Annotated in this window: 47 protein-coding genes (1 of these 47 cut by a window edge); 26 read left to right on the top strand and 21 right to left on the bottom strand. The window is 73.0% G+C overall.

The features are described from left to right. From NAEX_RS51705 to NAEX_RS43995, 5 genes are all read left to right on the top strand, one after another. The coding region (locus NAEX_RS51705) for a hypothetical protein (RefSeq protein WP_170136516.1) at positions 1 to 224 on the top strand (224 nt) is incomplete at its 5' end. 59 nt (positions 225 to 283) lie between these two features. Next, positions 284 to 493, top strand: a complete 210-nt coding sequence (locus NAEX_RS44005) for a hypothetical protein (RefSeq protein WP_096333460.1) — start codon at positions 284 to 286, stop codon at positions 491 to 493. Positions 494 to 797: 304 nt separating this feature from the next. Continuing rightward, positions 798 to 1,490, top strand: coding sequence for a radical SAM protein (locus NAEX_RS44000; protein ID WP_096333459.1), 693 nt, complete (start codon positions 798 to 800; stop codon positions 1,488 to 1,490). Positions 1,491 to 1,583: 93 nt separating this feature from the next. After that, on the top strand, positions 1,584 to 1,754 hold the full coding sequence (locus NAEX_RS51700) for a hypothetical protein (RefSeq protein WP_170136514.1): 171 nt from the start codon (positions 1,584 to 1,586) through the stop codon (positions 1,752 to 1,754). Further along, entirely contained in the window at positions 1,754 to 2,116 is a 363-nt protein-coding gene (locus NAEX_RS43995) for a hypothetical protein (protein ID WP_096333458.1), read from the top strand. The genes NAEX_RS51700 and NAEX_RS43995 overlap by 1 nt, the downstream gene beginning before the upstream one ends. A gap of 140 nt (positions 2,117 to 2,256) precedes the next feature. On the opposite strand, the gene NAEX_RS43990 is transcribed toward NAEX_RS43995, so the two are convergent. Further along, positions 2,257 to 2,493, bottom strand: coding sequence for a hypothetical protein (locus NAEX_RS43990; RefSeq protein WP_096333457.1), 237 nt, complete (start codon positions 2,491 to 2,493; stop codon positions 2,257 to 2,259). A 2-nt stretch (positions 2,494 to 2,495) separates the two neighbouring features. Here NAEX_RS43990 and NAEX_RS43985 point away from each other — a divergent pair, with 2 nt between their 5' ends. The 7 genes from NAEX_RS43985 (at position 2,496) to NAEX_RS49135 (ending at position 7,485) form a co-directional block, all read left to right on the top strand. Beyond that, positions 2,496 to 2,741 (top strand): hypothetical protein, encoded by a 246-nt coding sequence (locus NAEX_RS43985; protein WP_096333456.1) that lies wholly within the window; start codon positions 2,496 to 2,498, stop codon positions 2,739 to 2,741. A 173-nt stretch (positions 2,742 to 2,914) separates the two neighbouring features. Continuing rightward, on the top strand, positions 2,915 to 3,238 hold the full coding sequence (locus NAEX_RS43980; protein WP_143825746.1) for a hypothetical protein: 324 nt from the start codon (positions 2,915 to 2,917) through the stop codon (positions 3,236 to 3,238). Between the two features lie 129 nt (positions 3,239 to 3,367). After that, a complete protein-coding gene (locus tag NAEX_RS51695; protein WP_170136513.1) occupies positions 3,368 to 3,529 on the top strand; it encodes a hypothetical protein in 162 nt (53 codons plus the stop codon). 896 nt (positions 3,530 to 4,425) lie between these two features. Then, positions 4,426 to 4,668, top strand: a complete 243-nt coding sequence (locus tag NAEX_RS43975) for a hypothetical protein (protein ID WP_143825745.1) — start codon at positions 4,426 to 4,428, stop codon at positions 4,666 to 4,668. Between the two features lie 121 nt (positions 4,669 to 4,789). Next, a complete protein-coding gene (locus NAEX_RS43970) occupies positions 4,790 to 5,305 on the top strand; it encodes a hypothetical protein (protein WP_096333453.1) in 516 nt (171 codons plus the stop codon). A gap of 478 nt (positions 5,306 to 5,783) precedes the next feature. Further along, positions 5,784 to 6,359: a KGGVGR-motif variant AAA ATPase gene (locus tag NAEX_RS43965; protein WP_096333452.1), complete on the top strand. Its 576-nt coding sequence runs from the start codon at positions 5,784 to 5,786 to the stop codon at positions 6,357 to 6,359. 724 nt (positions 6,360 to 7,083) lie between these two features. Beyond that, positions 7,084 to 7,485: a tetratricopeptide repeat protein gene (locus NAEX_RS49135; protein ID WP_143825744.1), complete on the top strand. Its 402-nt coding sequence runs from the start codon at positions 7,084 to 7,086 to the stop codon at positions 7,483 to 7,485. Positions 7,486 to 7,618: 133 nt separating this feature from the next. On the opposite strand, the gene NAEX_RS43955 is transcribed toward NAEX_RS49135, so the two are convergent. The 6 genes from NAEX_RS43955 to NAEX_RS43930 all read right to left on the bottom strand — a co-directional run bounded on the left by NAEX_RS43955 (position 7,619) and on the right by NAEX_RS43930 (position 14,653). Next, positions 7,619 to 8,041 (bottom strand): GFA family protein, encoded by a 423-nt coding sequence (locus NAEX_RS43955; RefSeq protein WP_096325524.1) that lies wholly within the window; start codon positions 8,039 to 8,041, stop codon positions 7,619 to 7,621. A gap of 202 nt (positions 8,042 to 8,243) precedes the next feature. Further along, positions 8,244 to 9,656, bottom strand: a complete 1,413-nt coding sequence (locus tag NAEX_RS43950) for a DUF1552 domain-containing protein (protein WP_096333462.1) — start codon at positions 9,654 to 9,656, stop codon at positions 8,244 to 8,246. A 40-nt stretch (positions 9,657 to 9,696) separates the two neighbouring features. After that, on the bottom strand, positions 9,697 to 12,348 hold the full coding sequence (locus NAEX_RS43945) for a hypothetical protein (RefSeq protein WP_096333450.1): 2,652 nt from the start codon (positions 12,346 to 12,348) through the stop codon (positions 9,697 to 9,699). Further along, positions 12,345 to 12,926 (bottom strand): RDD family protein, encoded by a 582-nt coding sequence (locus NAEX_RS43940; protein ID WP_096333449.1) that lies wholly within the window; start codon positions 12,924 to 12,926, stop codon positions 12,345 to 12,347. The genes NAEX_RS43945 and NAEX_RS43940 overlap by 4 nt, the downstream gene beginning before the upstream one ends. 72 nt (positions 12,927 to 12,998) lie before the next feature. After that, positions 12,999 to 13,688: an RsmE family RNA methyltransferase gene (locus NAEX_RS43935; RefSeq protein WP_096333448.1), complete on the bottom strand. Its 690-nt coding sequence runs from the start codon at positions 13,686 to 13,688 to the stop codon at positions 12,999 to 13,001. Next, positions 13,685 to 14,653, bottom strand: a complete 969-nt coding sequence (locus NAEX_RS43930; protein ID WP_170136512.1) for a 50S ribosomal protein L11 methyltransferase — start codon at positions 14,651 to 14,653, stop codon at positions 13,685 to 13,687. The genes NAEX_RS43935 and NAEX_RS43930 overlap by 4 nt, the downstream gene beginning before the upstream one ends. A gap of 244 nt (positions 14,654 to 14,897) precedes the next feature. Between NAEX_RS43930 and NAEX_RS43925 the strand changes: the two genes are divergently transcribed. The 3 genes from NAEX_RS43925 (at position 14,898) to NAEX_RS43915 (ending at position 18,152) form a co-directional block, all read left to right on the top strand. Then, the gene (locus NAEX_RS43925) at positions 14,898 to 15,125 is read left to right on the top strand and encodes a hypothetical protein (protein WP_096333446.1); all 228 of its coding nucleotides are present in this window, start codon (positions 14,898 to 14,900) and stop codon (positions 15,123 to 15,125) included. A gap of 223 nt (positions 15,126 to 15,348) precedes the next feature. Then, the gene (meaB, locus tag NAEX_RS43920; protein ID WP_096333917.1) at positions 15,349 to 16,356 is read left to right on the top strand and encodes a methylmalonyl Co-A mutase-associated GTPase MeaB; all 1,008 of its coding nucleotides are present in this window, start codon (positions 15,349 to 15,351) and stop codon (positions 16,354 to 16,356) included. Between the two features lie 437 nt (positions 16,357 to 16,793). After that, positions 16,794 to 18,152, top strand: coding sequence for a DUF1963 domain-containing protein (locus NAEX_RS43915; protein WP_096333445.1), 1,359 nt, complete (start codon positions 16,794 to 16,796; stop codon positions 18,150 to 18,152). 69 nt (positions 18,153 to 18,221) lie between these two features. On the opposite strand, the gene NAEX_RS43910 is transcribed toward NAEX_RS43915, so the two are convergent. The 4 genes from NAEX_RS43910 to NAEX_RS43895 all read right to left on the bottom strand — a co-directional run bounded on the left by NAEX_RS43910 (position 18,222) and on the right by NAEX_RS43895 (position 24,580). Beyond that, the gene (locus tag NAEX_RS43910; RefSeq protein WP_096333444.1) at positions 18,222 to 19,637 is read right to left on the bottom strand and encodes an MATE family efflux transporter; all 1,416 of its coding nucleotides are present in this window, start codon (positions 19,635 to 19,637) and stop codon (positions 18,222 to 18,224) included. A gap of 43 nt (positions 19,638 to 19,680) precedes the next feature. Next, on the bottom strand, positions 19,681 to 21,270 hold the full coding sequence (locus NAEX_RS43905; RefSeq protein WP_096333443.1) for a glucose-6-phosphate isomerase: 1,590 nt from the start codon (positions 21,268 to 21,270) through the stop codon (positions 19,681 to 19,683). Positions 21,271 to 22,001: 731 nt separating this feature from the next. Beyond that, entirely contained in the window at positions 22,002 to 23,126 is a 1,125-nt protein-coding gene (locus tag NAEX_RS43900; RefSeq protein WP_096333442.1) for a UTP--glucose-1-phosphate uridylyltransferase, read from the bottom strand. 359 nt (positions 23,127 to 23,485) lie between these two features. Further along, positions 23,486 to 24,580: an NAD-dependent epimerase/dehydratase family protein gene (locus NAEX_RS43895; protein ID WP_170136511.1), complete on the bottom strand. Its 1,095-nt coding sequence runs from the start codon at positions 24,578 to 24,580 to the stop codon at positions 23,486 to 23,488. Between the two features lie 446 nt (positions 24,581 to 25,026). On the opposite strand from NAEX_RS43895, the gene NAEX_RS43890 reads away from it, so the two are divergent. The 11 genes from NAEX_RS43890 to NAEX_RS43840 all read left to right on the top strand — a co-directional run bounded on the left by NAEX_RS43890 (position 25,027) and on the right by NAEX_RS43840 (position 34,795). Continuing rightward, positions 25,027 to 26,283 carry an aminotransferase class I/II-fold pyridoxal phosphate-dependent enzyme gene (locus tag NAEX_RS43890; RefSeq protein WP_177326046.1) on the top strand — a complete coding sequence of 419 codons (1,257 nt, stop codon included), beginning with the start codon at positions 25,027 to 25,029 and terminating at the stop codon, positions 26,281 to 26,283. Positions 26,284 to 26,305: 22 nt separating this feature from the next. Continuing rightward, positions 26,306 to 27,316 (top strand): ACP S-malonyltransferase, encoded by a 1,011-nt coding sequence (locus NAEX_RS43885; protein WP_096333439.1) that lies wholly within the window; start codon positions 26,306 to 26,308, stop codon positions 27,314 to 27,316. Next, complete coding sequence (locus NAEX_RS43880; RefSeq protein WP_211302572.1) at positions 27,304 to 27,858, top strand: 3-hydroxyacyl-ACP dehydratase FabZ family protein; 555 nt, start codon at positions 27,304 to 27,306, stop codon at positions 27,856 to 27,858. The genes NAEX_RS43885 and NAEX_RS43880 overlap by 13 nt, the downstream gene beginning before the upstream one ends. A 20-nt stretch (positions 27,859 to 27,878) precedes the next feature. Beyond that, positions 27,879 to 29,189: a beta-ketoacyl-[acyl-carrier-protein] synthase family protein gene (locus NAEX_RS43875; protein ID WP_096333438.1), complete on the top strand. Its 1,311-nt coding sequence runs from the start codon at positions 27,879 to 27,881 to the stop codon at positions 29,187 to 29,189. A gap of 8 nt (positions 29,190 to 29,197) precedes the next feature. Beyond that, positions 29,198 to 29,941 carry an SDR family oxidoreductase gene (locus tag NAEX_RS43870; RefSeq protein ID WP_100793446.1) on the top strand — a complete coding sequence of 248 codons (744 nt, stop codon included), beginning with the start codon at positions 29,198 to 29,200 and terminating at the stop codon, positions 29,939 to 29,941. 14 nt (positions 29,942 to 29,955) lie between these two features. Continuing rightward, positions 29,956 to 31,197 (top strand): hydroxymethylglutaryl-CoA synthase family protein, encoded by a 1,242-nt coding sequence (locus NAEX_RS43865; protein WP_096333436.1) that lies wholly within the window; start codon positions 29,956 to 29,958, stop codon positions 31,195 to 31,197. 108 nt (positions 31,198 to 31,305) lie between these two features. Beyond that, positions 31,306 to 32,061: an enoyl-CoA hydratase/isomerase family protein gene (locus NAEX_RS43860; protein WP_096333435.1), complete on the top strand. Its 756-nt coding sequence runs from the start codon at positions 31,306 to 31,308 to the stop codon at positions 32,059 to 32,061. After that, positions 32,058 to 32,834: a polyketide synthase gene (locus tag NAEX_RS43855; RefSeq protein WP_096333434.1), complete on the top strand. Its 777-nt coding sequence runs from the start codon at positions 32,058 to 32,060 to the stop codon at positions 32,832 to 32,834. The genes NAEX_RS43860 and NAEX_RS43855 overlap by 4 nt, the downstream gene beginning before the upstream one ends. Positions 32,835 to 32,837: 3 nt before the next feature. Further along, positions 32,838 to 33,653, top strand: coding sequence for an SDR family NAD(P)-dependent oxidoreductase (locus tag NAEX_RS43850; protein ID WP_096333433.1), 816 nt, complete (start codon positions 32,838 to 32,840; stop codon positions 33,651 to 33,653). Then, positions 33,650 to 34,465, top strand: coding sequence for an SDR family oxidoreductase (locus tag NAEX_RS43845; RefSeq protein ID WP_170136510.1), 816 nt, complete (start codon positions 33,650 to 33,652; stop codon positions 34,463 to 34,465). Before NAEX_RS43850 ends, NAEX_RS43845 begins: the two co-directional genes overlap by 4 nt. Before the next feature lie 63 nt (positions 34,466 to 34,528). Then, complete coding sequence (locus NAEX_RS43840) at positions 34,529 to 34,795, top strand: phosphopantetheine-binding protein (protein ID WP_096333431.1); 267 nt, start codon at positions 34,529 to 34,531, stop codon at positions 34,793 to 34,795. A 443-nt stretch (positions 34,796 to 35,238) separates the two neighbouring features. Here the strand turns inward: NAEX_RS43840 and NAEX_RS43835 are convergent, their stop codons facing one another. From NAEX_RS43835 to nadB, 10 genes are all read right to left on the bottom strand, one after another. Beyond that, complete coding sequence (locus NAEX_RS43835) at positions 35,239 to 36,042, bottom strand: hypothetical protein (RefSeq protein ID WP_096333430.1); 804 nt, start codon at positions 36,040 to 36,042, stop codon at positions 35,239 to 35,241. A 62-nt stretch (positions 36,043 to 36,104) separates the two neighbouring features. Next, positions 36,105 to 36,332: a hypothetical protein gene (locus NAEX_RS43830; protein ID WP_096333429.1), complete on the bottom strand. Its 228-nt coding sequence runs from the start codon at positions 36,330 to 36,332 to the stop codon at positions 36,105 to 36,107. Beyond that, complete coding sequence (locus NAEX_RS43825) at positions 36,329 to 36,928, bottom strand: cob(I)yrinic acid a,c-diamide adenosyltransferase (RefSeq protein WP_096333428.1); 600 nt, start codon at positions 36,926 to 36,928, stop codon at positions 36,329 to 36,331. The genes NAEX_RS43830 and NAEX_RS43825 overlap by 4 nt, the downstream gene beginning before the upstream one ends. A 95-nt stretch (positions 36,929 to 37,023) precedes the next feature. Next, the gene (locus tag NAEX_RS43820; protein WP_096333427.1) at positions 37,024 to 37,938 is read right to left on the bottom strand and encodes a DUF4388 domain-containing protein; all 915 of its coding nucleotides are present in this window, start codon (positions 37,936 to 37,938) and stop codon (positions 37,024 to 37,026) included. 385 nt (positions 37,939 to 38,323) lie between these two features. Further along, entirely contained in the window at positions 38,324 to 39,688 is a 1,365-nt protein-coding gene (locus NAEX_RS43815; RefSeq protein WP_143141291.1) for a hypothetical protein, read from the bottom strand. Positions 39,689 to 40,089: 401 nt separating this feature from the next. Next, positions 40,090 to 40,437 (bottom strand): hypothetical protein, encoded by a 348-nt coding sequence (locus NAEX_RS43810; protein WP_096333425.1) that lies wholly within the window; start codon positions 40,435 to 40,437, stop codon positions 40,090 to 40,092. Next, on the bottom strand, positions 40,438 to 40,965 hold the full coding sequence (locus tag NAEX_RS43805; protein ID WP_096333424.1) for a macro domain-containing protein: 528 nt from the start codon (positions 40,963 to 40,965) through the stop codon (positions 40,438 to 40,440). 13 nt (positions 40,966 to 40,978) lie between these two features. Next, positions 40,979 to 41,470 (bottom strand): CarD family transcriptional regulator, encoded by a 492-nt coding sequence (locus NAEX_RS43800; RefSeq protein ID WP_096333423.1) that lies wholly within the window; start codon positions 41,468 to 41,470, stop codon positions 40,979 to 40,981. A gap of 463 nt (positions 41,471 to 41,933) precedes the next feature. Beyond that, a complete protein-coding gene (locus tag NAEX_RS43795) occupies positions 41,934 to 42,608 on the bottom strand; it encodes a hypothetical protein (protein ID WP_096333422.1) in 675 nt (224 codons plus the stop codon). A gap of 36 nt (positions 42,609 to 42,644) precedes the next feature. Then, positions 42,645 to 43,599, bottom strand: the 3' portion of a protein-coding gene (nadB, locus tag NAEX_RS43790; RefSeq protein ID WP_096333421.1) for an L-aspartate oxidase. Its footprint extends 659 nt past the window's final position; the window shows 955 of its 1,614 coding nt (coding positions 660–1,614); its start codon lies beyond the right edge, outside the window; it ends in the stop codon at positions 42,645 to 42,647.

Below are 43,599 nucleotides of genomic sequence, written 5' to 3'. Positions count from 1 at the left end.
CGGTCACGCAGCAGGTCGCGGAGGCCAAGTCGGCGACGCTGCAGCAGGCGATCGCGCTGCGCACCCGCGAGGGCGAGCAGCAGCAGCGCTACCAGCTGGCCGAGCTGGCGGCCAAGCTCGATGCACGAGCGCCAGCAGCAGGCTGCTGGCCGAGCAGGAGCGGCTCGGGGCGATCCACGGGGCCGAGCTCGGCCGGCGCCAGGCGTCCGCGACGCTCGATCTGACGATCCAGCAGCAGCAGCTCGACCAGCGGCTGCGCGAGCTGCAGGCCGAGGTCGCGGCGGTGGTCGAGAAGGCGCGGGCGGTCTCGCCCGACCTGATCGCCGCGCTGCAGGCGTTCGGCGATCGAGCGCTGGCCGAGAAGATGGCGGAGTCGATGGCCCCGCTGGATCCTCGGCGGCGAGAGCGTGGCCGAGGTGCTCGCACGGCTGCTGCGCGGCTCGCCGCTGGCGCGGCTGCTGCCGGCGCGGCGAACGAGCCGGCGAAGTCGTGAGCGTGGGGCCGGGTCGCCGCGCCCGTGTGTGGGGTGCGGCGACCGGGGCAGCGATGTCGCGGTGAGCCGGCGACCGGGTCAGCGACGTCGTGAGGCTTCGACCTCGCACGGAGCCGTCGGCTCGGGCCCGCGCGAGCCTCGGTGCGGCCCGCGTGTTAGGCTTGTGCCATGAGCTTAAGTGATCGTTTGCCCGTGGTCGCCTCGTTGCCCGCGCCGGCCCCGCTGGCTGACCCACGAGGATCGCCGCGAGGCCAGGCGCCGCGCTGGGCGGTGTGGGAGCTGACGCTGGCGTGCGACCAACACTGTGCGCATTGCGGGCCGCGGGCCGGCCACAAGCGGCCCGACGAGCTGTCGACCGAGGAGTGCCTCAAGGTGTGTGCGCGAGCTGGCGGAGCTCGGGTGCGGCGAGGTGGTGCTGATCGGCGGCGAGGCCTACCTGCGCAACGACTTCATCCTCATCATCCGGGCGATCCGCGAGGCCGGGATGGCCTGCACGATGACGACTGGCGGCCTCAACCTGACGCAGGAGCGGGCCGAGGCGATGATCGAGGCGGGGATCGGCAGCGTCACCTTCTCGATCGACGGCCTCGAGGCCACCCACGATCGCCTGCGCGGGGTGCAGGGCAGCTGGCAGCGCGTTCGCGGCGATGCGGCGGATCCGCGCGGCCGGCGGCAAGATCGCAGCAACACCCAGATCAACGCGCTGACGCGCCACGAGCTGCTGCCGCTGTTCGAGCTGCTGGCCGACGAGGGCATCCATTCGTGGCAGCTGCAGATCACGGTGCCGCACGGCAACGCGGCCGATCACCCGGAGATCCTGCTGCAGCCGCACATGTTCATCGACATCTTCGCCACGCTCGAGCAGGTGCTCGACCGCTGCGAGGCCCGCAAGGTCCGGCTGTGGCCGGGCAACAACCTCGGCTACTTCGGCCCTCGAGCGGCGCCTGCGGCAGTCGCAGCGCAAGCACTGGCGGCTGCACGGCCGGGGTGTCGGTGATGGGCATCGAGAGCGACGGGGCGATCAAGAACTGCCCGAGCCTCGGCGGCGGCACCAACATCGGGGAACTGGCGCGTCCACGGGGTCAAGAAGGTGTGGGAAGAGTCGTATCAGCTCGGCTACATCCGCGCGCGCACGGTCGACGACCTGTGGGGCTATTGCCGCGAGTGCTACTACGCCGAGACGTGCATGGCCGGCTGCACCGCGGCCGAGCCGCTGCTCGGCCGCCCCGGCAACAACCCGTTCTGCCACCACGCGCGCTGATGATGGACCGCGCCGGGCTGCGCGAGCGCATCGAGCAGATCCGCGGCGCCGGCGGCAAGTCGTTCGACAACGGGCTGTTCCGGGTGATCCGCGAGCACGTCGATCCGGAGCTGCGGGAAAAGCACGGGCCGGGCGATCGAGGAGCCGCGGGTGTCGCGGCTCGAGGAGCCGTACGGGGCCGGGCACACGGTCGCGCTGTAAAGAGCGAGGCTCACGCGGGCGAGCGCGCCCGCTGGCGTGAGATGCGGGCGGCCGCCGCGGCGATGGCGTCGATGGCCCGAAGGGCATGTTTTTTGAACGTGTTCTTCGGGACATCTGACGGCGACGGCCACCGGGGGCGGGGACGAGCAATGGCCGCATGACCACGGGGACACGTCCGCGGGGCATGCGGCGCGGGCGGACGCCGCGAGGGCGGCGGCGAACCATGGACGCATGTCCCCAGGGACATGTCGGTGGGGACATGCGGCCCGAACGGCCGCCGGCGAGGCGCGCAGGCGGGCGCTCAGAAGGTTGTGTCGTCGGGGCCGGCGTAGGTGCTGGCGTCGGACGTGCTGGTCGTCCAGTCGGTCGTGGTCCACTCCTCGTCGGGGCCGGCGTAGGTGCTGGCGTCGGACGAGTCGTTGGTGGCGCTGGTCGTGGTCGTCGTCGTGCCCGGGGTGGTGTTGGTGGTCGACGTCGACGTGTCGGTGGTGGGTGGTGGTATCGCCCCAGGTCGTCCACTCCTCGTCGGGGCCGGCATAGGTGGCGCCGTCGCTGGAGGTGGTGGTGATCGTCGGGTCGATCGTCTCGCCGCCGGGGTTGGTCGATTCGGTGGCCGGCGAGGTGTCGACGGCGGTGTCGGCGGTGTCACCGGTGTTCGTCGACGTCTGGTCGCCGGCGGTCGCCGACGTCTCGTCGCCGAGGTCGCGGTCGACCTGGCAAGCGGCGCCCATCACTCCCAGGCTGGCGGTGAAGGCGACGGCGGCCCACGTCGAGCCGAGCGAGTGACGCTGCGTATGCCGCAGAACGGGCAGGTCGCGTCGGAGGCGCGGAACAGACAGGCGCATTCGGGGCAATCGATAAGCGAAGACATGCCCGGACCTTAGCAGATCGAGGGCACGGGCGACCAGAAAATCTGCCAGCGCCGGCGCGGTGCGGCGGGCGTCGGGTACACTGAACCGGTGTCTGCGGGACTCGCGGTGGCGCTCGCCCTGACGGCCGCGAGCCTCGTCGGCCTCGTCGCGCTGCACCGCGAGGGGCTGCGCCGCGTGCTGCTGCGCGCCGTCGATCCGCGGCCGCTGCTGTTCCGGATCGCGTTCGGCTGCTGTCTACTCGTCAGCTTGCTCGAGATCGCGCCGCTGGCCCCGTATCTGTTCTCCGACGAGGGGATCGTGCCCCGGGCCGCCGTTCCCGAGCTGATGGGCCCGGGGCGCTGGTCGGCTTCGGCGACGGCGTGCGCGAGCCCGCGGGCCCGCGCGACGCCTGGGCGGTGGCCGAGTTCGTGAGCAGCGGCCGGTGGTCGCCGCTGTACTTCGGCGACAGCCCGGGTGGGTGGCCGTACACCTCGGCCTGCTCCTCGCGGCCGCGCTCGCGCTCACGCTGGGCTTTCGCACGCGGCTCAGCGCGATCGCCACGTGGCTGCTCTACGCCGGCTGCTGCGCCGCGGCGACGCGCACTGGGGCGGGGAGCAGGTGTTCTGCGCGTTCCTGTTCCTGCTGACGTGGTCGCGCTGCGGCGCGGCCTACAGCGTCGACAACTGGCGGCGCTGCCGGCGTTGCGACGACGTGGCCTTTTGAGCATGCCCGGGGCCAGGTGCGGGCGCGGGCGCGGCCCCGTCGCCCGCGGCGCCGCGCGGCTGGCGGCGATCTATCGCCGATCCCGGCCTGGCCGCAGGCGCTGATCGCCGCCCAGCTGGCGCTGTGCTACGCGGCCAACGGCTGGGCCAAGGCGGCACGGCGTGGCAGACGGGCGACGCGCTGCTGCTGGTGCTGCTGCGCGACACGTATTCCGCTGGGACATGTCGCCGCGATCGCGGCGGTCGGCCGTGGCCGCTGCGCCTGGCCAGCTGGGGCGTGATGTGGTGGGAGCGGCTGTTCCCGCTGGTGCTGGTCGGGCTGGCCGCGCGAGCGCTGGGGCGCTCGGGGCGCCGGCGCTGCGCGGGCCGCGAGCGCGGCGCCCGGCTGTGCTGGGCGGGCTGGCGGGGGCGGCGCGATCGCCGCGGCTGTCCGATGGACCTGGTCGAAAAGCCAGGCACCCCGGGGCGGCGGAGCGCGCCGCGGCGCTGCGGTGCTGGCCGCCGTGTGCGCGCGGTGGCGACGCGGGGCCGCGGCGGGCGGCGGCCGCGGCGGCTGGCCGCGGGCCGCTGGCGCCGAAGTGGTGGCTCGGTTCGGGCGCTGTTCCACCTCGGCAACCACGCGCTGCTGGCGGTCGGGCGTTCGCGCCGGCGACGCTGGCGCCTACCTGGTCTGTGGGCAGGTCCGTGGGCGGTGGCGACGCTGCGGCGAGCGCTGGGCGGGCTGGCGCGGCGGGCGTACCTGTCCCGAGCACCTGCGCGAAGAGACAGCCTGCGAGGACCCGTCGCTGCCGCACCAGCACCGCGACGCGGCGGCGCTGCCGGGGTGGCGATCGGGGGGCCGGCATGGTGGTGCTGGCCGCGGGGCGATCGCGCTGATCGCGGGGCGGGGGCGCGGGCGTGGCACGCGGCGTGCTGGCCGCGGGGACAGGTCTGACGATCGCGGGCTGGCGGATCGCGCGGCGCGAGCGAGGCGCCGCGGTCGCGCTGCCCGAGCCGTGGGCGCACGGCCGGCGGGCGCCTGGCGGCGGGAGCCTGGTCGCGTACCACGTGGTGGCGCTGCTGGTGTGGCAGCTGCCGGCGTGCCCGGTCTGCCGTGGCGAGCGCAGGCGCGGACGCTGGTGGGGCCGTGGATCGAGCTGAGCTTCACGAGCCAGGTGTGGTCGATGTTCGCGCCCAATCCGCCGCGCGACCAGCAGCTGCTGCGCGCGACGGTGGTCGACGCGGCCGGGGTGCGCCATCGCTTCGCGAGGAGCCGCAGCGCGTGGACGACCTGCCGCGGCCGCACCCGTGGCACGACCGCTGGCGCAAGATCGCCGACAACGTGCTCGGGCAGCGCGAGCGGCTGGCGCAGTGGCACGCGCGCTACCTGTGCCGCCGCTGGGCGCTCGAGCACGCCGGCGAGCCGCCGCGCGAGGTGCTGCTCGAGGGCCTGCGCGCGCCGCTGCCGCTGCCGGGCTCCGACCTGCGCGAGCACTTCGCGGGGCAGCAGCAGGCGCGGGTGCTGATGCGCGTCGATTGTGCGGACGAGCCGTTCGCGCAGCTGGCCCGGAGGTGCGGGCGAGGCACGGGCTGGCGCCGGCGCCCGCCGGATCGCTGCGGTTCGCGTGGGAGCGGCCGGCGACGTGGGCGGAACGCAAGGCCCGGCGCGACCCGCTGGCGCCGCTGTGGCGCTGGCCGCGCTCGGGCTGCTGGGGGCGCTGGCGCGGTGGGCTCGCGAGATCGCCGGGCGCACGTGGCGGCCCGGGCGGCTCGCGCGGGCGAGCAGGAGCGTGGCTGACTCGGGGAGTCTGTGGGGCTGCGCGGGCGCCCGGTGACTCGGAGGAGCTGCGCGGCTGCGCGGGACGACGGCGTTCTGGCCGTCCGACTCATCGGTCGATGCGGCGGTGAGGTTCGAGATGTCCTCGTGGACATGGTCGAAAGAGCAGCCACGCACGGGGAGCGCGCGAGCGCCGAGGTTCGAGGTGTCCTCATGGACATGGTGGAAAGATCAGCCGTGCACGACGGGCTCGCGAGCGCGGGCAAGGTCCGGATGTCCCCGGAGACATGGCGTAAAGAGCAGCCGTGCGCCGGCGGCGAATGAGGCCGGTTTGTCGACCGCCGAGCGACAGGGCCGGTAAGGCGGGCGGAGGAGCGCGGGGCTATATGTCTCCTGGGACATGTCGGAGACGCGGCGGGGCGGGCGACCGGGGGAAGCGCACGCGGGGGCGAGGGCGAGGCACGAGCGCGGACGGGGTCTTGCGCGGTAAGAGTCGCGCATGCGGACGCCGTCGTTCATCGCGTGCTGGTCGGCTCACGGCGGGGTGGGGCGCACGCTGGCGGTGTGGGGCGTCGGTCGTGTGCTGGCGGCCCGCGGGCTGCGGGTGTTGCTGGTGGACCTCGACCTCGAGTCGCCGGGGTTGACGCGGATCGTCGGGAGTGACGGCGAAGGCCTGGTCGAGTGGGCCGTCGCGCGGGGCGGCGTCCAGGCGCTGGTCGAGCGGTGCGTGCCCCTCGGCGAGGGGCTGCGGGTGCTGCCGGCGGGGCGCCTCGATGCGAGCTACTGGGACCGGCTGGACGGGTGGACGGCCGAGGCGCGCGACGTGGCGTGGGGCGAGCTGCGCCGGGCGATCGTAGCGGCCGAGGTGGCGGACCTCGTGCTGATCGACGCGGCGGCCGGTGCGTCGCGGGCGGCCGAGCGCGGGGTGCGGGCGCTCGCCGATCGCGTGGTGCTGTTCACGGCGCTCGATCGCCAGCACGTGGCCGGCACCGCCGAGCTGCGGCGCCGCTGCGAGGAGGCGGGCTGGCGACGCGCGTGGTCGGCAGCCCGCTGCCGGTCGGCGAGGACGAGCTGAGGGCGACGCGCGAGGCGGCGGCGCGCGCGGCGGGGCTCGAGCTGTCGCTGGTGGTCCCGCAGCACCCGCGCGTGGCCCTGGACGAGCGGGCGAGCGAGCGCGGGCCGCTCCACGCGGCGCACGTCGAGCTGGCGCGCGTGCTGCTGATCGACGCGGGGTTCGAGGGGCGATCGATCCTCCCCGCGGTCGCGGCGGCGATCGCCGACGAGGCGTGGCCGCGCGTGGTGTCGCTGATGCGGCTGGCGAAGGTGATCGAACCGAGCGGCGCGTCGCTGGCGGTGACGCTGGGCTGGCTGCGCGAGCACGCGGCGCCGGGCGCCAGCGATCCGGTGTTCGCGCTGCTGGTGGAGGCGTTGCCGGCCGATGCGCCGGTCCACGCGAGCTTCGCCACGGCGCTGCACCGGGCCGGCAATCCGCTGGCGCGCGGCTTCTACGAGAAATTTTTGGCAGAGGCGCCTGACCACGCGGACATGCTCGGCAACTTCGCGGCGTTCCTCAGCGACGTGTGCGGCGAGCACGACCTGGCCGAGGCGTGCTATCAGCGGGCGCTGGCGATCGACGGCGAGGACGCGGACCATCGCGGCAACTACGCCAATTTCCTCGCGCTGGTCCGCGGCGACGCGGCGCGGCCGACGCGGCCTACCGCGAGACGATCGCGCGGGCGCCGGAGGACGCGCATCACCTCGGCAACTACGCGAACTTCCGCGTCAGCGCGTTCGCTGACATGGCGGGCGCGGAGGCGCTGTACCGCCGGGCGCTGGCGGTCGAGCCGGACGACGGCAACCTGCTCGGCAACTTCGCCCGGCTGCTGTTCGCGGAGGGCCGCGCGGCCGAGGGCCGCGAGCTGCTGGCGCGCGCGCTGGACGCGTCGGAGCCGGCGTCGGCGCTGCGCTGCGAGCTGTGCTTCTACGCGTTCGCCCACGCGCCGGAGCTGTGCCCCGACGCGCTGACGCAGCTGCTCGCGGCGCTGGCAGCCGGGGTGCGCTCGCCGGGCTGGGACCTGGCGGCGAACGTGGCGCGCGCGCGAGGCGACGGGCATCCGCAGGCGGAGCTGTTGGCGACGCTGGCGAAGGTGATCGCCGACGAGGCGCCGCAGGCGGCGCTCGACGCATTCGCGCGAGGGTGAGGCGAGGGGCGTCCGCAGCTGTCGGCGACGCTGGCGAAGGTGTTTGCCGACGAGGCGCCGCAGGCGGCGCTCGAGGCGTTCGCGCGAGGGTCAGGCCCTCGCGTTCGCGGCGCTCGCCGCGAACGCGCTGCCGTCAGAGGTATGCGGTGATCGCCGGCGGCTGGTCCTGGCGGTCGCGCTTGCCGTCCTCGTAGATGACGGGCGCGGCGGCCAGCTCCTCCTCGGTGGCGTCGTCGAGGCAGGCGACGTTGACGGCCCAGAAGTGGCCGCCCATCTCCTTTTCGAGGTAGCCGCGCGAGAACACGTGGGCGCCGCAGCGGCCGCAGTGGTAGTGGTGGATGTCGCCGGGCGGCCAGTGCAGCGGGGTCGGCTGGTAGTCCTTCATGGCGTCCTGGCCGGCCGTCGTGCGCACGGCCTCGTCGGGCACGAGCGCCTTGCGGTAGCCGAGCTTCCAGCAGAAGCTGCAGTTGCACTTGCGGATCCCCCGGGACAGGTCGATGTCGGCCTCGAAGCGGATCGCGCCGCAGTGACAGCTGCCGTGGTAGGTCTGGGGCATGGCGAGGTCTCCGCCGCGAGCATGCGCGACGGCGCGGCTCCGCGCCAGTCGCGTCGCCGCGGAGGCGCGCGATGGAGCGCCGCTCGGGGGCCGCGTCGGCACGACCGGCGCGTCGCTGCATGTCCTTCGGGACATGGGACCATGAAGACGAAGCGACCACCGAGCGAGCGCTCGGTGGTCCTCTCGTCGCGGCCTTCGCGGATCAGGCCCGCAGCTCGGCGTACTCGCCCTGCTCGAGGCCGGCGCGGCCGAATTGGGTGACCGGGCCGCCGTCGTCGGTGCAGCCGACGGCGTTGAGCAGGGTGATGAGCAGGCGGTTGTGCGGGTGGGTCTGGACCCAGGGGTCCTGGCCGCCGATGAGGTCGATGTACTGGCCCTGCTTGAGGTAGCCGCCGGCGCTGCCGGCGATGATGACCGGGAGGTCGAGGTACGAGTGGGCCTTGCCGTCGGACAGCTCGTTGAGCCAGACGACCGCGCTGTTGTCGAGCACGGTGCCGTCGCCCTCGGTGTACGACGAGAGGCGATCGAGCAGGTGCCGGTACTGCTCGGCGTGCCAGCGATCGATCTGGGTCAGCATCTCGAGGTAGCCGGCCACCTCCTCGCCCGAGTTGTCGTCCTTGGTGTTGCCGTGCGACAGCTTGTGGTGGTTGAACTCGTGGTTCATGCCGTCCCACTTGTAGATCGGGCCGCCGGAGCCCGAGGCCCACTGGATGCTGCCGACGCTGGTGGCCCCGCAGGCGATCGCCATGGCCAGGACGTCGAGCTGCATCAGGCCGATGGTCTTGAACTGCCAGTCCTCTTGCACCGAGTTGGGGTCGATCGCCTCGATCTCGGCGGCCCGCGCCGGGTCGAGGGCGCACTCGATGAGGCCGTTGCCGACCATGTCGATCTCGAGGTCGCGGATCGAGTCGGCGTGCATCTCGAGCTTCAGGGTGTCGGCCTGGCTGAGGTTCTTGGCCTTGAGCGCCTTGAACTCCTCCTCGACCAGGTCGAGCACGCTCTGGCGGCGCGTGGCGATCTGCATCTTCACCATCTCGTCGAGGCCGCCCAGGCCCATGAGGTCCTGGTAGGTCAGCCACGGGTTGCCCTCGGGCGTGACGGGCGTGTTGTTGCCGGCGTACGAGATGTGACCGAGCACGTTGGTGTGGCGCCAGCCGACCGAGAGCGTCATCGACGGGCTGCCGTCCTTGTTGAGCTCCTGGGCGGCGCGCTGGTCGACCGAGATCCCGCGGGCGTACAGGGTGTTGGGATCGAGGGCCTCGGCGGTGAGCTTGTGGCCCATGCCCTTGGCGTGGTCGTCGCCCGGCGTGTCGGCGTCCTGGCCCCAACCCTTGGGCACCATGTGCATGCCGCGCGGGATCAGCAGCTTGCCGGCGTAGTCGGCCAGCGGCTCGATGCTGGTGCCCATCAGCGACGCGGCCGTCAGCGGGCCGGGCGCGGCGGGGAAGAAGGTCTCCATGTTGACGCCGTTGCACATGAAGAACACGACGAGCCGCTTGCCGCCGGGCTCGGCCGCCCTGGCGGTCTTGATGAAGCGCCGCCAGTTCAGCGACTCGAGGAAGGGCAGCGCGACCGCGACTCCGCACGCGCCTCGCAGGAAGTTGCGCCGTCTCATGGTCATCACTCCTCCACCGCGCGGAAGCGGAAGGTACGGGTCAGGGTGAGGGACACCAGCAGCTCCTTGATGTTGTAGCCCGAGGCCGCCAGCTCGGCGTCGAGGGCGGCGCTGCGATCGGGCGGGCCGCGCCGTTGCCGAGGGGGTGCGCCGGCTTGTCGGTCGCGGGGGAGGGCGCCGCGCCGTTGCTGGGGGCGTGCGCGGGCGCGGGCTTGTCGGCGGCGGTCGCGAGGGAGGGCGCCGCGCCGTTGCCGGGCGCGGGCTTGTCGGTCGCGGGGGAGGGCGCCGCGCCGTTGCCCGGGCCGTGCGCCGCGGGCTTGTCGGTCACCGGCGCGGGGGAGGGCGCCGCGCCGACGGGGATGCCGACGAGGGTGCGCCTGTCCGGATGGCCAGCCGAGGTGTCCGCAAAGACAGGGACGCCCAGCGGCGGGGTCAGGGGCCGCGACGTGGCCGCGGGCGGCAGGATGATGAGCGGCGTGTCGGGGGCGATGGCCATCGCCGCCAGCGAGGCGCTCTCGTCGTCGAAGCCGCCCGGGTCGATGAGGGGAGCGTCCGGCGCGACGGGGACGGCCGAGGGCCGGGCCGACGGCGGGCGGCTCGACGCGGGCGCCGCGTCGGACTCGGGCGCGCGCGAGTCGTAGGCCGCCGTCTGGCGGTTGCCGGCAGCGATCGGCGCGGGCGCGGGCTCGGTCCTCCGCCCCGCAGCGGCGAGGCTCGGGGTGTCGAGCTGGGGCCCGGACGAGCTGGTCGAAGAGACAGGTGCCACGTCCGACGTCGCGGGCGCGCCGGGCGGGGACGGGGAGGTCGAGCGCTCGAGCCCGGCAGCCGCGGGCGACGCGTCCGTCGCTCGCTCGGGGCCGCGGCTCGCGAGCGAGGCGAACGCAGCGGCGGAGCTGTCCGCTGGGACAGCTCCGGACGCGGCGCCCGCACCCCCGGCGGCGCGCCGTGGCTCCGCGGGAGCCTCCGCAGGACGTCCCTTGCTGTCCTCAGGGACAGATGCGGCGGGGGCCCGACCCGCGGCGGACTCGTCCGCAGCGGCGAGGGAGCGCTCCAACGGAGCGGCCGCGCTGCCGGGTTCGGTCGCGGAAGAGGAGCCAGGAGCCGCTGTCGCGTCGACGCCCGCGCGCGCCGGTCGGTCGCCCGCGCCGTGCTCACCCGGGCTGGGCTGCTCGCCAGGGCTGTCCGCGGGGACAGGCGCAGCCGCGGCGGCGTCCCCGGGCGGGGTCGCATCCGCGGACGCTTCAGCCGGCGCTCGCAGCGAGCTCGCCCCAGCCTCTGCCGTCCGGGTCGCGGCGCCGTGCGCAGCGCCGGACGGTGAGCCCGAGGCTCGCGCGGCGGTGTTCGGTCCCGACATCGCCGCCGGCCGCGGGCCGGCCAGCTGCCTGTCCGCGGGGACAGGTACGTCCGCCTGCAGCGCGTCGGCCAGCGACACCGGCGCGTCGGCCGACCGCTCGTCTGCGGGCGCGCCGCGGCTCGCGTCCGCCGTGGATCGAGCCTCCGCCTCCGGCGCGTCCTCGGACGTCTCCGCCCTCGCGGCGCCGGCGGCCGGCCGGTCCGCGAGGTCGGCCGTCTTCGCGTCGGCCCCTGGCCTGTCCGCAGGGACAGGCGCATCCGCGGTGCGAGCGTCGAGCGCCGACGGCGCCGAGACGCCGACTGCCTGGTTCGCGGGCCCATCGATCGGCGACGAGCCAGGGGCCGCGGTGTGAGCCTCGATACCCGATTCCTCGGTGGAGGCGGGCGCGTCCGTACGCCGGGCGACGCCGGGCTCGCTCGAAGACTCGCCTGCCGGCCCCGGGCCCGACGCTGCGACGGCCGCGGTCGCCCGCGCGCCCATCGCCGGCGGGCCGCCGGGTGAACCGGCCCCTCGTGCGTCGGCCAGCTCGCGCGTGCCGGACGGCTCGGGGCCCGCGGCGCCGGATGACCTGTCCGCAGGGACAGGCGTCGCCGCGGTCCGCGCGTCCGCGGCCGGCCTGTCCGCAGGGACATGTGCTCCCGGCGATCGAGCGTCGGCCGCCTGCCTGTCCGTGGGGACAGGCGCATCCGCAGCGCCCGGGTCAGTCGCCCGCCTGTCCGCATCGGCCGCGCGCGGCGCCGGCGACTGCCTGTCCGCGGGGACAGGTGCATCCGCCGGTCGCCCGTCCGCCGGGCCAGGCGTGTCGCCGGCCCGCGACTCGGACACGCCCGAGCCCGGCACGAGGCTGATGGTGACCGAGGCGGTGCGCAGCGCCTCGAGGTAGTCGAGCAGGATCAGCGCGTAGCGCGGGGCGAGGATCGATCCATGGCGCTCGGCGGCGATCTTGGCCAGGCAGCACTCGGGCGCGACCACCGGGTAGAAGCCGCGGACCATGCGGTAGAGCTGGCCGAGCTTGGCGTCGGGCAGGTCGGGGTGGACGGCGACGATGAGGCGGCCGTCCTCCTGCGCGAGCGGCATGGCCCAGCCGATGTCGACCAGGTCTCTCGGGACATGTTCCCAGGGACGGACCGGCCCGCGCTCGAGCAGCCGCACCGGCGCGCCGGGGAGGCCGCACGCGCTCTGCAGCAGGGCGTCGAGCTGCAGCGGGGTCATCAGCCCGAGCTCGAGGATTGCGGTGTCGAGGCTGCCGCCGGCCAGCTGCTGCCGCCGGGTCGCGGCCTCGACATCGGCGCGCGACAGCGGGCCGTTGGCTTCGAGGTGGCGCAGGAGGAGGCTCACTGTTCCCTCACGACGTAGGTGCCCGTCAGGTAGTCGTGGAAGGCCCGCTTCTCGCGGTCGAAGGCCATCCACAGCGAGCCGAGGCCGCCGGGCACCAGGCCGACGGCGGTGCCCGCGAACCGCACCGTCGCGCGCACCGGGCCGACCTTGCCGCCGGCGCGGTGGACCACGCGGATCCCGGTGAGCTTCTGGCCGGGTGTCCTTCCGGGCAGGGCGATGAACAGCACGAAGTAGAACGCGACCATCACCAGGAGCGGCGCCAGCCACACCAGGATCTCGAGCGGGTCGACGGTCAAGAGCTGGAGCAGGCCGGCCCACGAGAAGCCGCCGCGCACCGGGCTCGCCTCGCCGAGCACGCGCTGCAGCCCGAGGTGCAGCGGGCCGGCGGTGACGAGCAGGATCGCGGCGTCGACCACCGCGGCCGCGAGGCGGCGCCAGAAGCCCGCGACGCGCACCGGCACCAGCGCTTGCCCGCACGCCGGGCACGTCGGTCGCCCGTCCTTGACCAGACCGATGTCCAGCGCCGCGTCGCAGCTCGGACACGGTGCGGGTCGCTCCTTGCGGGACCAAAACGCCATCGGCGCGCACCATAACACGGCCCCGGGCCTCCCGGTCCGTCCCCGCGCGGCGCGGCGGGTCCCCGCCGGCGCTCAGGCGAACATCACGCGAGCGACAGCGACCAGCGCCGCCGTCTCGGTGCGCAGCGTGTAGGGCCCGAGGCCGAGCGCGCGGAAGCCCGCGGCGCGCAGCAGCGCCGCCTCCTCGGGGGTAAACCCACCCTCGGGTCCGACGCACACACGAGCCCCCGCGGCGGCCGCCGGAACGTCGCTCGATGTCGCGCGCAGCTCCTCCCACGCGAACAGGCCGGGGAGGTCGGTGCGCCGGGTCGTGGCCTCGCGGAGATCGACGGGGCCCGAGATCGCGGGCGCGCGGGGCCTGCCGCACTGCCGCTGCGCCGCTCGCAGCACCCGCGCGATCCGTTCGCCGCCGGGCGCCGCGCCCTGGCTGCGGGCGCAGCGGACCAGCACGACCTCGGCGACGCCGATCTCGCACAGCGCCGGCAGCACGTCCAGCACCGCGGCCGGCTCCGGCATGCCGAGCAGGACCACGATCTCGCGCGCCGGGGCCGGCACCGTTCGTTGCTCGAGCAACTTCACGGTGGTGACCCGCGCGTCGCCGCCGACGACCTCGGCCAGCCACAGCCCGCCGTGGTCGTCGATCGCCTCGATGCGCGCGCCGTCGCCGACGCGGCGGACCCGGCGGAGGTAGTGCGACTCGGCGGCGTCGAGGCCGACGTGCGCCGGGTCGGCCGGCGCGCCGACGAACACGCGCGTGCTCATCCGGCCGCTCGCAGGACCAGGGCGCACCACTCGGCGAGGTCGCGGCGGTCGGCCAGCGCCAGCCCGGCCGCGCCGTAGGCGGCGAGCACGTCCTCGGCCTCCTCGCCGAGCACGCCGCTCAGGATGACGGCGCCGCCGGGGGCGAGGCGGCGGGCGAGGTCGCCGGCGATCGGGATCAGCACGCCGGGGCGGATGTTGGCGAGGATCAGATCGAAGCTGTCCGAAAGTTCCAAGACGGTCGCGGCCCGGATCTCGAGCCGGTCCTCGAGCCCGTTGGCGGCGGCGTTCTCGGCGGTGGTGTCGGCCGCCTCGGGGTCGTTGTCGGCGGCGACCACCGCGGCCTGCGGGAACAGCCGCGCCGCCGCCAGGGCCAGGATGCCGGAGCCGCAGCCGAGGTCGAGCACGCGGTCGGGGCGCGCGCCGGCCTCGGCGAGGGCGACCAGGAGCTCGAGGCAAAGCCGCGTGGTCTCGTGCTGGCCGGTGCCGAAGGCGCGGCCGGGGTCGAGGACCAGCTCGAGCTCGGGGTCGCCGGGCCGGCGATCGATCCAGCTCGGCCGCACCAGCAGCGTCGTCGTCGCCGCCGAGAACACCAGCGGCGCGTAGAACTGCTTCCACGTGTCGCGCCAGTCGTCGTCGGTGCGCACCGCCGGGGTCAGCCGCAGCGGCAGGTGCAGCTCGGCGCCCAGCCGCTCGACCTCGGCAGTGAGGCCTTCGAGGCCGTCGGGGGTGGTGTAAATGGTCAGCTCGGGGATCTCACACCGACTGCCGAGCGTCGACGTGTCCCGCGTCTCGACCCCCGCGGCGCGCGGGTCCTCGGCGATGAGCGTCGCCAGCGCCTCGAGCCGCTCGGACGCCTCTGCCAGCTCGCCGAGGTCGATTCCCGCTCCGTCGTCGTCGGACCGGCCGCGGAGCTGGACCAAAAGCGTCGCCCACGGTTCGGCGGTCGTCTCTGCTGTCTCACGCATGGCGCGGCAATATAGGCGAGTTCGTCGCAACAGCGACGGATCAAATTGCATGCTCAATTACAAAAAAGGCTCCAAGTGCTCAGGGCCTGCGGCCCGCGGGCCCGTGCGCACTTTTTAACTTTATTCGCCCGGACGCCTCTGCCATACCTCGAGGCCAGATCTGGGCGGCGCCTCCGGCGACGGCGACCCATGAGGGGTTGGCCGCGACGCATCATCCCCCGGGCGCTGCAAGAGGGAGAGGCACATGGTGGCATTTACGGGAGTCAAAGTGTTCTCGGCAACCAAGGCTTGGGAGCGCGAGCAGATCAGCGACCGCATCAACGAGTGGCTCGAGGCCAATCCCGGCGTCGAGATCGTCGACAAGGTGGTCACCCAGAGCTCCGACAGCGAGTTCCACTGCCTGACCATCACCCTGTTCTACAGCCGCCCGACCAGCCGTGGTGCCCACGCCCAGGCGTCCGTGGCGCCCTGACGCCGGTCGCGGCCCGCAGTCCGATCGAGCCTTTGCCCCGCGAGCGCCGGCGCCTGTGGCGTCGGCTGTCGCGCTTTCTCGGCGGCGCGCGGCGTCGACGATGCGAGCGCTGGCGCCGGCGCGACGCGCATTGGAACTTCGGGACAGGTCTCGGGGGACAGCGCGAGGTCCCGGTCGCGCCGCTTGTCGCGCCGCCCGGCCTGCGGGTATGGTGCGCCCGGCGATGGCACGGGGTCGGCTCAGCGTCGAGGCGTACGCAGCGGGGGTGCAGGCCGGCGATCGAGCGGTGCTGGCGCGGGCGATCACGCTGGTCGAGAGCCAGCGGGCCGACGACCAGGTGCTGGCGCGCGAGCTGGTGGCGGCGCTGCAGACGGGCGAGTCGCGGGCCGGTGGGGCGCTGCGGGTCGGCATCACCGGCAGCCCCGGCGCCGGCAAGAGCACGCTGATCGAGGCGCTCGGCCTCCACCTGGTGCGGGACCTCGGCCGGCGCGTCGCCGTGCTCGCGGTCGATCCGAGCTCGGTGCGCAGCGGCGGCAGCATCCTCGGCGACAAGACCCGCATGCAGGAGCTGGCCCGCGAGCCGCGCGCCTTCATCCGCCCGTCGCCGTCGCTCGGCGAGCTCGGCGGGGTGGCCCGCCACACCCGCGAGACCGTGCTGCTGTGCGAGGCCGCCGGCTTCGACGTCGTGCTGGTCGAGACCGTCGGCGTCGGCCAGTCCGAGGTGATGGTCGCGCAGCTGGTCGACTGCTTCCTCGTGCTGATGCTCGCCGGCGCCGGCGACGAGCTGCAGGGCATCAAGCGCGGGATCCTCGAGCTCGCCGACATCCTCGCCATCACCAAGGCCGACGGCGACAACCTGGCCGCCGCCGAGCGCGCCCGGGCCGAGTACGCCCTGGCGATGCGCCTCATCCGGCCCAAACACGCGGGCTGGTCGGTCCCGGTCGTCACCACCTCCTCCGTCACCGGGGCCGGCCTCGCCGCGCTGTGGCAGACGGTCGAACGCCACCGCCAGGCGCTCCAGGCCGGCCCCGCCTGGCAGGCCCAGCGCGAGGCCCAGCAGGTCTACTGGCTGTGGCGCGCGATCGAGGCCGAGCTGATGCGCCGGTTCGCCGCCGATCCGCAGGTGCTGGCCCGCCGGCCCGCGCTCGAGGCGGCCGTCCGCGCGGGGCGCCTCAGCCCCGACCACGCGGCCGCCGAGCTGCTGGCGGCGTTCGCCGGGCCGGGGCGGTAGGGCCGCCGGCGGTGCTGCGCTGAGGGGCATGTTCGAGAGGACATGCCCGTCCGTGCATGGCCGAGAGGACATGCTCGATCGAGCATCCGCGCGAGGGTTCGGGCGCGAAGCGGCGCGACCTGGCAGCGCAGCGGTCTTCGGAGGCCCGGCGCAGCGGGCAAGCGGTCTCGGACGGCAAGCGGCGCGGCCCGGCGGCCGGAGGTGCGGAGAACTTGGACCCGCGCAGGCGGGCAGGTGGTCTCGGACGGCGTGCAGCGAGGCCGCTCGGCGCGTAGAGGGCGGAGGTCCGGGAGCCCGGGCAAAAGTCTCGGAGGGCATACCGCGGCGCGGCCCGGGAGCCCAGCGGTGCGAAGGGCCTCGCAGGCGGTCCCGGGCGGCCTGCACGGCCGCGGCTGCAGGCGGGCGCCGGTGCGTCCGCCAGGCGGTATCATGCGCCGGTGAGCGTCGACGCCGACCGGTTGCTCGCGTTGTTCCGCCGTCACCTCCCGCTGCGGGCGGGCTCCACCGAGCTCGCGTTCGCCTCGGGCCGCGACATGCCGGTGTGGCGCAACGAGGGCGGGTTCCCCATCGTCGCGGTGAGGCTGACGATGTTCGACCCGGTCGACGGCGTCATCCCGCTCGACATCCGCGAGCAGGAGGTGTGCCTCGGCGACGATCGGGAGCATGCCCCGGAGCGCTGGCTGGCCTACGTCGAGGGCCACCTGCGGGCGATGCCGGCGATCCTCGCCCACTTCGGGGACGGGGCTGCGCTGCTGCCGTACGACCTGTTCGCCTACGGGGCGGTGCTCGCCGACGCCGAGCTGCAGCGGCCCGAGGACTTCGCGGCGGCGCTGAGCGATCCGGCTCGCCTGGCGGTCATGGACGAGGCCGCGCGCGCGGCCGAGTGGCGCGAGCGGCTCGAGCCGCTCGGCCTCGCCGAGCACGTCGCGGCGGTGCGGGCCATGGCCCGCCCCTCGATCCGCTTGCACCTGTCTCGCAGCCACGAGGTCGACGACGACGCGCGCAGTGAGGCGGAGGCCACTTCCTACCCCGGCCAGACGCGCCTGGGCGGCGCGCCCGACTTGCCGCCGGACCTGCCGTGGCCCGAGGTCGACGGCGTCCCGCTGACCTTCGTCGCCCAGTTCGACCTCGCCGAGCTGGCGGGCCGCGCCGCCGCGCGCGAGCTGCCCGCGCACGGCCTGCTGAGCTTCTTTTACGCCCCGATCCCGCCCGACGGGGCGCGCGCCCATCCGGTGCGGGTGCTCCACTTCACCGACCTCGACGCGCTCGTGCGCCGTCCGGTCCCGGCGGACGTCGAGCCGCTGGCCGCCTACGACATCGACGCCGCCGACGAGCTGCAGTACCCGTGCGTCGACAGCTACTTCTTCTACGAGTCGCTGCTGCCCGAGGAGCGGATCCTCGCGGTCCATCGTCGGCGTCAGCAGGGGAAGGGGGGCGAGCTCATCCCGTTCGACCGGCTCGAAGGTTTCATCGCCGAGTCCGACGAGCTCCGCGACTACGAGCGGCCGTTCCACCGCCTGCTCGGGCACCCGGCCTCGATCCAGGGCGACCCGTACCTCGACGTCGAGATCGACACTCGCCCGCAGGGCTGGGACGGGTGGGTGGACGGCACCCCCGAGGCGCTCGAGCTCCGCCGCCGCGCGCTGCGCTGGCGCTTGCTGCTGCAGATCGACGCCCAGGAGGACGACGGGCTGCTGCTCAACCAGGACGGCGGCTTCTTCTACTTCTGGATCCCCGCCGACGCGCTGGCCGTCCACGACTGGTCGCAGGCGCGCGGGGCCCTGCAGTGCCACTGAGGGGCATGCCCTCGGCGACATGCCGGAAAGGGCAGGGCCTTTCCAACATGTCTCGAAGGGCATGCCCGATCAGCCAGCCGCGCCGCGGCCGGTGAGGTCGATGCGGCGCCAGGCGCCGCTGCGGAAGCGCAGCACCATCGCCAGCGCCAGGAAGAACATGTACACGACCATGCTCCACGTCGCCGCGACCGCGCCGCCGTCCCAGGCGAACACGGTCAGCCAGGCCAGGGGCAGCCAGATCACCCAGGCGAGCGCGATCCGGAGGACCAGCGGCCAGGCGGTGTCGCCGGCGGCGCGCAGCGCCTCGGTGAGGGTGATCACCGTGGCGTCGAGCAGCTGCCACACGGCGCTGATCGCCAGCAGCCGGGCGCCGAGGACCACCACGTCGCCGGACGTCTCGACCTCGTCGCGGGCGAAGATCGTCATCAGCGGCACCGGGATCGTGAAGTAGAGCAGCCCGACCAGGCCCTGCCAGGCGGCGGCGACCGAGAAGGTGCGGACCACGATCCGCGGCACGTAGTGGTGGTTGCCGGCGCCGATCGCCTGGCCGACCAGGACCGCGCCGGCCGAGCCGAGGCCGAACGCGGGCATGAACGAGACCGAGTTGACGGCCACCACGGCCATCATCGCCGCGACCGCGACGGTCCCGAGCTCGGCGACCACGAGGTTGATGAAGATCAGGAAGGCCGCGAACTCGAGGAACCAGTTGAGGCCGTTCGGCAGGCCGAACCGCATCATCCGCGAGAACTCGCGCATGCCCAGGCGGCCGTCGGAGCTGTCCGGAAGGACAGGTACAGGGTGCTCGACGGGACCGATCGCCGCCGGGTCGATCGTCTGCTGGTGGCGCGCGCGCCAGAAGGCGTGGCAGCACACGGCGAAGCCGGCCACGCTGGCGAACACGCTGGCCCACGCGGCCCCCTGGACGCCGAGCGCGGGGGCGCCGAGGTGGCCGTAGATCAGGACCCAGTTGAGGGCGATGTTGACGACCATCGCCACGAGGCTGGCGCGCATCGACACCTGGGTGTCGCCGAGGCCGGCGAACCAGTTGCCGAGCGCCTCGGTGCCGACGACCACGCCGGTGCTGAGCATGCGGATCGCCATGTACTCGGCCATCACCTCGCGCACCGCCGGCGCGTGGCCGGTGAGCGAGAGGACCGGGCCGATCGCCGGGATGGCGACGATCGTCGCGACCATCGCCAGGGCGGACAGCCACAGGCCGTACCAGGCGTAGCGGCGGGCGCTGGCGAGGTCGCCCTGGCCGGCGAGCTGGGCGGCGTAGCTCTGGACGATGAACGTGATACCCATCGGCAGCACGAGGATCCCCAGCGAGTTCATCGCGCCGGTAGTCGCCGCCGCGAGCGCGTCGTCGCCGAGCGGGGCGACCATCGCCGCGTCGCTGAAGCTGATCACCGACTGCGCCGAGCGTGCGAGCACGATCGGCCAGGCCAGGGTGATGAGCGCGCGGAGTCCGGGGACCGAGGACATGGGCGCGGGAGGATACTCGCTCGCGCCCGCGACGTCTCGCGCCTCACGGCGCGCGCGCGAACTGTGCAGCCGCCGGATCGACGAGGCTGTCGACGCTCACGCGACCGTTGGTGGCGAGGTGACGCAGGACCTGCCACACCGCCACGGGGTCGGCACCGAGCGCCTCGGCGAGCTCGCGCGCGGTCTTGCCTCCAGGTCCGGCCGTCAGCGCCGCGAGCACCGCGGCCTGCAGCGTCAGCACGCCCTTGGCGGCCTGCTTGCCGGCCTCGACGCCGGGCTGGTGGTAGGCGTTGACGTCGATGAGCTCGGCGTAGATCCCGACGGCGCGCTCGAACAGCGCGATCAGGGCGCCGACCGCCGCGGCGTCGACCTGGCGCAGCACGATCGTCGCGCTGGCTCGACCCCGCTCGGCGAGCGCGGCGCGGGTGCCCTGGTAGAAGCCGTCGAGGCAGTCGCCCGAGCTGACCTGCGGCTCGACCTCGACCATGCCGGGACCCGTGACCTGGCCGTCGAGGTCGCGGAGCACCCGCACGAACACGGCGAAGAAGTTGTGCAGGCCGTCGCGCAGCTGCTGCACGTAGGCGTGCTGGTCGGTCGACCCCTTGTTGCCGTAGACCGCGAGCCCCTGCCAGACCTCGCGCCCCTGGCGATCGAGCCGCTTGCCGAGCGACTCCATCACGAGCTGCTGCAGGTAGCGCGACAGCAAGGACAGGCGATCCTTGTATGGCAAAATGACCATGTCCCGAAGGCCATGTCCCGAGCCCTGCTGGTGCCACAGCCAGGCGAGCAGGGCGGCCGGGTTGCGCCGCGCCGGGCGCACGCGGCCCCACTGGTCCATCGCCGCGGCCCCGCGCAGGAGCGCGCGCCAGTCGTGGCCCAGCAGCGCGGCGGGCAGGAGCCCGACCGGCGAGAGCACGCTGGTGCGCCCGCCGACCCAGTCCCACATCGGGAAGCGCGCCAGCCAACCCTCGCGCTGCGCGAGCTGGTCGAGCGCGCTGCCCTCCAGGGTGATGGCGATCGCCCGCTTGGGGAACTCGAGCGCCTGCCGGACACAGGCGGCCCGCAGCTCGAGCATGCCGTTGCGCGTCTCGACGGTGGAGCCCGACTTGGAGACGACGAGGATCAAGGTCTGCGCGAGCGTACCTGTCTCTGCGAGCAGGTCGGCGATACCGGCCGGATCGGTGTTGTCGAGCACGCGCAGACTGAAGCCGGGGCCGCTGTCCCGCGCGGTCAGGGCAGCCTCGAGCAGCTGCGGGCCGAGAGCGCTGCCGCCGATCCCGACGAGGATCGCGCCGGTGAACGGTTTGCCGTCCTCGGCGAGGATCTGGCCGTCGCGCACGCCGGCCGCGAAGGCCTCGATCTGCCGCCAACTGTCGTGGATCGCCCGGGTGATCGCAGGATCGGGGGCGCGCTCCGGGTCGCGCAGCCAGTAGTGCCCGACCATCCGCCCCTCGTCGACGTTGGCGACGGCTCCGCCCTCGATCCGGTGCAGGGCGTCCAGCGCGGCCTCCAGCCGCGGGGCGTTGGCGGTCAGCGAGGGCTCGTCGAGCTGGGCGTCGGCGAAGTCGAGCTCGATGTCGAGTTCGGTACGGTAGAGGCGCCAGGTGATGTAGTGGTCGAGTGCGTCGGCCATGTCGGCGCGCTTTATAGCAGCGTCGGCGCCTTGCGGGAGCCGGTTCGGGGGCGGGCTGGGCTCGCGAACTGCCGAGGCCGCCTCGCGCGCGGTCGGGGACGCGGGCCGGCGCTCAGTCCTCGCGGATGCACCCTGCTTGGTCGGGCGCATCTCCCTGCGGATGGGCGCCGGCCCGCGTCCCCGACCGCCGCACGGCCAGCCTCGTGGGTGCCCGAGCGCCGGTCGTGGGCTTCGCTGGGCGATTGGGGCGAGGCGGAGGTGCTGTCCGAGCGATGGACGGCCGGGGCCGGCCGCCCCTCGCTCGGACCTCCTGGCGACCGATCCGGCGCTCGTCGTGCGCGGCGATGGGCGACACGGCGAGCGTCGAGCGGGCGGTCCGCGAGCGAGGGACGGCCCGGCCCGCCCGCGTGTCGCCAGGGTTCCAGGAGCGCCGTCAGGGGCGCGGCGACGGGCGACCCGGTGGACGCCGGGCGGCAGGTTGCGAGCGAGGGACGGGCGGGACCCTCCTGGAGCTCATCCGGGCACGTCGGTGACGCGGCGACGGGCGGCACGGCGAGCGACGCCGAGCCCGACGCCGGGTCGCGAACGCTCGCCGCGCGTCGGAGGACATGTCCTCTACGGCATGTCGATGAGAACATGTCGAGGAGAACATGTTCGAAGAGACGTGCCTCAAAGGGCATGTCTCGGAGGACTGCCGGGACACCGCGAGGGCAGCGCGGGCGCGGGGCGGGTCAGCCGGGATCGAGGCCGACGCCGCGGACGATGGCGGTCATCGCGGGGCGGGCGGCGGCGAGGTCGTCGCGGGTCTTGATCGGGAGGAAGCGGGCGCGGTCGACTCGCAGGCAGGCGGTCCTGGCGAACTCGGTGATCTGGCCGATGAGCTGCTCGAACTGGATGACGGCGAGGTCGTCGCGGCCGGGCCACTCGACGGACCGCTGGACGGGGAACCAGGTGAGCGGGTAGGCGCGCTCGAGGGCGGCGAGGGAGATCCACAGGGTGTTGGTGTTGAAGTGCGGGTACTGGGCCAGGGAAGTTCCGGGGGGCAGGCGGAACGACTCGATGATGGTGGCGCGGCCGTCGACGTCGGCGACGCAACCACCGGCGTCGTCCGGTGCGCGGGCGACGACCTCGACGCTGAGCTCGGCGCCGCCGTCGACGGCCTCGAGGTGGGCGCCGAGGACGGTCGGATCGAGGGAGGCGCCGAGGTTGTCGACGTTGGAGACGAGGAGGTGCTCGACGCCGCGAGCGCGCAGCTCGGCCACGACGCCGCTCTCGCGGACGCGCCGCAGGGTGTCGCCGTGGCCGGGCGCGGCGTAGACGGTGGTGTCGGGCAAGACGTCGGCGCCGGGCAGGCTCTGCAGCGGGGTGCCGTCGGGCAAGACGCGCGGCATCAAGGACTGCAGGAACTCGTGGCGATCGCCGGCAGGGACGCCGGACCAACCGATGGTGGCCAGGTGATCGCCCGAGGCGGCCGCGGTGGCGAAGCTGTGCATCACGACGGCCGGAGCCCCGGCCGCGCGGACGCCGGCGAGCTTGACGGCCAGGAACGAAAGGTCAGGTCGATCGGGCAAGACCGGGACGACGCCCTTGACGACGCCGCCGAACCGGGTGGCCATGCCGCCGTTCAAGATCAACGCGGCGACCTTGCGCGCGTCGAGGGCGGCCTGACCGCGCGCGCGCCAGCCGGCGCGCGCGTCGGGCCGGCCGAGGTCGAGCAGGACGTCGTCGCCGAGCGGCCGCGGCGGGGCGGCGAGACGGGCGCGCGTGGGGCTGAGCTCGCCGCGGGCGAGCGCGCTGCGGAGGGAGTCGAAGAGGGCGGCGTCGAAGGCGATGTCGGCGACCGAAGGGCGGAGCATGACGCGGTGGTCTTACTGCACAAAGGTCGCGCGGTCGAATCCGACGGCCCGAAGACCAGCCGGACGCGCCCGCGCGTGACGTGCAGCCGGCGGACTCGCGACACCCCGCCGACCGCGGGACTTCACTGCGGAATCACCGCGAGATCGAGGCCCAGGGTTACGACCGGGGGCCACCCCCGGATACGCGGAGGCCGTGATGATCGCCCACGATGTCGGTCGAGACGACGCGCGCGAGGCGTCGGCGACCGGCGAGCCGGTTCCGTTCGAGACGTCGAGGACCGCGACCCCGCCGGCGTTCGCGACGTCGAAGGTCGGCGACGAGACGGGATCTCGGCCGACCGCACGGCCTCACGCAGGCGTCACAGGCGGCCGACGGAGCGGGCCCACGCGACCGTGTGCTCGAGGCCCCGCGCGAGCGGCCACTGCGGCGCGTAGTCGAGCTCGCGCACGGCCCGGCTGTCGTCGCACCACCAGCCCGGCGCCATGCTGCCGCGGGCCTTGTCGAGCGTCAGCGCCGGGGCCTTGCCGCGCAGGCGGCCGATCGCGTGGTTGATGCCGGCGACGGTCCAGACGGCGACCTGCGGCATCGGCAGCGCGAGCGCGCGCCGGCCGAGCGCGGCGGCGGCGGCCCGGCCGAACTCGACGACGGTGCTGCGCTGGCCGTCGGTCAAGTAGTAGATGCCGGCGCCGGCGGGGTGCGAGATGTCTTCGGGGACATGGTCGAAGGGGCAGCCCTGATCGGCGAGCACGTGCTCGCCGTCGCGGGGGATCGGGCGGCCGCGGGCGCCGGCGCGGGCGATGCCCTCGACGAGGTCGAGGGCGTGGATGAAGGACATCCACGCGGGGCGCAGGCCGGGCTGGGCGATCACCCCGTACTTGGCCGAGCGGATCATCTGCAGCATGTCGAGGTCGCGCGGGCCGTAGACCGCGGGCGGGCGCACGATCACGGCCTCGACGTCGCCGGCGCGCGCGGCCGCGAAGACCAGCCGCTCGCCGTCGAGCTTGCTGTCGCCGTAGAGCGTGTAGCCGACCTGGGGGGCGTGGTGCTCGCGGCGCGCGACCTCGGGGTGCGAGGGCCCGGCGGCCATCAGCGACGACACGTAGACCAGCCGCCGCGGCCGCCGCGGGGCCTGACGGATCGCCGCGAGCACGTTGGCGACGCCGGCGGCGTTGGCCCGCGCGAACTCGTCGCGGGTGAACGCGGCGGTCAGGCCGGCCACGTGGTAGACGATGTCGGCGCCGTCGAACGCGGCCGCCATGGCGTCGACGTCCGTCAGCGCCGCGCGCACCAGCTCGGGCCGCGCGTCGGCCCGCGCGAGCGCGTCGGCGAGGTTGTCGAGGTTGGCGCTGGCGCGGACCATCGCCCGCACCGCGTCGCCGCCCGCGAGCAAGCGATCGACGAGGTGGCTGCCGATGAACCCGTTCGCGCCGGTGACGACGACCTTCGTGCGCACGAAGCGGGGGATTACCCACCGCGCGCCGTCGACGTCAAGGCCGTGACGCGAGACCCGAGCGCTTCGCCACGCGTCGCTTCCAGCGCGGTCTTCTGTCCGCAGCATGCGTGACATTCAGCCAGTGTGCGACGCATTTCGCAGTCCACACGCGAGCGCGAGCGCGGCTCGGCCGTCGAGGCCGCTGCAGGCGTCGAGATTGTTGCACTCGAGATTAACTACCAGCGGCCGATGCAGCCGCATGCGGGCGTACTCGCGGCGCATCATTTTATGCATCGGTTTAAATAGTTCGGCGATAAGGCCAGCGCGTCGCAATCTGCAACACGTGCTGCGACGCGACAGCGCGCGCTGCACGTGGATCCGCATGCGCTGGCGAACAAAATTTCCGTGACAGCCGCGATACTTTCGCTGTAACTACGCCGGGCCCCGACATGCCGGGGAGATCCGTGATGGGCCGCGAAGCCGAGCACAGTTTGGCCGACTTCTACTTCTCGGACAGCGACGATCCGCTCTGTCCGCCCGAGGGCTTCGTGCAGTGGGCCGAGGCCGGCTCCTGGGCGATGTCGATGTACGAGCCCCACATGCTGGGGGCCGTCGCGCCGCGGATGGCGATCGAACGCGCCGGCGAGCGCAGCGACGTCATCAACCTCAGCTCGTACAACTACCTCGGGCTGGCGACGCACCCGGAGGTCGTCGAGGCGGCGCAGGAGGCCCTGCGCACCTACGGCACCGGGGCCTGCGGCTCGCCGCTGCTGTCGGGGTTGTCGGATCTGCACCGCGGGCTCGAGCGCGAGCTGGCGGCCTTCCTCGGCCAGGAGGACTGCATCCTCTTCAACAGCGGCTTCGCCGGGGGAATGGGGACGCTCGCGGGCGTGTTGCGCAAGGGCGACGTGGCCATCCTCGACGCCAAGACCCACCTGTGCTCGATCGACGGCGTCAAGCTGTCGCGCGCCAAGCTGGTGTTCTTCGACCACAACGACCCCGACTCGCTCGACCAGGCGCTGACCGACAGCGAGGGCGCGCGCCGGCTGGTGGTGGTCGAGGGCGTGTACTCGATGGACGGCGACACCGCCGATCTGCCGAAGCTCCTGCCGGTGGCCGAGAAGCACGGCGTCGGCGTGCTGATCGACGAGGCCCACTCGATCCTCGTGTACGGCGCGCACGGCCGCGGCGTGGTCGAGCACTACGGGGCCGAGAAGTCGATCGGCCTGCAGTTCGCCACCTTCAGCAAGGCGTTCGCCGGCTGCGGCGGCTTCACCGTCGGCCCGCGCGCGCTGCTGCACTACATGCGCTACTACATCAACGCCTACGGCTTCAGCTGCGCGCTGCCGCCGGCGGTGGTGGCCGGGCTGCGCAAGGCGCTCGAGGTGGCGACCCGCGACAACTCGCTGCGCGAGACGCTGTGGGCCAACACCCGCTACTTCCGCGAGAAGGCGCAGCAGATCGGCCTCGACCTCGGGCACGGCTCGAGCCAGGTGGTGCCGATCATGGTCGGATCGGACCGCCGCCGGCTGTATGAGTTGACGCGCACGCTGCACCGCCGCGGGCTGTTCCTCGCGCCGGTCGACTACCCCTCGGTGCCCGAGGACGGGCTGCGCTTCCGCGTCGCGATCACGGCCGCGCACACGCGCGCCGACCTCGACCGCGCGCTCGAGATCCTCGAGGACACGATCATCCGCGGCCGCGTCGACGAGGCGGCCGAGTGAGCGGGACAGGGCAGGGGGCACGATGAAGACGACGCTGGTGTTCATGTTCCCAGGGCAGAGCTCGCGCTACCCGGGGATGCTCGGCAAGCTGGCCCGGCTGCACCGGCGGGCCGCCGAGGTGCTGGCGGTCTGCAGCGACGTGCTCGGCCGCGACCTCGACGCCCACACCAGCGAGGACAACCCGACGGCCTTCGATCGCAACGTCGACGTCCAGGTCGGCGTGTTCGTCGCCAACCACATGATGCTCAGCCTCCTGCAGGCCGAGGGCGTCGACGCCGAGCTGTCGCTGGGGCTGTCGCTCGGCGAGTACAACCACCTCGTCCACATCGGCGCGCTCGAGCTGCCGGAGGCGCTGCGCCTGGTCCAGGCCCGCGGCGAGGCCTACGACGCCGGCCCGCGCGGGATGATGGCCTCGGTCCAGCCGCTCGACCTCGAGACGCTCGAGGCGGTGGTCGAGCAGATCCGCGGCCAGGGGCTCGGGGTGCTCGAGATCGTCAACCTCAACTCGCCGAAGCAGCACGTGCTGTCGGGCGACGCCGCCGCGGTCGAGGCCGCGGTCGCGCTGCTGGAGGACGAGCACTACGTGGTGCCCACGATCATCGAGCGGCAGGTGCCGATGCACTCGTCGCTGTTCGAGCCGGTCGGCGCGGCCCTGCGCCCGCACCTGCAGCGCGCGCGCTTCAAGGCCCCGCGGCTGCCGTACCTGCCGAACCGCCGCGGCGAGTTCGTGCCGGCGCCGACGGCCGCCGAATTCGTCGACCTGCTCGAGGAGCACGTCCACACGCCGGTGCTGTGGCGCAAGTCGATCGACCGCGTCGCCGAGCGTCACCCGGGCGCGGTGTTCATCGAGGTCGGCCCGCGCCAGGTGCTGCACAACCTGCTCGACCGCAAGTGGTCGACGCGGCCGAAGTACGCCACCGACAGCCGCGACGACGCCGCCTCGCACCTGGCCGGCGTGCTCGCGGCGCTGCGCCAGCACCTGCCGCCGACGACCCGCAAGGATCTGGCTCAGGAGGCGTCGTGGACGAGCTGAGCGGCCTCGACGCGCTGATCAAGCAGCACCGCCGGCGGCCGGTGTTCGTGCCGGGGGAGGGCAGCACGCGGGTCGAGTTCGGCCGCGCGGCGATCGAGCGCATGCTGCCGCACCGCGACCCGTTCCTGTTCGTCGACGCGATCGACGCGGTCGAGCTGCCGCGGTCGCCCGAGGAGCCGGGCCTGATCCGCGGCGCGCGGACGATCGACCCCGGCGACGCGGTGTTCGCCGGCCACTTCCCCGGCGACCCGGTCTACCCGGGCGTGCTGCTGGTCGAGGCGATCGGCCAGCTCGGGATCTGTCTCTTGCACCTCATGGCCAAAGGGACAGCCAGCATCGACGCGGCGGACGCTCCGGCGCGCCTGCGGCTGCTCAAGGTCCACCACGCCCTGTTCCAGGGCGGCGTCCGCCCGGGCGACCGGCTGACGCTGCTCGCCCGCTCGCTCGAGCACAGCGACTACGTCTCGACCTGCGTCGGTCAGGCCCTCCGCGGCGAGGAGGTCCAGGCCCTCGCGGTGTTCGAGGTCTATTTGATGGACTGACTCCCCCCAGAAGAGCACGCATGGTCTCATCGCAGGCACAATCGCCCCGCCGCGTGGTCGTCACCGGCCTCGGCATCAACACGCCGCTGGGCGACGATCTCGACACCTTCTACGCCAACCTCCTCGCCGGCAAGTCGGCGATCACCCGCTGGAAGTGGCACAACAACGACGGCGTGTACTCGAAGATCGGCGGCGATCTGTCGGAGTACGACGTCAAGGCCAAGCTCGAGCGCCTGCGCGGCGCGCTGCCGGCCGAGGTGCACAAGCGGGCCCGCCAGCTGTGCAACAAGGCGCCGTTCTCGACGTCGCTGTCGGTGCTGTGCGCCGCCGACGCGTGGCGCGACGCCGGCATGGTCGAGGTCGCGGACCCGACCCGCTGCGCGGTCCTGGTCGGCGGCCACAACCTCAACGAGCGCTACTTCGCCGACAACTACGTCACCTTCCAGACCGAGGACCCCGACTACATCGACTCGATGGCGGCGCTGCACATGCTCGACACCGACCACGCCGGCTCGGTGAGCGAGATGCTGGGCTGGAAGGGCGCCTGCTACACGCTCGGGGGCGCGTGCGCCAGCGCCAACGTGGCCCTGCGCAACGCGATCGACGAGATCCGCCACCACGACCACGACATGGCGATGGTGGTCGGCGCGGTGCTCGACTTCTCGCAGATGGGCGTCCACGCGATGGCGCTGCTCGGCGCCATCACGTTCGAGAGCTTCAACGACACGCCCGAGCTGGCCAGCCGGCCCTACGACTCGCGCCGCGAGGGCTTCGTGCCGTCGCACGGCGCCGGCGCGCTGGTGCTCGAGGAGCTCGGCCACGCGCTGCGCCGCGGCGCGACGATCTACGCCGAGGTGCTCGGCTGCACCTCGACGTCCGACGGCTGCCACCTGCCGTCGCCGTCGACCGAGGGCCAGGCGCGGACGCTCGAACGCCTGCTGCGGCGCGCGCAGGTGCGGCCCGACGAGGTCGACTTCATCTGCGCCCACGCGACCAGCACGCCGCTCGGCGACCTGTCGGAGCTCAACGCGATCCGCAAGGTGTTCGGCGACCACGCCAAGAAGCTCAAGATCAACGCGCCGAAGTCGATGCTCGGCCACACCTGCTGGTCGGCGCCGGCGGTCGAGACGGTGGCGGCGCTGCTGCAGATGCGCGGCGGCGTGCTGCACCCGTCGATCAACATCGACGCGCTCGACCCCGAGGTCGACGTCGACGTGTGCGCCAACAAGGCGGTCGAGCACCGCATCAACCTGATGGTCAAGAACTCGTTCGGCTTCGGCGGCCTCAATTGCTGCGCGCTGTACCGCCGGTGGGACCCGAACAGCCTGTGAGCCGCGCCATGAACTTCTTCGTCACCGGGGGCTCGCGGGGGATCGGCGCCGGGATCGTGCTCGAGGCAGTGCGCGCCGGCCACGACGTGGCGTTCGCGTACCGCAGCAACGACGACGCGGCGCGCAAGATCGAGGCCGAGGCGGCGGCGATCCGCCCGGGCGCGAAGGTCAAGGGCTACGCGCTCGACGTCAGCCGCTCCGACCGCGTCGGCGAGGTCGCCGACGAGGTGCTCAGCGACTTCGACAGCGTCGAGGTCGTGGTCAACTGCGCCGGCATCAACCGCGCCAACCTCGTGGTGTCGATGTCCGACGAGGAGTGGCACGACGTGCTGGCGACCAACCTGCACGGGCCGTTCTACGTCGTGCGCGCGTTCCTGCCGTCGATGCTGGCGGCGCGGTTCGGCCGGATCGTCAACATCTCGTCGATCCAGCACAGCGGCGCGGCCGGCCAGGCCAACTACGCCGCCAGCAAGGCCGGCCTGCACGGCTTCACCCAGGCGCTCGCCAAGGAGTACGGGCGCAAGGGCATCACCGCCAACGTCGTCGTGCCGGGCTTCTTCGACACCGACATGACGCGCGAGACCATGCCGCAGGCGGCCAAGGACTACTGGCAGCAGTACTGCCCGATGCCGAAGGGCCGCATGGGCACGCTGGCCGAGCTGGCGGCGACGGTGCTGTTTTTGGCCACGGGCGGCAGCTTCATCAACGGTCAGGTCGTGCCGGTCACGGGCGGCCTCGACTGGACGTACTGAGGGGGAGGACGGCGATGGCGCACCACCGGCCGCGCGTGGGCATCGAGCGGATCACGGCGTACCCGTGCACACTCTCGCTCGACATGAAGCTGCTCGCGGAGGCGCGCGATCACGATCCGCGCCACCCGCTCGAGGAGCTGTGGGTCAGCGAGCGCTCGCTCAACCCGACGTGGGAGGACCCGGTGACGATGGCGGTCAACGCCGCGCTGCAGATCGTCCGGCCCGAGGACCGCAAGGACATCGAGCTGGTGATCGTCGGCACCGAGTCCTCGGTCGACTTCGGCAAGCCGATCTCGACCTACGTCCAGCGCTACTGCGGGCTCACCTCCAACTGCCGCAACTTCGAGACCAAGCACGCCTGCTACGGCGGCACCGGCGGGCTGATGATGGCGGCCCACTGGGTCGCCTCGGGCGCGGCGCCGGGCAAGAAGGCGCTGGTGGTCTGCACCGACCAGAGCCGCGTGCACCTCGGCCAGCCGTGGGAGTACGTGCTCGGGGCGGCGGCGACGGCGATGCTGGTCAGCGCGCAGCCGGACGTCCTCGAGCTCGACCTCGACACCTGCGGCTACTGGACGCAGGAGATCTTCGACACCTACCGGCCGACGTCGACCAAGGAGGTCGGCCACGCCGACACCAGCCTGTACGGCTACCTCGAGGCGCTCGAGGGCGCGTACGATCACTTCGTCGCCCGCTCGGGCATGGTCGACTACGACGCCGAGTTCGCCCGCCACATCTACCACGTGCCGTTCGGCGGCATGACCTTCCGCGCCCACCGGGCGCTGCTGCGCCGCGGCCCGCACGAGATGTCGCTGCGCGAGGCCAGGGCCCACTTCGAGCGCAAGTCGAAGCCGGCGCTGCGCTACAACTCGCGCTTCGGCGGCACGTACACCTCGGCGACCTTCATCGCCATGCTCGGGCTCATCGACGCCGACCCCGAGCTGCGCCCCGGCGACAAGGTCTCGATCTTCTCCTACGGCTCGGGCTCGTGCGCCGAGTTCTACCGCGCCACCGTCGGCGAGCGGGCGCGCGAGCAGGTCGCGGGCCAGCAGATCGCCGCCGGCCTCGACCGTCGCATGCCGCTGACGGTCGCCGAGTACGAGGCGCTCGAGCGCCAGCGCGCCGGCTACATCGACCAGAGCGACTACGAGGTCGACCAGTCGGGCCTGCGCGGGCTCTACGAGCGCGCCTACGCCGGCAGGGGCCGCCTCGTGCTCGACGGCGTGCGCGGCTACCAGCGGGAGTACCGCCTGTCCTGAGGCTCCGACCATGTCGCGTCCGTCCCTCGCCACGCCGGCCGCGCCGCCCCTCGGCGTCGCGCGGCCCGGCCGCCCGTCCCCTCGTCCCCGCCCCTCGGAGGTGATCGCGTGCGCGTCCGCTGCGAAGAGGGCGAGCTGATCCATCGGCTGTTCCTCGGGGCAGGTCCCGGAGGACATGTCGCATTGGACACCGACGGGATCGCCGCGCTGGCCGACGCGGTCGAGCAGGCAGTCGCCGGCTCGGCGCGCGCGCTGGTGATCGCCAGCGAGGGCCCCGAGTTCTGCGCCGGGATGGACCTGGCAGCCGCGCTGCGGACCCCGTCGGCGCCGATGCGCGAGGCGATGGAGCGCTTCGCCGCCTGCCTCGAGCTGCTGGCGAGCGCGAAGGTGGCGACGATCGCGGTGGTCACCGGCGCGGCCAGCGGCGGCGGGGTCGGCCTGGCCGCGGCATGCGACCTGGTGGTGGCGGCGCCGGCGGCCACGTTCGCGCTGCCGGAGCTGCGCTACGGGCTGGTGCCGGCGGTGATCCTCCCGGCGCTCGAGGCCCGGATCGGCGCGCGTCGGACCCGGCGGCTGGCGCTCACCGGCGAGCTGGTGACCGCGGCCCAGGCCGAGCCGTGGGGCCTCGTCGACGTGGTCGCGGACGAGCCGGACAAGGCGCTGCGCGGGCTCCTGCGCTCGCTGCTGCGCGCGCGCCCGCAGGCGGTCGCGACGCTCAAGCGGATCACCGGGCCGGCGGGGCAGGGTGGGGTGGCTCAGACCGCGGCCGACCTCGAGGACCCCGAGCTGCGGGCGGCGCTGGCGGCCCTGCTGGCCGAGGGGCAGGCGCCGCCGTGGTTCGCCAGGCTGAAAGGACAGGAATGAACGCGCATGTCCCGACGGACAGCCTCGTCGAGGTGACGCTCGAGCGCGACGGCGTGGCGGTGCTGACGATGCGCGACGCCGCCGGCAAGAACGCGTTCGGGCGGGCCTTCGTGGCCGCGCTGACGGGCGCGCTCGAAGAGGTGGGCCGGCGCACCGACGTGCGCGTGTGCGTGATCGCCGGGCTGCACGAGGTGTTCTCGGCCGGCGGCGACCGCGAGGTGCTGCTCGGCCTCGCCGACGGCACCATCGCCCCGTACGACCTGCTGCTGACGCGGGCGCTGCTCGAGGTGCCGGTGCCGACGATCGCGGCGATGGCGGGGCCCGCCGTCGGCGGCGGCCTGGTGTTCGGCCTCGCCTGCGACATGGTCGTGATGGCCCGCGAGAGCCGCTACGGCGCCAACTTCCTGGACCTCGGGTTCACGCCCGGGATGGGCGCGACGCGGCTGGTGCAGTTCGCGTTCGGCGAGTACGTCGGCGCGGAGATGCTGTTCGGCGGGCAGTACTTCCGCGGCGAGCAGCTCGCGGGGCGCGGCCAGATCAACGCGGTCGTGCCGCGCGCCGAGGTGCTGGCGCGGGCGCTCGACATGGCGGCCCGGATCGCCGACAAGCCGCGGGCCGCGCTGCTGTTGCTCAAACGTGCGCTGGCGTTGCCGCGGAGGCGCGCGTTCGAGGAGGCGCGCACGGTCGAGTCGATGATGCACGAGGTATGCTTCGCCGACCCGGAGACGGTGGCGCGGATCCGCACGAACTACGGGCCAGGCCAGGGAGGATGACGCTTGCTCAATGACTTCAAGGACAGGGTCGTCTTGATCACGGGCGGGACGCGCGGCATCGGCCTCGCGTGCGGGCTCGCGTTCGGGCGCCAGGGCGCGCGCACGGTGCTGACGCACCGCTGGGGCTCGGCCGACGAGGACGCTTTGAGGGCCCGCTTCACCGCCGCCGGCGCCCCGGCGCCGCTGGTGATCGAGGCCGACGCGTCGCGCGAGGAGGACACCGACAAGCTGACCGCGCGCCTCAAGGAGGAGTGCGACGGCGTGTGGGCGTTCATCAGCAACGTCTGCGTGGTCCAGCGCGGCGAGGGGCCGGAGAAGCACACCCGACGCGCGCTGTACAAGAGCCTCGAGTACTCGAGCTGGCCGTTCGTCGGCTACCTGCAGGCGCTGCACGCCGCGTTCGGCCGCTACCCCCGCTACGCGCTGGCGATGTCGTCCGACGGGCCCGACACCCACTACCCGGGCTACGACTACGTGGCCGTGGCGAAGGCGGTGCTCGAGACGTTCGTGCGCTACATGAGCACGCACCTGTACGAGCACGGCTGCATCGTCAACGCCCTGCGCACCCGCCAGGTCATGACCGAGAGCTACGAGCAGATGTTCGCCGCCCAGCAGCGCGAGCTGGCCGGCAAGTTCCCCGAGTTCGCGTGTACGGTCGACGAGGTCGCCGACACGACGCTCGCGCTGTGCAGCGGGCTGTTCGACGCGATGGGCGGGCAGGTGCTGACGCTCGACCGCGGCGCGGCGTTCGTCGACAACATCGCCACGCTCGGGCCGCGGCTCGTCGGCGGCGGCGACAAGGAAGGAGCTCCGGCGTGATCCTCCGCAACGACCTCAAGGGCAAGGCCGTCATCGTCACCGGCGGGACGGCGGGCATCGGCCTGGCGACCGGGCTGATGTTCGGCAAGTACGGCGCCCACGTGTACCTGACCCACCGCTGGGGCTCGGCCGACGAGGACGAGCTGCGGGCCCGCTTCGACGCCGCGGGCGCGCCGGCGCCGACGATCGTCGAGGCCGACGCGTCGCAGGACGAGGACACCGAGGCGCTGATGCAGCAGGTCAAGCGCGACCACGACGCGGTGTTCGCCCTGATCAGCAACGTGTCGTTCGCCCACGTCAGCAAGTCGCACGAGGACCTCGACAAGAAGAGCTTCCTCCGCAGCCTCGGCTACAGCGCGTGGCCGTTCGTCGGCTACCTGCAGGCGATCCGCGAGACCTTCGGCCGCTGGCCGCGCTACGCGGTGGGAATGTCGTCGCGCGGGCCGGAGTACTTCCTCCCGGGCTATGACTTCGTGGCCGCGAGCAAGACCGTGATGGAGACCTTCTGTCGCTACCTCACGGCAGATCTGCTCAGTGAGGATGTTCGCATCAACATCCTGCGCGCGAACCCGGTCGAGACTGCGTCGCTGGAGGCGACCTTCGGGCCCGACTTCGTGCCGTTCTGCAAGAAGTACTACTCGGAAGGCTGGTTCATCCACCCCGACGAGGTCGCGGCCGCGGCGCTGGCCCTCTGCAGCGGCCTGATGGACGGGGTCAAGGGGCAGATCCTGCTACTGGACAGGGGCCTCGGTTTCGCCGACAACGTCGTTCGCCTGTTTTCGGCGCGCGAGCGCCACGGGCTGAGTTTTTGACCTTCGCTTCCTGCGAGTTTCGCTGCGGGCAACCTGCACCGCGCCCACCAAGGAGAACCGAGAATGAGCACCCGCGATGATGTCTTGGCCGTCGTCAAGCGCCACCTCGTGGACACCGTCGAAGGGATCGATGCGGCCCAGGTCGACCCCGCCAAGTCGATGAAGGACCTCGGCGCCAACAGCCTCGACATCGTCGAGGTCGTCTCCTGCAGCATGCGCGAGCTCAAGGTGAAGATCCCCCGCGCCGAGCTCAACAAGCTGACCAACATCAACGAGCTGGTCGACCTGCTGCACAAGACCGTGCAAGAGAAGCAGGCCGCCGCTTCCTGAACGCCGCGGGCGTGTGTCCCGACGGACAGGGTCCGAAGGACATGCGCGATCGGCCAGACGCCCGCGCCCGCGCTGCGCTCGCCGCAGCCCGGGCGCGCTCGTCGTCCCGGGACTCCGCGTGGGCCAGGCTGCGCAGCGGCGCGCGGAGCTGCGCGACGGGTCGCGGCTGACTGCGCCGCGACGGCCCGCCACGAGGCGAGCGCGCTAGACGGACGCGTTCGCGCTGGCGCTCGCTGCAGCCGGGCACGCTCGTCGTTCCAGGACCTCGCGCGGCCAGGCTGCGCCGGCGGGCCGAGCTGCCGAGCCGCCGCGGAAGACTCACCGGGCGCGGCGACGGCGACGGCGCGATCGTCGACACGGTGAGCGGCTCAGGCCGGCATCTGGCCTCCGGGACAGGTGACCGGATCGGGCCCGGCGTCTGGCCGTCGAGGCAGGTGACGGGCTCAAGCCGGGGGCAGGCGGCGGACCAGCGCCTCCGCGCGTCGCCACGCCGACACGGCCAGCAGCGCCCACAGGTTGAGGCCGAGCGCGACCGCGAGCGCGGCTGTCCAGAAGGACAGGTCGAGCCGGATCGCGGCGGCCGCCGTGGCGACGTAGAGGAGCGCGAGGTGGGTGTCGTGGCTCAGCAGGGCCGCCATGCGCATCGGCGCGGCCAGCAGCGAGCGCGCGGCGCCCGGCGTCGGCCGCGGACCACGGTACTCCGGCCCGAGCAGCGCGGCGGCGATGTCGTGGAACACAGCGGGCCCGAGACCGCGGGACAGCGCGGCCACCGAGGGCTGGGGCGAGGGTGCCGCCGCGTCGCTGTGTTCGCCAATGAGGTCGCGGAAGCGGCGGCGAATTTCGCCGTGGAGCCCGACGTGGATCAGCGCGCTGACCAGCGCCACCGACGCGAGCGTGCAGGCCCACGGGTTCGCGGGCGCGGCCCGCATCGTCAGCGCGACCCAGAAGGCGGCGCCGATCGCAAACTCGAGCGTGCCGGCCTCGGCTTCGGCGGCGCGGGCGACCAGGCGACGGCACCGGCTGGCGACGGTGAACGCGAACAGCAGCCAGGCGGGGAAGATCCAGTCGACGCCGCCCGGCGCGGCGAGCAGCACGGCGACGGCGCCGGTGAGGCCGACCACCAGGCCGGCGAGGGTGAGCAGCTCGAGGCTCGGCGCCGGTCGCACCCGATCGAGGACCCACGCTGCGAGCGGCCGATGGAGGTGGCGATCGAAGTAACCCTCGGTGATCGGATCGTCGTCGGCCATCGCCTCGGAGGGTGGGCGGGGCCTCGGGCGCTGTCAAGCGAGCCCCGGCGCCGCAGAACCGCTCAGGAGCGCGGCTTGGCGTTGTCGGGGACGACGAGCCCCTGGGCGTCGACGGTCTTCCAGAACGCGGGCCAGCGCGAGATCTCGCGCAGCGTCGGCAGCACGTCGACGGGGTTGTGCGGGTACGTGCGGCGCAGGAACAGCACCGCGGCCTCGGCCGTCGGCGCCTCGAGGAAGTGCGCCTCGCCGGGCGGGTACTCGTAGCGGAACTTGAGGAGGGGCGGGGTCACGGGGCGGGGTTCCGACGGTGGGTATCCCACAGCACCTCGGGCACGTCGAAGGCGTGGGCCGCGGCGCGGGCGACGACGAAGAACCAGTCGCTGAGGCGATTGATGTAGCGGACGGCCTCGGCGCGGACCGGCTCGACGCGGGTGAGCGCGACCACCGTGCGCTCCGCGCGGCGGCACACGGTGCGCGCGAGGTGAGCGTGGGCGCCGAGCGGGCCACCGCCCGGCAGGATGAAGCTGCGCAGCGGCGGCAGGTCGGCGTTCCACGCGTCGAGCTCCTGCTCGAGGCGCGTGATGTCGGCCTCTTCGACGCGCAGCGGCGCCTTGCCCTCGGTCGCGCCCGGCGTCGCCAGCTCGGCGCCGAGGTCGAACAGCTCTTGCTGCACCCGCGCCAACGAGGCGTCGAGCGCGGCCAGGAACTCGCGGCGCTCGCCGACGCGGGAGATCTCGACGCGCAGCACGCCGATCACGGCGTTGAGCTCGTCGACCTCGCCGTAGGCGGCGACCCGCAGCGTGTCCTTGCCGACGGTGTCGCCGCTGGCGAGCATGGTGTCGCCGCGGTCGCCGAACTTCGTGTAGACCTTGCTGATGTAGACCACGGGGCTGTCCGATCGGCCAGGTTCGTCCGGGCAGGTGCGCTGGGGCAGGTGTCGAGGGACATGTCCAGGAGGACATGCCCCTCAGGACAGCCTGCTCAGCGGCCCTTCAGCGCGGCGATCAGGCGCGGCTGGATCTCGGGGATGATGACGAACACCCACCCGAGCTGCGCCTTGACGCCGTCGACGAGGATCGCCCAGCGGTGGCGCTCGTCGAGCTCGATGACGAAGATCAGAAGGCCGTTGTCGCCTTCGATGATGAACTTGTTGATGCCCTTGGCGAGGGCATCCTCCGAGCGGGTCAGCGCGTTGTGCAGCTGCTCGGACAGGCGGTTGAACATGGCGCACGCCTTGGGCGCCGAGTTGATGCCCGCGAGCGACATGCCCGAGGCCTTGCTGATGATGTCGACGCTGATGAGGCCGCCCATGAGGTGGTCGTCGAGCTCCTCGAGGATGGCCTTCACGACCTTGAGGTCCATGTCTGACAGCTCCTTGTCGCGCGCTGCAACGTTGGGGGCAGCCGGGAACGCCGGCGACGGGGTGGTGATGGGCAGCGGCGGAAGTGGCGGGACGGTGACCGGCGCAGCTCGCTGCGGCTTCTCAATCACCGGCACCGGCGGAGGGGAGGGCGGCGTCGCCGCGCGCGGGGGCGGCTCGCTGCGTGGCGGTGGCTCGCTGCGCGGCGGCGGCTCGTTGCGCGAGGCCTCGTCGCGCTGACGAGCCCGGTCCATCAACAGCGCGACGATCGAGGTGTGTCGCACCGTCTGCGGGCAGTTCTCGGGCAACTGCGAAGACGAGACGCTGCCCTCGCGCCAGTCGAGGATCGTGTTGACGGCGTCGTCACCCTGGGCCGCACCGGTCTCGGCGTGGACGAGGTTGCCGCCCTGGAAAAACATCGCGCCGACGCCATGCGGCGACTCGACGGACAGCTTGATCGACATGCGCGACGTCTGCGCAAGTTGCAGGATGTCCCAAAGTTCAAATCCACCGATCTGGGCGATCGTGGTTGCCATTATTCGCCTCCCCGTGGCCCACGTGGGCCGCGACCGCGATCGGGGGGACAGCTCCCACCGATGTTGGTCTGGGTACAATACCGCGCCTGCTCATATCTTTGGGACAGGTTCTTCACGCGAGCCTGCGGCGACGCCATCGCAGCCCAGGTCCGTGGGGCCGTAACGGCGTCGCGTGTGTCCCGTCTCACTCGGATTACGAGGTTTGGCGTCCGAACTAGCATCCGCGCTCGCCGGGCAAGCCTGCGGTCAAGGCTTTTCGCCGGCCACGCTAACACCTGCTTCGGAAAAAAGCTACGTTGGAGACGCCGGACACGCTGCGCGCTGAGTGCGCAGCGCCGCACGAGTCTCTCGGGACCTGGCCGCCGAGCCCTGCTCGCACCACACGTCACCGCAGCAGGGCGTAGGCCGACGTCACCAGCAAATTCGCGATCGCCAGGGGCATCGCGGCCCGCTCGAGAAAGAAGAGAGCAGCGCGCGCACGCGAGCCGGTGGGCGACGCGTGCAGCCGCTGCACGAACCACACGACCGCAGCGATCTTCGCCGCCGCCACGACTGCGCCGATGAACAGCACGAGGCCGTGGCCGGTGCCCGCCAGCGTCGCCGCCGGCAAACCACCGCCGCCGAGGAAACAGGCGACGAACGCCGCCGCGAAGGCGAGCCGCTCGAGCCGCCCTGTCGGCGGCGCGGCCGCGACCGCGAGGGCGACGGCAGCGGCGATCGGTTGCACGAAGATTCCCCACGCGGGGGGGATCGCAGCGCCGCCGACGAGGCCCGCCGCTTGCTCCCCCACGAGGCGCCGTGGATCGAGGGTGCCAAAGGCCAGCAGCGGACCGGCGAATGCGGCCGCAAGGGCGAGGTCGCGCGACGCGAGGCGCCGGGCCAGCGCAGCCCGGTCGAGGAGACGACCGAGACCGGCGAGCACGAGGGCGAGGAGATAGAGGAGCCAGCCCTCGCCGACGGCGACGAGCGCCAGCGGAACGCCGCCCCGCCCCGCGGCGCACTGCTCGACGTCCGCGAGCGAGAGGCTGCGGCCGACGCCGCCGAGGCACAGGCCCGGGCCGAACGGGAACAGCGCGAGCACGGCGAGCACGGGCAGCCAGGTCGTCCAGGTCAGCCGCGTGCGGCGCGTCGAGGCCCACGCGAGCGCGACGAGCGCGAGCATCATCGCGGTGCGGATCGCGGCGCGCCGCAGATCGCTCGCGAGATCGGGCACCTCGTAGCGGAGCTCGACGATCTGCGGCGCCTCTCCCGCCGCAAAGAGGAGTCGCGCGCTGCCGGAGCGCGAGGCGCCGGCGCGGTCGAAGTGGTCGCGGTCGACGCGGAGGCGCAGGCTCACGGCCCCGCCGGCAGCGATCTCCCGCGGGTACTCGCGGTTCTCGATCGAGAAGGCGGCCCAGTCGGGGGTGCGGGTGTCGAAGCGGATCCGCGTCAACGGCACGGGCGCCTCGCCGTGATTCATGAGCCGCAGCTCCAGACGCTCGGCCGCCGGCGTGAACACCAGCGACCCAGGTTCGGCGCGCACGCCCGTGGGCGGTGCGCCGCAGCCGAGCGCGAGCGTGAAGAGGGCGAGGCAGGGCAGGGTGGCGACGTTCGCAGCGGAGCGACGCGTGCGCGGTGAGCTCGAGGTCGCATCGTCGCCGCGAAGCACGAGCCGCGACACGACCGGGCGCGACGTGACCGTGGTCGACGCGTCGACGTGTGCGACCGAACTCGACTCGCGCAGCGCGAGGTCGCGAGCGGGCGTCGACACGAGCTGGCGCGAGCAGCAGCGACGCGAGGGCGCCGGCGAGGTCGCGGGCGCGAGGCTGGGAACCGGGAGCAGCGACGCGACCGCGGGCGCCGAGCTGGCGACTGCGACGCAGGCGTGAAGGTGGAGCGGCATGGTCGCGGGCGGGACGGCGTGTACCGAGAGCAGCGATGCGCCTGGCGCCTCGTTCGACGCCGCGAAGTCGCCCTCCATCGCAGCGGCGCTCGCCGAGGTGGGCGCGACGCCTTGAAGCGGGAGCAGCGATGCGACCTCGCAGGACGCCTCGTTCGACGATGCGAAGTCGTCGCCCCGCTTCACAGCGTCGCTCGGCGACGTGGACGGGCGCGGCGCGACGTCGCCGCTCGCCGACGCGGGCGCAGGCGAGGCCACGACGCGCGGGCGGGTCATGGCGCGCGCGTCAGCGAGGGCCAGGCGATCGCGGTGGCCAGGCCGAGCAGACCGAGGCCGGCGGCGCTGACCCAAAGGGCAGGTCCTTCCGGACATGTCGTGCTGGACAGGCAGACCGCGGCGGTCGGCGCGAACAGGACGAGGGCCAGCGCGAGGGCGAAGCCGAGGCCGGCGAGCGCCAGCAGCCCGCCGGTGTCGACGGGCTGGCGCGGACGCAGCTGAACCAAGCTGTCGCCGGCTTCGGGCGCGGCCTGCTGCTTCGCGCGAGCGCGGACCAGGCCGGCGAGGACCCCGACGAGCCCGACGGCCGCGACGAGCGGCAAGTAGTCGAGCAAGGGGCCCATCTACGGGATGTTCCCTTCCATGGCGAGCTCGAACACCTCGACGTCGTCGGCGTCCTTGGCCATGAGGAAGGCGCGGAGCGGGCGGTCGCCGCGGTAGACCTTGAGCTCGCTGTGGATCGCGCGGGCGGCCTCCTCGGCCGGGATCCCGAGCTCGAACGCCCCCATCAGCGGGACGGCGACGCTCGTGAAGCCCTTGACCTTGCACGCCACCAGCACCGCCGCCGTCGCGCGCAGGACGTCCTCGACCTGGACGCGACCGCCGGGGCGGTCGGTGTTGGGCACGTGGATGAGGTACTTCGCCTTCATCTTGCCCGCCGGCGTCACGAACGCGGCGCCGATCGCCAGCGGGGTGTGCTCCTTCACCATCGCCTCGACCTCGCGGCCGGCCAGGTCGCGGATCTTGTTGGCCGGGAAGTGACTCATCACGCCCTCGGAGTTGGTCGGACAGACGAAGGCGTCGACCGCGATCTGCTCCCAGGGCAAGGTCGAGATCTGGATCTCGACGGACTCATTGATGTCGGTGGCCACGCGCGGACCTTACTCAAGCCTGCAGCATCGAGTCCAGCTCAGCGGCGATCGCGGACTCGGGCTCGTTGCGGACGGTCGAGAGCTCACGGATGACCAGGTTCCGGGCGGTCTGCAGCATCTGCCGCTCGCCGTGGGAGAGGTTCTTGGTGTGCTTGAGGAGGCTCAGGTCGCGGTACACCTCGCCGACCTCGAACAGCGAACCCGTGCGGATCTTCTCCATGAAGCCCCGGTAGCGCCGATTCCAGGTCTGGCGATCGCACGGGACCTCGTGGTCGCGCAGCAGATCGTAGAGCTCGTCGATCATCTCGCCGTCAGCGAGCGGACGCATGCCGTTCTCTTCGGCCTTGGCCACCGGCACGATGATCTTCAGGCCGGAGCCGAGGACGCGCAGGTGATAGAACTGGAAGGGGCGCGACTCGATGATTTTCGTCTCGAGGGCCATGACCTCGGCGACACCGTGAGTCGGGTAAACGGCCTTCTCACCAACGTTGAATCGGGGTTGCATCGGCAGTTCGTCTCCAGGCGTTTGCGCGCGCCCCTCTGCACCTCTCATGCCGCCGACTCGTCGGCGGGCGTCGTGGGGACGAAATCCCCCACCTTCAGGGTAGTTCGGGACAGTTGGGCCCGGTGCAGTCGAGCTCGGCGCGTCGGCGCAGGGCGCTCCTTAAGCGGAAAAAAGGCCCAGGGGGCCGATCGGGGCGATCCTGCAGGTGACGGCGCGGCGGGTGGATGGCGCGGCGGAAAGGGCGAAGAAGCAGCGACAAGCCAAGGGGGTCGAATTCGGACGGCCGCCCGGACACCGGTCGGCCACTTGCCGGCCATCGCGAGGCCGGCGCGTCAGGTGGCTACTGCGAGTGGCTACGACTGTTGCCACCGCGGACGAGCGGGTTTGCCCGCCTGTCGGGCAAAGTAGATAGCAGCCGGGTAAGGCGCGTCCAGTGAAAAGAACGGTGTGAACCTGGCATATCTCACTGCAGCGCCACGATCCGCCATCCCTGAGGAGTCTGCTCGAGCGTCAGGGCGCGCCCGGGCTCGTAGCGCAAGATCGCACGCTCCATCCCCGGCGTGAACTCAATTGCGCCAGGTTGCTTCAGGAGTTGCTCCAGAAGGTCGGCTCGGCGGTTCCAGTCGTCGCGGAGGCGCGAAGAGAGATCGTCTGCGAGCAGCGCCGAAAGCGCGCCGAGATCGGCCCGCCGGACCGCGGCGAGAAAGGCCCGAATCGCGCTTGCCGGGGTCGACAGGTCCGGCAAGCCCGGCAGGCCGGTCACGACCTGGTAATGCCCGCCGACCTCCGCCCACGTGAGCACGGCGCCTTCGTGGACGGTCTCGCCCCCGCGCATCGGCGGCTTGAGCGCCGACGGAAGCGTATCGATGGCCGCTTTCGCCGCCGAACGCTCGGCTGCCTGCGCTTTCCAGCGCGCCGCGAACGCCTCCTTCGAGGTGGCTGCGCGCAGCTCCGGGCTGAGCAAAGCGTACGCGGCCGCCGGATCGTCGTCGGCCAGAGCGCGGGCATAGGCCTCGCGCAAGGCTTCGGGGCTGCGGGCGCCACCACCGCCGCGACAGGCGACCAGCAGCAGAACGGTGAGCAGCAGGCACGAGAGGGCCGACCGGCGGGCGCCGTAGGGGTCGGGGAGCGGGGGCACGGCTCGATTGGTTCCTGTCACGAAGGCCAGGTCGGCTCAGGCCTTGGGCCCGCTGCGCTTGTCGAGGATGATGTCGTGCGCGTACTCGTCGCGCGTGACCGGGTAGTCGATCGTGTAGTGGAGGCCGCGCGACTCCTTGCGCTGGCGGGCGCACTCGATGATGAGGCTGCCGACCAGCGAGATGTTGCGCAGCTCCAGCACGTCGCGGGTGACGCGGAATTTCCAGTAGTACTCGAGGATCTCCTCGCGGATGAGGTCGAGCCGCCGCCGCCCGCGCTCGAGCCGCTTGTCCGAGCGGACGATGCCGACGAAGTTCCACATGGCGGCCCGCACCTCCTCCCAGTTGGCCGAGACCATGACGGCCTCGTCGGACTCGCGCGCAGCGCCCTCGTTCCACGGGCTGAGCTGGTCGGGCGGGCCGCGGCCGAAGTCGTCGCAGGCCTGGGCGGCGCCGTCGGCGAGGACGACCGCCTCGAGCAGGCTGTTCGAGGCCAGGCGGCAGGCGCCGTGGAGGCCGCTCATCGCGACCTCGCCGATCGCCATCAGCCCGGGGATGTCGGTGCGGCCGTGGCGATCGACGACGACGCCGCCGCACATGTAATGGGCCGCCGGGACCACCGGGATCGGGTCCTTGCGCATGTCGATGCCGACCGACATGCAGCGGGCGTGGATCGCCGGGAAGCGGCTCACCACGTAGTCGGGATCGAGGTGCGTCATGTCGAGGAACACGCAGCGCTCGCCCGACCGCTTGAGCTCGGCGTCGATCTCGCGGGCGACGACGTCGCGCGGGGCGAGCGAGCCCATCGGGTGACGCTCGGCCATGAGGTCGCTGCCGTCGGCCCGCCGCAGGATGCCGCCCTCGCCGCGCAGCGCCTCCGAGATCAGGAAGGTGTTGGCGTCGGGGTGGTGCAGGCAGGTCGGGTGGAACTGCATGAACTCGAGGTTGGCGACCGAGGCGCCGATCCGGTACGCGACCGCGACGCCGTCGGCG

The organism is Nannocystis exedens, from assembly GCF_002343915.1.
Classification (GTDB): domain Bacteria; phylum Myxococcota_A; class Polyangia; order Nannocystales; family Nannocystaceae; genus Nannocystis; species Nannocystis exedens.
Note: the sequence above shows the minus strand (reverse complement) of the source record. Positions and strands in the feature narration are given on the sequence as shown.

Coding starts and splice junctions, on each gene's coding strand:
- NAEX_RS43995 (WP_096333458.1), top strand. CDS start 1,754: ATGATGGACCGCGCCGGGCTGCGCGAGCGCATCGAGCAGATCCGCGGC.
- NAEX_RS43925 (WP_096333446.1), top strand. CDS start 14,898: ATGGTGGCATTTACGGGAGTCAAAGTGTTCTCGGCAACCAAGGCTTGG.
- NAEX_RS43885 (WP_096333439.1), top strand. CDS start 26,306: ATGAAGACGACGCTGGTGTTCATGTTCCCAGGGCAGAGCTCGCGCTAC.
- NAEX_RS43870 (WP_100793446.1), top strand. CDS start 29,198: ATGAACTTCTTCGTCACCGGGGGCTCGCGGGGGATCGGCGCCGGGATC.
- NAEX_RS43890 (WP_177326046.1), top strand. CDS start 25,027: ATGGGCCGCGAAGCCGAGCACAGTTTGGCCGACTTCTACTTCTCGGAC.
- NAEX_RS43820 (WP_096333427.1), bottom strand. CDS start 37,938: ATGGCAACCACGATCGCCCAGATCGGTGGATTTGAACTTTGGGACATC.
- NAEX_RS43875 (WP_096333438.1), top strand. CDS start 27,879: ATGGTCTCATCGCAGGCACAATCGCCCCGCCGCGTGGTCGTCACCGGC.
- meaB (WP_096333917.1), top strand. CDS start 15,349: ATGGCACGGGGTCGGCTCAGCGTCGAGGCGTACGCAGCGGGGGTGCAG.
- NAEX_RS43930 (WP_170136512.1), bottom strand. CDS start 14,653: ATGCGTGAGACAGCAGAGACGACCGCCGAACCGTGGGCGACGCTTTTG.
- NAEX_RS43865 (WP_096333436.1), top strand. CDS start 29,956: ATGGCGCACCACCGGCCGCGCGTGGGCATCGAGCGGATCACGGCGTAC.
- NAEX_RS43800 (WP_096333423.1), bottom strand. CDS start 41,470: ATGCAACCCCGATTCAACGTTGGTGAGAAGGCCGTTTACCCGACTCAC.
- NAEX_RS43935 (WP_096333448.1), bottom strand. CDS start 13,688: ATGAGCACGCGCGTGTTCGTCGGCGCGCCGGCCGACCCGGCGCACGTC.
- NAEX_RS43955 (WP_096325524.1), bottom strand. CDS start 8,041: ATGCCCCAGACCTACCACGGCAGCTGTCACTGCGGCGCGATCCGCTTC.
- NAEX_RS43810 (WP_096333425.1), bottom strand. CDS start 40,437: ATGGGCCCCTTGCTCGACTACTTGCCGCTCGTCGCGGCCGTCGGGCTC.
- NAEX_RS43905 (WP_096333443.1), bottom strand. CDS start 21,270: ATGGCCGACGCACTCGACCACTACATCACCTGGCGCCTCTACCGTACC.
- NAEX_RS43900 (WP_096333442.1), bottom strand. CDS start 23,126: ATGCTCCGCCCTTCGGTCGCCGACATCGCCTTCGACGCCGCCCTCTTC.
- NAEX_RS43910 (WP_096333444.1), bottom strand. CDS start 19,637: ATGTCCTCGGTCCCCGGACTCCGCGCGCTCATCACCCTGGCCTGGCCG.
- NAEX_RS43855 (WP_096333434.1), top strand. CDS start 32,058: ATGAACGCGCATGTCCCGACGGACAGCCTCGTCGAGGTGACGCTCGAG.
- NAEX_RS43940 (WP_096333449.1), bottom strand. CDS start 12,926: ATGGCGTTTTGGTCCCGCAAGGAGCGACCCGCACCGTGTCCGAGCTGC.
- NAEX_RS43835 (WP_096333430.1), bottom strand. CDS start 36,042: ATGGCCGACGACGATCCGATCACCGAGGGTTACTTCGATCGCCACCTC.
- NAEX_RS43990 (WP_096333457.1), bottom strand. CDS start 2,493: ATGCCGGCCCCGACGAGGAGTGGACGACCTGGGGCGATACCACCACCC.
- NAEX_RS43965 (WP_096333452.1), top strand. CDS start 5,784: ATGCGGACGCCGTCGTTCATCGCGTGCTGGTCGGCTCACGGCGGGGTG.
- NAEX_RS43840 (WP_096333431.1), top strand. CDS start 34,529: ATGAGCACCCGCGATGATGTCTTGGCCGTCGTCAAGCGCCACCTCGTG.
- NAEX_RS49135 (WP_143825744.1), top strand. CDS start 7,084: ATGGCGGGCGCGGAGGCGCTGTACCGCCGGGCGCTGGCGGTCGAGCCG.
- NAEX_RS43950 (WP_096333462.1), bottom strand. CDS start 9,656: ATGAGACGGCGCAACTTCCTGCGAGGCGCGTGCGGAGTCGCGGTCGCG.